At 73.3% G+C, this 54,053-nt stretch carries 60 protein-coding genes (1 of these 60 running past the window's edge); 36 read left to right on the top strand and 24 right to left on the bottom strand.

Annotation, left to right across the window (positions count from 1 at the left end; all coding sequences use genetic code 11):
* Nucleotides 1-854: the 5' portion of an ABC transporter ATP-binding protein gene (locus DEJ32_RS13315; RefSeq protein ID WP_110824725.1), read on the bottom strand. The gene continues 76 nt to the left of window position 1, outside the view; the window shows 854 of its 930 coding nt (coding positions 1-854); it begins with the start codon at nt 852-854; its stop codon lies beyond the left edge, outside the window.
* A 198-nt stretch (nt 855-1,052) separates the two neighbouring features.
* On the opposite strand from DEJ32_RS13315, the gene DEJ32_RS13310 reads away from it, so the two are divergent.
* The 8 genes from DEJ32_RS13310 to DEJ32_RS13275 all read left to right on the top strand — a co-directional run bounded on the left by DEJ32_RS13310 (nt 1,053) and on the right by DEJ32_RS13275 (nt 10,958).
* Nucleotides 1,053-2,612 carry an NCS1 family nucleobase:cation symporter-1 gene (locus DEJ32_RS13310; protein WP_110901608.1) on the top strand — a complete coding sequence of 520 codons (1,560 nt, stop codon included), beginning with the start codon at nt 1,053-1,055 and terminating at the stop codon, nt 2,610-2,612.
* Nucleotides 2,613-2,749: 137 nt separating this feature from the next.
* Nucleotides 2,750-3,511 (top strand): aspartate/glutamate racemase family protein, encoded by a 762-nt coding sequence (locus DEJ32_RS13305; protein ID WP_110901607.1) that lies wholly within the window; start codon nt 2,750-2,752, stop codon nt 3,509-3,511.
* Nucleotides 3,508-4,887, top strand: a complete 1,380-nt coding sequence (allB, locus tag DEJ32_RS13300) for an allantoinase AllB (protein ID WP_110901606.1) — start codon at nt 3,508-3,510, stop codon at nt 4,885-4,887. The genes DEJ32_RS13305 and allB overlap by 4 nt, the downstream gene beginning before the upstream one ends.
* Nucleotides 4,880-5,950, top strand: coding sequence for an acetamidase/formamidase family protein (locus tag DEJ32_RS13295; protein WP_258369057.1), 1,071 nt, complete (start codon nt 4,880-4,882; stop codon nt 5,948-5,950). Before allB ends, DEJ32_RS13295 begins: the two co-directional genes overlap by 8 nt.
* Nucleotides 5,947-7,515, top strand: a complete 1,569-nt coding sequence (locus DEJ32_RS13290) for an AtzH-like domain-containing protein (protein WP_258369056.1) — start codon at nt 5,947-5,949, stop codon at nt 7,513-7,515. Before DEJ32_RS13295 ends, DEJ32_RS13290 begins: the two co-directional genes overlap by 4 nt.
* A gap of 19 nt (nt 7,516-7,534) precedes the next feature.
* On the top strand, nt 7,535-8,845 hold the full coding sequence (locus tag DEJ32_RS13285; RefSeq protein ID WP_110901605.1) for an alanine--glyoxylate aminotransferase family protein: 1,311 nt from the start codon (nt 7,535-7,537) through the stop codon (nt 8,843-8,845).
* Nucleotides 8,842-10,134 carry an allantoate amidohydrolase gene (locus tag DEJ32_RS13280; protein ID WP_110901604.1) on the top strand — a complete coding sequence of 431 codons (1,293 nt, stop codon included), beginning with the start codon at nt 8,842-8,844 and terminating at the stop codon, nt 10,132-10,134. The genes DEJ32_RS13285 and DEJ32_RS13280 overlap by 4 nt, the downstream gene beginning before the upstream one ends.
* Entirely contained in the window at nt 10,131-10,958 is an 828-nt protein-coding gene (locus tag DEJ32_RS13275) for a MurR/RpiR family transcriptional regulator (protein WP_110890089.1), read from the top strand. The genes DEJ32_RS13280 and DEJ32_RS13275 overlap by 4 nt, the downstream gene beginning before the upstream one ends.
* On the opposite strand, the gene DEJ32_RS13270 is transcribed toward DEJ32_RS13275, so the two are convergent.
* Nucleotides 10,925-11,461 carry an SRPBCC family protein gene (locus tag DEJ32_RS13270; RefSeq protein WP_110890088.1) on the bottom strand — a complete coding sequence of 179 codons (537 nt, stop codon included), beginning with the start codon at nt 11,459-11,461 and terminating at the stop codon, nt 10,925-10,927. The genes DEJ32_RS13275 and DEJ32_RS13270 overlap by 34 nt on opposite strands.
* Nucleotides 11,462-11,497: 36 nt before the next feature.
* On the opposite strand from DEJ32_RS13270, the gene DEJ32_RS13265 reads away from it, so the two are divergent.
* The 4 genes from DEJ32_RS13265 to epsC all read left to right on the top strand — a co-directional run bounded on the left by DEJ32_RS13265 (nt 11,498) and on the right by epsC (nt 15,383).
* A complete protein-coding gene (locus DEJ32_RS13265; protein ID WP_110901603.1) occupies nt 11,498-12,619 on the top strand; it encodes a YeiH family protein in 1,122 nt (373 codons plus the stop codon).
* Nucleotides 12,620-12,661: 42 nt separating this feature from the next.
* The gene (locus DEJ32_RS13260) at nt 12,662-13,711 is read left to right on the top strand and encodes a dipeptidase (RefSeq protein WP_110901602.1); all 1,050 of its coding nucleotides are present in this window, start codon (nt 12,662-12,664) and stop codon (nt 13,709-13,711) included.
* 152 nt (nt 13,712-13,863) lie between these two features.
* Nucleotides 13,864-14,802, top strand: a complete 939-nt coding sequence (gene cysK / locus DEJ32_RS13255; RefSeq protein WP_110824713.1) for a cysteine synthase A — start codon at nt 13,864-13,866, stop codon at nt 14,800-14,802.
* Complete coding sequence (epsC, locus tag DEJ32_RS13250) at nt 14,799-15,383, top strand: serine O-acetyltransferase EpsC (protein WP_258368414.1); 585 nt, start codon at nt 14,799-14,801, stop codon at nt 15,381-15,383. The genes cysK and epsC overlap by 4 nt, the downstream gene beginning before the upstream one ends.
* Nucleotides 15,384-15,422: 39 nt before the next feature.
* Here epsC and DEJ32_RS13245 read toward each other — a convergent pair whose 3' ends face one another.
* A complete protein-coding gene (locus DEJ32_RS13245) occupies nt 15,423-15,722 on the bottom strand; it encodes an excalibur calcium-binding domain-containing protein (RefSeq protein WP_110824712.1) in 300 nt (99 codons plus the stop codon).
* Nucleotides 15,723-15,889: 167 nt separating this feature from the next.
* On the opposite strand from DEJ32_RS13245, the gene DEJ32_RS13240 reads away from it, so the two are divergent.
* Nucleotides 15,890-16,273 (top strand): MmcQ/YjbR family DNA-binding protein, encoded by a 384-nt coding sequence (locus tag DEJ32_RS13240; protein WP_110824711.1) that lies wholly within the window; start codon nt 15,890-15,892, stop codon nt 16,271-16,273.
* Between the two features lie 15 nt (nt 16,274-16,288).
* On the opposite strand, the gene DEJ32_RS13235 is transcribed toward DEJ32_RS13240, so the two are convergent.
* Nucleotides 16,289-16,924, bottom strand: a complete 636-nt coding sequence (locus tag DEJ32_RS13235) for an MOSC domain-containing protein (protein WP_110901601.1) — start codon at nt 16,922-16,924, stop codon at nt 16,289-16,291.
* A gap of 162 nt (nt 16,925-17,086) precedes the next feature.
* Here DEJ32_RS13235 and DEJ32_RS13230 point away from each other — a divergent pair, with 162 nt between their 5' ends.
* Genes DEJ32_RS13230 through DEJ32_RS13220 form a run of 3 tightly spaced genes read left to right on the top strand, consistent with a single transcriptional unit; the run spans nt 17,087 to nt 18,725 of the window.
* A complete protein-coding gene (locus tag DEJ32_RS13230) occupies nt 17,087-17,653 on the top strand; it encodes an RNA polymerase sigma factor (protein WP_110901600.1) in 567 nt (188 codons plus the stop codon).
* A complete protein-coding gene (locus DEJ32_RS13225) occupies nt 17,650-18,357 on the top strand; it encodes a hypothetical protein (RefSeq protein WP_146234157.1) in 708 nt (235 codons plus the stop codon). Before DEJ32_RS13230 ends, DEJ32_RS13225 begins: the two co-directional genes overlap by 4 nt.
* Nucleotides 18,354-18,725 carry a hypothetical protein gene (locus tag DEJ32_RS13220; protein WP_110901598.1) on the top strand — a complete coding sequence of 124 codons (372 nt, stop codon included), beginning with the start codon at nt 18,354-18,356 and terminating at the stop codon, nt 18,723-18,725. The genes DEJ32_RS13225 and DEJ32_RS13220 overlap by 4 nt, the downstream gene beginning before the upstream one ends.
* A 118-nt stretch (nt 18,726-18,843) precedes the next feature.
* Here the strand turns inward: DEJ32_RS13220 and DEJ32_RS13215 are convergent, their stop codons facing one another.
* The 7 genes from DEJ32_RS13215 to DEJ32_RS13185 form a co-directional block, all read right to left on the bottom strand.
* A complete protein-coding gene (locus DEJ32_RS13215; protein WP_258369055.1) occupies nt 18,844-19,719 on the bottom strand; it encodes a phospholipase in 876 nt (291 codons plus the stop codon).
* 359 nt (nt 19,720-20,078) lie between these two features.
* A complete protein-coding gene (locus DEJ32_RS13210) occupies nt 20,079-20,534 on the bottom strand; it encodes a MarR family winged helix-turn-helix transcriptional regulator (RefSeq protein WP_110890080.1) in 456 nt (151 codons plus the stop codon).
* Nucleotides 20,535-20,721: 187 nt separating this feature from the next.
* Nucleotides 20,722-21,372: a GntR family transcriptional regulator gene (locus DEJ32_RS13205; protein WP_110901596.1), complete on the bottom strand. Its 651-nt coding sequence runs from the start codon at nt 21,370-21,372 to the stop codon at nt 20,722-20,724.
* Between the two features lie 66 nt (nt 21,373-21,438).
* Nucleotides 21,439-21,894 (bottom strand): DUF1810 domain-containing protein, encoded by a 456-nt coding sequence (locus DEJ32_RS13200; RefSeq protein ID WP_110901595.1) that lies wholly within the window; start codon nt 21,892-21,894, stop codon nt 21,439-21,441.
* Nucleotides 21,891-22,715: a YqjF family protein gene (locus DEJ32_RS13195; RefSeq protein WP_110901594.1), complete on the bottom strand. Its 825-nt coding sequence runs from the start codon at nt 22,713-22,715 to the stop codon at nt 21,891-21,893. The genes DEJ32_RS13200 and DEJ32_RS13195 overlap by 4 nt, the downstream gene beginning before the upstream one ends.
* Complete coding sequence (locus DEJ32_RS13190; protein WP_110901593.1) at nt 22,712-23,113, bottom strand: hypothetical protein; 402 nt, start codon at nt 23,111-23,113, stop codon at nt 22,712-22,714. The genes DEJ32_RS13195 and DEJ32_RS13190 overlap by 4 nt, the downstream gene beginning before the upstream one ends.
* 93 nt (nt 23,114-23,206) lie before the next feature.
* Nucleotides 23,207-24,517: a phosphopantothenate--cysteine ligase family flavoprotein gene (locus DEJ32_RS13185; protein WP_258369054.1), complete on the bottom strand. Its 1,311-nt coding sequence runs from the start codon at nt 24,515-24,517 to the stop codon at nt 23,207-23,209.
* Nucleotides 24,518-24,651: 134 nt separating this feature from the next.
* On the opposite strand from DEJ32_RS13185, the gene DEJ32_RS13180 reads away from it, so the two are divergent.
* Nucleotides 24,652-25,476, top strand: coding sequence for an NRDE family protein (locus DEJ32_RS13180; RefSeq protein WP_110901592.1), 825 nt, complete (start codon nt 24,652-24,654; stop codon nt 25,474-25,476).
* 95 nt (nt 25,477-25,571) lie between these two features.
* Here the strand turns inward: DEJ32_RS13180 and DEJ32_RS13175 are convergent, their stop codons facing one another.
* Nucleotides 25,572-26,489: an SDR family oxidoreductase gene (locus DEJ32_RS13175; protein WP_110901591.1), complete on the bottom strand. Its 918-nt coding sequence runs from the start codon at nt 26,487-26,489 to the stop codon at nt 25,572-25,574.
* 122 nt (nt 26,490-26,611) lie between these two features.
* Here DEJ32_RS13175 and DEJ32_RS13170 point away from each other — a divergent pair, with 122 nt between their 5' ends.
* The 3 genes from DEJ32_RS13170 (at nt 26,612) to DEJ32_RS13160 (ending at nt 29,095) form a co-directional block, all read left to right on the top strand.
* Entirely contained in the window at nt 26,612-27,721 is a 1,110-nt protein-coding gene (locus DEJ32_RS13170; protein WP_110901590.1) for an LLM class flavin-dependent oxidoreductase, read from the top strand.
* A gap of 87 nt (nt 27,722-27,808) precedes the next feature.
* A complete protein-coding gene (locus DEJ32_RS13165; RefSeq protein ID WP_110824698.1) occupies nt 27,809-28,432 on the top strand; it encodes a hypothetical protein in 624 nt (207 codons plus the stop codon).
* A gap of 171 nt (nt 28,433-28,603) precedes the next feature.
* Complete coding sequence (locus DEJ32_RS13160; protein ID WP_110901589.1) at nt 28,604-29,095, top strand: pyridoxamine 5'-phosphate oxidase family protein; 492 nt, start codon at nt 28,604-28,606, stop codon at nt 29,093-29,095.
* Nucleotides 29,096-29,152: 57 nt separating this feature from the next.
* On the opposite strand, the gene DEJ32_RS13155 is transcribed toward DEJ32_RS13160, so the two are convergent.
* A complete protein-coding gene (locus tag DEJ32_RS13155; protein WP_110901588.1) occupies nt 29,153-30,394 on the bottom strand; it encodes a hypothetical protein in 1,242 nt (413 codons plus the stop codon).
* 122 nt (nt 30,395-30,516) lie between these two features.
* Between DEJ32_RS13155 and DEJ32_RS13150 the strand changes: the two genes are divergently transcribed.
* Complete coding sequence (locus tag DEJ32_RS13150) at nt 30,517-31,941, top strand: MFS transporter (RefSeq protein ID WP_110901587.1); 1,425 nt, start codon at nt 30,517-30,519, stop codon at nt 31,939-31,941.
* A 184-nt stretch (nt 31,942-32,125) separates the two neighbouring features.
* A complete protein-coding gene (locus DEJ32_RS13145) occupies nt 32,126-32,902 on the top strand; it encodes an endonuclease/exonuclease/phosphatase family protein (protein WP_110890069.1) in 777 nt (258 codons plus the stop codon).
* 272 nt (nt 32,903-33,174) lie between these two features.
* Here the strand turns inward: DEJ32_RS13145 and DEJ32_RS13140 are convergent, their stop codons facing one another.
* From DEJ32_RS13140 to DEJ32_RS13130, 3 genes are read right to left on the bottom strand one after another with little or no spacing between them, the layout of a single operon-like run.
* Nucleotides 33,175-33,846: a methionine ABC transporter permease gene (locus tag DEJ32_RS13140; protein WP_110824693.1), complete on the bottom strand. Its 672-nt coding sequence runs from the start codon at nt 33,844-33,846 to the stop codon at nt 33,175-33,177.
* The gene (locus DEJ32_RS13135; RefSeq protein WP_110824692.1) at nt 33,843-34,880 is read right to left on the bottom strand and encodes a methionine ABC transporter ATP-binding protein; all 1,038 of its coding nucleotides are present in this window, start codon (nt 34,878-34,880) and stop codon (nt 33,843-33,845) included. The genes DEJ32_RS13140 and DEJ32_RS13135 overlap by 4 nt, the downstream gene beginning before the upstream one ends.
* Entirely contained in the window at nt 34,880-35,842 is a 963-nt protein-coding gene (locus tag DEJ32_RS13130) for a MetQ/NlpA family ABC transporter substrate-binding protein (RefSeq protein WP_110890068.1), read from the bottom strand. The genes DEJ32_RS13135 and DEJ32_RS13130 overlap by 1 nt, the downstream gene beginning before the upstream one ends.
* A 167-nt stretch (nt 35,843-36,009) precedes the next feature.
* On the opposite strand from DEJ32_RS13130, the gene DEJ32_RS13125 reads away from it, so the two are divergent.
* Entirely contained in the window at nt 36,010-36,507 is a 498-nt protein-coding gene (locus DEJ32_RS13125) for a 2'-5' RNA ligase family protein (RefSeq protein WP_110824690.1), read from the top strand.
* An 83-nt stretch (nt 36,508-36,590) separates the two neighbouring features.
* Here the strand turns inward: DEJ32_RS13125 and DEJ32_RS13120 are convergent, their stop codons facing one another.
* The 3 genes from DEJ32_RS13120 to DEJ32_RS13110 form a co-directional block, all read right to left on the bottom strand.
* Nucleotides 36,591-37,838 (bottom strand): D-arabinono-1,4-lactone oxidase, encoded by a 1,248-nt coding sequence (locus DEJ32_RS13120; RefSeq protein ID WP_110901586.1) that lies wholly within the window; start codon nt 37,836-37,838, stop codon nt 36,591-36,593.
* A 121-nt stretch (nt 37,839-37,959) separates the two neighbouring features.
* The gene (locus DEJ32_RS13115) at nt 37,960-39,438 is read right to left on the bottom strand and encodes a DHA2 family efflux MFS transporter permease subunit (RefSeq protein WP_110901585.1); all 1,479 of its coding nucleotides are present in this window, start codon (nt 39,436-39,438) and stop codon (nt 37,960-37,962) included.
* 123 nt (nt 39,439-39,561) lie between these two features.
* The gene (locus DEJ32_RS13110; protein WP_110824687.1) at nt 39,562-39,846 is read right to left on the bottom strand and encodes an acylphosphatase; all 285 of its coding nucleotides are present in this window, start codon (nt 39,844-39,846) and stop codon (nt 39,562-39,564) included.
* Nucleotides 39,847-39,976: 130 nt separating this feature from the next.
* Here DEJ32_RS13110 and DEJ32_RS13105 point away from each other — a divergent pair, with 130 nt between their 5' ends.
* From DEJ32_RS13105 to DEJ32_RS13080, 6 genes are all read left to right on the top strand, one after another.
* The gene (locus DEJ32_RS13105; RefSeq protein ID WP_110901584.1) at nt 39,977-40,672 is read left to right on the top strand and encodes an NUDIX domain-containing protein; all 696 of its coding nucleotides are present in this window, start codon (nt 39,977-39,979) and stop codon (nt 40,670-40,672) included.
* A 14-nt stretch (nt 40,673-40,686) separates the two neighbouring features.
* Complete coding sequence (gene nadA / locus DEJ32_RS13100; RefSeq protein ID WP_110901583.1) at nt 40,687-41,973, top strand: quinolinate synthase NadA; 1,287 nt, start codon at nt 40,687-40,689, stop codon at nt 41,971-41,973.
* A complete protein-coding gene (locus DEJ32_RS13095; RefSeq protein ID WP_110901582.1) occupies nt 41,973-43,640 on the top strand; it encodes an L-aspartate oxidase in 1,668 nt (555 codons plus the stop codon). The genes nadA and DEJ32_RS13095 overlap by 1 nt, the downstream gene beginning before the upstream one ends.
* Nucleotides 43,637-44,569, top strand: coding sequence for a carboxylating nicotinate-nucleotide diphosphorylase (gene nadC / locus DEJ32_RS13090; protein WP_110901581.1), 933 nt, complete (start codon nt 43,637-43,639; stop codon nt 44,567-44,569). Before DEJ32_RS13095 ends, nadC begins: the two co-directional genes overlap by 4 nt.
* Nucleotides 44,570-44,573: 4 nt before the next feature.
* Nucleotides 44,574-45,713, top strand: coding sequence for a cysteine desulfurase family protein (locus DEJ32_RS13085; protein WP_110890061.1), 1,140 nt, complete (start codon nt 44,574-44,576; stop codon nt 45,711-45,713).
* A gap of 82 nt (nt 45,714-45,795) precedes the next feature.
* Nucleotides 45,796-46,059, top strand: a complete 264-nt coding sequence (locus tag DEJ32_RS13080; protein ID WP_110901580.1) for a hypothetical protein — start codon at nt 45,796-45,798, stop codon at nt 46,057-46,059.
* A 189-nt stretch (nt 46,060-46,248) separates the two neighbouring features.
* On the opposite strand, the gene DEJ32_RS13075 is transcribed toward DEJ32_RS13080, so the two are convergent.
* A complete protein-coding gene (locus DEJ32_RS13075) occupies nt 46,249-46,713 on the bottom strand; it encodes an MSMEG_6728 family protein (RefSeq protein WP_110824680.1) in 465 nt (154 codons plus the stop codon).
* 88 nt (nt 46,714-46,801) lie between these two features.
* Here DEJ32_RS13075 and DEJ32_RS13070 point away from each other — a divergent pair, with 88 nt between their 5' ends.
* Nucleotides 46,802-47,401 (top strand): NAD(P)H-dependent oxidoreductase, encoded by a 600-nt coding sequence (locus DEJ32_RS13070; protein ID WP_110901622.1) that lies wholly within the window; start codon nt 46,802-46,804, stop codon nt 47,399-47,401.
* Nucleotides 47,402-47,537: 136 nt separating this feature from the next.
* On the opposite strand, the gene aroQ is transcribed toward DEJ32_RS13070, so the two are convergent.
* The gene (gene aroQ, locus DEJ32_RS13065; RefSeq protein ID WP_110890059.1) at nt 47,538-47,972 is read right to left on the bottom strand and encodes a type II 3-dehydroquinate dehydratase; all 435 of its coding nucleotides are present in this window, start codon (nt 47,970-47,972) and stop codon (nt 47,538-47,540) included.
* 102 nt (nt 47,973-48,074) lie between these two features.
* Here aroQ and DEJ32_RS13060 point away from each other — a divergent pair, with 102 nt between their 5' ends.
* Nucleotides 48,075-48,491 carry a VOC family protein gene (locus tag DEJ32_RS13060; RefSeq protein ID WP_110824848.1) on the top strand — a complete coding sequence of 139 codons (417 nt, stop codon included), beginning with the start codon at nt 48,075-48,077 and terminating at the stop codon, nt 48,489-48,491.
* 36 nt (nt 48,492-48,527) lie between these two features.
* On the top strand, nt 48,528-49,124 hold the full coding sequence (locus DEJ32_RS13055) for a DNA-3-methyladenine glycosylase I (RefSeq protein WP_110901579.1): 597 nt from the start codon (nt 48,528-48,530) through the stop codon (nt 49,122-49,124).
* A gap of 20 nt (nt 49,125-49,144) precedes the next feature.
* On the opposite strand, the gene DEJ32_RS13050 is transcribed toward DEJ32_RS13055, so the two are convergent.
* Together DEJ32_RS13050 and DEJ32_RS13045 are read right to left on the bottom strand one after the other, a co-directional pair.
* Entirely contained in the window at nt 49,145-49,615 is a 471-nt protein-coding gene (locus tag DEJ32_RS13050; RefSeq protein ID WP_146234156.1) for a GNAT family N-acetyltransferase, read from the bottom strand.
* 32 nt (nt 49,616-49,647) lie between these two features.
* Nucleotides 49,648-50,409, bottom strand: a complete 762-nt coding sequence (locus DEJ32_RS13045) for a LysR family transcriptional regulator substrate-binding protein (protein ID WP_220033027.1) — start codon at nt 50,407-50,409, stop codon at nt 49,648-49,650.
* Between the two features lie 33 nt (nt 50,410-50,442).
* Here DEJ32_RS13045 and DEJ32_RS13040 point away from each other — a divergent pair, with 33 nt between their 5' ends.
* Genes DEJ32_RS13040 through DEJ32_RS13030 form a run of 3 tightly spaced genes read left to right on the top strand, consistent with a single transcriptional unit; the run spans nt 50,443 to nt 51,927 of the window.
* Nucleotides 50,443-50,820 (top strand): DUF5997 family protein, encoded by a 378-nt coding sequence (locus tag DEJ32_RS13040; protein WP_110824675.1) that lies wholly within the window; start codon nt 50,443-50,445, stop codon nt 50,818-50,820.
* Between the two features lie 8 nt (nt 50,821-50,828).
* Nucleotides 50,829-51,338 (top strand): hypothetical protein, encoded by a 510-nt coding sequence (locus DEJ32_RS13035; protein WP_110824674.1) that lies wholly within the window; start codon nt 50,829-50,831, stop codon nt 51,336-51,338.
* Between the two features lie 58 nt (nt 51,339-51,396).
* Nucleotides 51,397-51,927, top strand: coding sequence for an Lrp/AsnC family transcriptional regulator (locus DEJ32_RS13030; protein WP_110901621.1), 531 nt, complete (start codon nt 51,397-51,399; stop codon nt 51,925-51,927).
* Between the two features lie 22 nt (nt 51,928-51,949).
* Here the strand turns inward: DEJ32_RS13030 and DEJ32_RS13025 are convergent, their stop codons facing one another.
* Nucleotides 51,950-52,381 (bottom strand): GNAT family N-acetyltransferase, encoded by a 432-nt coding sequence (locus tag DEJ32_RS13025; protein ID WP_110824673.1) that lies wholly within the window; start codon nt 52,379-52,381, stop codon nt 51,950-51,952.
* Nucleotides 52,382-52,485: 104 nt separating this feature from the next.
* On the opposite strand from DEJ32_RS13025, the gene DEJ32_RS13020 reads away from it, so the two are divergent.
* Complete coding sequence (locus tag DEJ32_RS13020; RefSeq protein ID WP_110901576.1) at nt 52,486-54,000, top strand: hypothetical protein; 1,515 nt, start codon at nt 52,486-52,488, stop codon at nt 53,998-54,000.
* The last annotated feature ends 53 nt before the right edge of the window (nt 54,001-54,053 follow it).

The raw sequence follows: 54,053 nt of genomic DNA, 5'->3' as shown, positions 1-54,053 counted from the left end.
GTCGGGGTGAGTTCGTGCAGGACGACACCGGCGCGGGCGGCGATGTCACCGACCGTCGGTGCGTCCGGCCCGACCACGAGGAACGACCCGTCCTCACGCTGGGTGACGGTGGCCGCCGGGCCGATCGCGGCGAAGAGCTGGTCCGGCATCGGGGTCCGGACGACGACCCGGGCGAGTGCCGTGCCGCCGGCGGGACCACCGGCGCCGGCGACGAACTCCGCGATCGGGGCGTCGGCGAGCACCTTGCCGCGACCGAGGACGACCACGCGGTCGGCGGTCTGCGCCATCTCGCTCATGAGGTGGCTGGAGAGGAAGACCGTGCGCCCCTCCGCCGCCAGACGGCGCGCGAGCTGACGGACCCAGAGCACCCCGTCCGGGTCGAGGCCGTTCACCGGCTCGTCGAGGATCAGCGTGTGCGGGTCACCGAGCAGTGCCGCCGCGATGCCGAGCCGCTGGCCCATGCCGAGCGAGAACCCACCGACCCGCTTGCGGGCGACCGACTCGAGGCCGGTCATCTCGATGACCTCGTGCACGCGCTGCTTCGGGATGCCGTGCGTCGCCGCGAGCGCGAGCAGGTGGTTGTGCGCGCTGCGCCCGGAGTGCACCGCCTTCGCCTCGAGCAGGGCCCCGACCTGCCGGAGCGGGTCGCGGAAGTCCTGGTACGGCCGCCCGTTCACCGTCGCGCTGCCGGAGGTCGGGCGGTCGAGCCCCATGATCATCCGCATGGTGGTCGACTTGCCGGCGCCGTTCGGGCCGAGGAAGCCGGTCACCATCCCGGGGTGCACGACGAACGAGACGTCGTCGACCGCGGTCTTCGGGCCGTAGCGCTTGGAGAGGTGCTGTACTTCGATCATCGGTGGCCACGCTAGGGGAGCCCGTCCGGCCGGTGCCTCCCCCTCGAGGAGGAGATCGGCGCCTCCTGGAACGATCGTTCCGATGCAGGTGTCATGTCACACGGTCGTCACACAGGGGAAACGGGCGGTGCGACCGGGGTCCGTAGCTTCCTTCCCAGGCAGACGCCGACCTCACCCTCTCCCACTCCGGAGGACGTCATGGCAACCGAAGTCGCGGCACCCGTCGCACCGCCCCACGCCCCCGTCACGTCGACCGCCCCCGCGGGCGCCGGCCTGATCAAGCCCGGGTACGACCCGGCCCTCACGAACGAGGACCTCGCGCCGCTGCGGAAGCAGACCTGGTCGAGTTACAACGTCTTCGCGTTCTGGATGTCCGACGTGCACTCGGTCGGCGGCTACGTCACGGCGGGGTCGCTCTTCGCGCTCGGCATCGCGAGCTGGCAGGTGCTCGTCGCCCTGGTCGTCGGCATCCTCGTGGTGCAGGTCTTCGCGAACCTCGTCGCGAAGCCGTCGCAGCGGACCGGGGTCCCGTACCCGGTGATCAACCGCGCGGTGTTCGGCGTGCTCGGTGCGAACGTCCCGGCGATCATCCGCGGGCTCATCGCGATGGCCTGGTACGGCGTGCAGACGTTCCTCGCGGCGCAGTCGCTGAACATCGTGTTCCTCAAGTTCATCCCGGGTGCCGCGGCCCTCCTCGAGCCGTCCTTCCTGGGCCTCGACGCGCTCGGATGGATCTCCTACGCCGTGCTGTGGGTCGCACAGGGCGCCCTGTTCTGGATGGGCATGGACGCGATCCGGAAGTTCATCGACTGGGCAGGGCCGGCGGTCTACGTCGTCATGATCGCCCTCGCGGTGTACCTCGTCGCGCGGGCCGGCATCGGCAACATCTCGCTGACGCTGTCCGTCGGCGAGCCGATGTCCTTCGCCGAGAGCATCCCGGTGATGCTGTCCGCGATCGCCCTGGTGGTCAGCTACTTCTCCGGCCCGATGCTCAACTTCGGCGACTTCTCGCGGTACGGCCGGTCCTTCGCGGCCGTGAAGCGCGGCAACCTGCTCGGCCTGCCGGTCAACTTCGTGTTCTTCTCGATCCTGACCGTGCTGTGTGCGAGTGCCACCGTGCCGGTCTTCGGCGAGCTCATCACCGACCCGATCGCGACCGTCCAGGCGATCGACGCCCCCTTCGCGATCCTGCTCGGCGGGCTGACGTTCGTCATCGCCACCGTCGGCATCAACATCGTCGCGAACTTCATCAGCCCCGCCTTCGACTTCTCGAACGTGTCCCCACGCCGGATCAGCTGGCGGGCGGGTGGCATGATCGCGGCGGTCGGGTCGGTGCTCCTCACCCCGTGGAACTGGTACGGCAACGACCAGGCGATCCTGTACACGCTCGGTGTCCTCGGTGCACTGATCGGTCCGCTGTTCGGGATCCTCATCGCGGGGTACTACATCGTCGGGAAGCAGCGCGTCGCGGTCGACGACATGTACTCGATGGACCCGTCCGCACGGTACTGGTACCGGAAGGGATTCAACCCGAACGCGATCTGGACGCTCGTCACCACCGGGGCGGTCTCGGTCGGCAGCGCGGTGCTCCCGCCGGCCCTCGGCGTCCTGCCCTGGCTGAGCACCTACAGCTGGTTCATCGGCTGCGGACTCGGGCTCGTCGTCTTCTGGGCGCTGGAACGTCGGTCGCCGCGGATGCCCGCGCTCGCCGCGGACGACCCGACGGTCGACGACGGCGCCGCCTCCGGCCGCGCCTGACCGCGACGCCTCCCGTCCACAGGGGCACCGGCGCGACGGTCCGAGTCGGCGCCCCTGTGGACGGCCGGGAGGCCCGCCCCCGGTCCGTCGAGGATCGTCACCACCCAGCACCACCAGCTCCATCGGAAGGACCCGCGATGCGCATCCGTGTCGTCAACCCGAACACCACCGCGTCGATGACGGCGGCGATCGGCAGGGCCGCGGCCGCCGTCGTCGGCCCGGGCACGGTCGTCGAGGCCGTGCAGCCCACGATGGGGCCGGCCTCGATCGAGAGCCACTACGAGGAAGCGCTCGCCGTCCCGGGGCTCCTCGAGCAGATCGCCGCGGGCGAGCGGGACGGGGTGGACGCCACCGTCGTCGCGTGCTTCGGCGACCCCGGCATCGACGCGGCCCGGGAGCTCGCCAGCGGCCCGGTGATCGGCATCGCCGAGGGCGCCTACCGGACGGCGGCGCTGCTCGGGCGGCGGTTCGGGGTCGTCACGACGCTCGCGCGGACGACCGGGCGCGCACGGGAACTCGCCGAGCGCTACGGGTGTGCGGCGCTCCTGACGGAGGTGCGGGCGTGCGAGGTGCCCGTGCTCCGGCTCGAGGACCCGACGTCCGGCGCGCGGGACCTGGTCGTCGCCGAGTGTCGCGAGGTCATCGCGAACGGCGCCGACGCGGTCGTGCTCGGCTGCGCGGGCATGGCCGACTTCTGCGCCTCCGTGTCCGAGGACATCGGGGCCCCGGTCGTGGACGGGGTCAGCGCGACGACGCTGCTCGCCGAGTCGCTCGTCCGCCTCGGGCTGACGACCGGGAAGCACGGCGAGTACGCCCCGCCGCCACCGAAGCCGTTCTCCGGGGCGCTCGCGTCCTTCGCGCTCGCGGACGCCCGCGTGACGGTGGGGGCGGGCGCATGACGAGCCTCGGGTCCGTGACGGTGGACGAGGGCCTGGCGCCCGCCGACCTCGTGCTCCGCGCGCAGCGCGCCTGGGTCGACGGTGCCTTCCGCCCCGCGTCGGTCGTCGTCCGTGACGGCCGGATCGTGTCTGTCGGACCGGTCGACGCCGCGGTGACCGGGCAAAATGACGAGACGGTGCCGGACGGGCACGTCCTGCTGCCGGGCCTCGTCGACACCCACGTCCACGTCAACGAGCCCGGCCGCACCGAGTGGGAGGGCTTCGCCTCCGCCACGCGCGCGGCCGCACTCGGTGGTGTCACGACGATCGTCGACATGCCGCTGAACTCGATCCCGGCGACGGTCGACGTGCCCGCCCTCGCCGTCAAGCGGGCGAGTGCGGCCGGCCGGGTGGCGGTCGACGTCGGCTTCTGGGGCGGCGCGGTCCCGGGCAACGCCGGTTCCCTCGGCGACCTGCACGACGCCGGGGTCTTCGGCTTCAAGTGCTTCACGGCACCGTCCGGTGTGGACGAGTTCCCGCACCTCGACCCGGGTGCGCTGCGGCAGGCGATCGGCGAGGTCGCTGCCCTGGACGCGTTGCTCATCGTGCACGCCGAGGACCCGGAGCACCTCGTCGACCACGACGCGCTCGGCGGCCGGTACCGCGACTTCCTCGCCACCCGACCCGCGCAGGCCGAACGCTCGGCCATCGCCCGGGTGATCGACGGCGCACGGGAGACCGGCGCCCGGGTGCACGTCCTGCACCTCTCCGATGCCGGCGCCCTCCCGATGATCCGTGCGGCGAAGGACGACGGCGTGCGCATCACGGTCGAGACCTGCCCCCACTACCTGGCGTTCGAGGCCGGGTCGATCCCGGACGGAGCCACCGCGTACAAGTGCTGCCCACCGATCCGTGACGATGCGAACCGCGACGCGCTCTGGGCGGGGCTCCTCGACGGCACGATCGACATGGTGGTGTCCGACCACTCCCCGTCGACCGTCGACCTCAAGGTCGACGACTGGGGTCTGGCGTGGGGCGGCATCGCCGGGCTCCAGGTCGGCTTCCGTGCCGTGTGGACCGAGGCCGCTCGCCGTGGCCTGCCGCTCGACGCGGTCGTGCCCGCGGTCACGACCGGACCGGCGGCGCTCGCCGGTTTCACCGACCGCGGTCGGATCGCGCCGGGCGCCCTCGCGCACTTCGCGGTGTTCGACCCCGACGCCGAGTCCACGGTCCGGGCCGACGCGCTCGCACACCGCAACCCCGTCTCCGCCTTCGACGGGCTGTCGGCACGCGGTCGGGTCACGGGGACCTGGCTGCGGGGGAGGCGGATCACCTCCACCGCGGACGACGTCACGACCGTGGACGTGGTCGCTGGAGAGCTGGTGGACCGTGCCTGAGACGCTCGCCGCAGCCGACGTGCACCTCGGCTCCACGCCCGACGACGTCCTCTGGGGACGGCTGCCGAGTCGGGACGACGAGCCGGTCCGCACCGTCGCCCCCGGGACCGTCGTGACGATCGACACCGTCAGCCACGAAGGCCTGCTGCCCGACCAGGGGTCCGACCCGGTGGCGTTCTTCGGGCGGCACGGCGTGGCCGCGGCGGACGTGCTGGCGGACGCGGTCGACATCGTCCGGCACGTGGAGCGCGACGCGGCCGACGGTCCGCACGTGGTGTCCCGCCCGGTCGCCGTGCAGGGGGCCGAGCCCGGCGACGTCGTCTCCGTCACGGTGCTCGAGGCCGTCCCGCGGGTGCCGTACGGCGTGATCTCCAACCGGCACGGTCGCGGAGCGCTGCCGGGGGAACTCCCGCGCGGGAACGAGCCCGTCTCGGTCTTCGCGGACGTCATGACCCGTGACGGCGTCGACTTCGGGCGATTGCCGGTCGTGACGGGCGGGCCCCGGGTGGTCACCTTCCCACTCCGGCCGTTCCCCGGCATCGTCGGCGTGACCGTCGACAGCGAGGTCCGGCCGCACTCCGTCCCACCGGGGCCGCACGGCGGGAACGTCGACATCGCCCTGCTCACCGCCGGAGCCACACTGCACCTGCCCGTTCAGGTGCCCGGGGCCGGCGTCTCCGTCGGCGATCCGCACTTCGCGCAGGGGGACGGCGAGGTCGCGCTCACCGCGATGGAGGCCTCGCTCCGGCTGACCCTGCGCCTCGACGTGGTCCCGCGGGCCGTGGCGCTCGCGCGCTTCGGCGCGCTGGTCGGACCCCTGGCGGAGACCACGGAGTACCTCGTCCCGACGGGCATGGACGCCGACCTGGACGACGCCGTGCGCCGGTGCGTCCGTGCCGCGATCACGCTGCTCCGGGCGCGGTGGGGCGTGGAGGAGCACCTGGCGTACGCCTACCTCAGCGCCGCGACCGACTTCCGGATCTCGCAGGTCGTCGACCTCGTGTGCGGTGTGCACGCGACGGTGCGGAAGAGCGACTTCCAGGCGGTACCGACGTGCGGGTGACCGGGACGTGGCCGGACGGACTGGAGACTGCGTTCCGGGCCTACGAGGACGCCCTCATGCGGGACGACACCGCGGTGCTGGACGCGCTGTTCGAGCCCGGCCCGGACACGTTGCGCGGCGACGGAGCCGGGTTGCTCCGCGGGCACGACCGGATCAGCGCGTTCCGGTCCGCCCGTGGTGGTGTCGCCCGGCGCACGCTCGTCGGCGTCGACGTGCAGGAACTGAACGCGGACGAGGTCTTCGTCGTGGGGGAGTCGCGGTTCACGGACGGTGGGCGCGGCCTGCAGACGCAGCTCTGGCGTCGCACGGCGGGCGCGTGGCGCATCCGGACGGCGCACGTGACGGGCCGTGCGGTCGCCTTCGACCGCACGGTGTGGCGGGCCGTCGGGGACCCGCTCGTCCGCGGCGCCGGTGCCGGTGCCGGTGCCGCGTCCGGTGCGGAGGCGGTCGCTGGTGCGTCCGACGCCCGTCCGCTCGCCGGGGTCCGGGTGGCCGTCAAGGACCTCTTCGCCGTCGCCGGCCACGTGATCGGCGCCGGCAACCCGACGTGGGAGTCCGCAACCCGCGTCGAGACGGAGCACGCCCCGGCCGTCTCGGTGCTCCTGCAGGCCGGGGCCGACGTGACCGGGATCGCCCGCACGGACGAGTTCGCCTACGCGCTCGCCGGGCGGAACGCCCACACCGGCCCGCCGCCGAACGGGGCCGATCCGGCGCGCATCAGCGGTGGCTCGACCTCCGGCCCCGCGACGGCCGTGGCGCTCGGGCAGGCGGACGTCGGGCTCGGCACCGACACCGCGGGCAGCATCCGCGTCCCCGCCTCGTACCAGGGGCTGTGGGGTCTGCGGACGACCCACGGACTCGTGTCGCGCGACGGCGTCCTGCCACTCGCGCAGAGCTTCGACACGGTCGGGTGGCTGACACGACAACCCGACACGCTCCGAGCGGTCGCGACCGTGGCGGTCTGTCCCGCGGTGCGGAGCCTCGCGACGCCGCTGCTGGTCTGCGAGGCCCTGCTCGCTGCGGCAGACCCCATCACGAGACGCGCGTTCGAGGACTGGCTGGCACGGACCGGGACGGGCGTCGCGGTCGTCGACCTGCCGGACCTCGACGACCTCGCCGAGACGGTGCGGATCGTGCAGGGTGCCGAAGCACACCGGAACCACGGGGCGTGGGTCGCCGCGCACCCCGGTGCCCTGGGCCCGGACGTCGCCGATCGGTTCGCGGCGGCCGCCCGGATCACCGCCGAGCAGGAGGCCGCTGCGCGGGACGGGCTCGGGCGACTGCGTTCCGCGGTCCGGGCCGTGGTCGCCGACGGCGCGCTGGTCCTCCCGACGGTGCCCGGCCCCGCGCCGCTCCGGACGGCCGACGGCCCGGCGGTCCTCGCCACACGGCGGTCGACCCTGCGGATGACCGCGGTCGCCGGCGTCGGCGGCCTGCCGGCGGTGAGCGCTCCGCTCCTGGTCGTCGACGGAGCCCCGGTGGGCGTCTCCCTCGTCGGTCCGGTCAGGTCGGACCTGGCGCTCGTCGACCGTGCTGCCGGACTGGCCGTCGCAACACTGCTGTAACAAGCGTTCCAATAGGATCATGCAAGGAACGGAAGGTACGAACATGCATCCCGTCAACCCGCCGACACGGCTCCTCATGGGGCCCGGGCCGATCACCGCCGACCCCCGCGTGCTCCGCGCCCTGTCCACACCGCTCGTCGGCCAGTACGACCCGTGGATGACCGAGACCATGAACCGGACGCAGGAGCTGTACCGGCAGGTCCTCGGCACGCGGAACGACGCAACCGTCCTGGTCGACGGCACTTCGCGCGCTGGCATCGAAGCCGTCCTCGTCTCCCTCCTCGCCCCGGGCGACGCGGTGCTCGTGCCGGTGTTCGGGCGGTTCGGGCACCTGCTCGCCGAGATCGCCGAGCGAGCCGGTGCGACCGTGCACACGATCGATACCGAGTGGGGTCAGGTGTTCCCGACCTCGGTCATCGAGGACGCGATCGCCCGTGTCCGTCCGAAGGTGCTGGCGATCGTGCAGGGCGACACCTCGACGACGATGAACCAGCCGCTCGACGAACTCGGGGCGATCTGCGCCCGGTACGGCGTGCTCTTCTACACCGACGTCACGGCCTCGGTCGGCGGCAACCCGCTCGAGGTGGACGCGTGGGGCATCGACGCCGTCAGTGCGGGCCTGCAGAAGTGCCTCGGCGGTCCGTCCGGCAGCGCGCCGCTGTCCCTCTCCCCGGCCGCGGTCGCCGTGCTGGACGTCCGTCGGAGCATCGAGGCCGGCATCCGCGAGCCCGGCGACGACGTCTCCGACGACCCGATCCGGTCGAACTACCTCGACCTCGCGATGATCCTCGACTACTGGGGTCCCCGACGCCTCAACCACCACACCGAGGCGGCGTCGATGCTCTACGCCGCGAACGAGTGCGCCCGCATCCTGCTCGAGGAGGGCCGCGACGCCGTCGTCGAACGGCACGCGCTCGCCGGGCGGGCGATGCTCGAGGGCGTCCGCGGACTCGGCCTGAAGGTCTTCGGTGACGTCGGCCACAAGATGCACAACGTCGTCGCGGTGGAGATCCCGGACACGGTCCGCGGGGACGCCGTCCGCGCCGCGATGCTCGAGGACCACGGCATCGAGATCGGCACCTCGTTCGGACCCCTGCACGGGCGCGTCTGGCGGATCGGGACGATGGGCTACAACGCCCGGAAGGACACCGTCGTGACGACGCTCGCCGCCCTCGAACAGTGCCTGCGGCGCGGCGGGGCGGTCGTCCCGCAGGGCGGCGGCGTCGACGCCGCCCTCGACGTGTACGCGGCGGCGACCGACAGCGCACCGGCGGCCGTGCCCCCGATCCCGGACGCAGCGACGTTCGTCCCCGCCGGAGCGCCCGCGTGAGCGCCGTCGTGCAGGTGCCGCTGGCGAGCGATCGAGCGCGGGCCGCGGCGGACACCATCATCGCCCGCTGTGACGAGCTCGCGGACGTCACCGAGACGCCCGGGCGGATCACCCGCGTGTACCTGTCGCCCGAGCACGCCCGGGCGAACGAGACCGTCGGGGCCTGGATGCGGGACGCCGGGCTGCGCACCTGGCAGGACGCCGCCGGCAACCTGCACGGACGCGCCGCGGGGGCGACGCCGGACGCCCCGGTGCTCCTGCTCGGCTCCCACCTGGACACCGTCGTGGACGCCGGTCGCTACGACGGCGTCGTCGGGGTCCTCATGGCCGTCGAGGTCGTCGCCCGCCTGGTCCAGGACCACGGGGCGCTGCCGTTCGCCCTCGAGGTGATCGCGTTCTCCGACGAGGAGGGCACCCGGTTCGGCAAGGCGCTGCTCGGGTCCTCCGCGGTCGCCGGCGTCTGGGACGAGTCGTGGTGGGACCTGCAGGACACGCACGGCACCACCCTCCGGTCCGCCTTCGAGTCGTTCGGTCTCGACCCCGGCCGGATCGCCGAGGCCGCGGTCGCACCGGCGTCGCTCGTGGGGTACCTCGAGGCGCACATCGAGCAGGGACCGTACCTGGAGCAGGCCGACCAGGCGCTCGGCGTCGTGACGAGCATCGCGAGTGCCCGGCGCTTCACGGTGCAGGCGGTCGGGGAGGCCCGGCACGCCGGTGGGACGCCCTACGATCGACGCCACGACGCACTGCTCGCCGCCGCCGAGGCAGCACTCGCCGTCGAACGGATCTGCCGTGCCGAGCAGCACATCGGCACGGTCGGCACCATGACGGTGGAACCCGGAGCCGTCAACGTCGTCCCGGGCCTCGCGACCTTCGCGGTCGACCTGCGCGGCGAGTTCGACGACGGACGGGACCGCGTGTGGGACGCCGTCGCCGACGCCTTCCGTGAAATCGGGGAGCGCCGCGGGGTCGACGTGACACCGACCGAGGTGCACCGTGCCCCCGCGGTGTTCTGCGCGCCGCGACTCATGCACGCCGTCCGGGCCGGCATCGTCGCGACCGGCGAACCCGCACCGCTCGAACTGTTCTCGCGTGCCGGACACGACGCGATGTCCCTCGGCCTCGTCACCGACGTCGCGATGCTGTTCCTCCGCAACCCGGACGGCATCAGCCACCACCCGGACGAGTTCGTCTCCGCGGCGGACGTCGCCCTCGGCCTCGACGCGCTCGCCACGGCGGTCGAACGGCTCGCTGACGAGCACCTCCTCGCCGACGGAGCGGACGCGTGACCGTCCCGGACGTCCGCGGGCGGATCGACCGGGTGTGGGAGCGTCTCTCGCCCGCCGAGCGCCGGGTCGCCGCGATGATCCGACACGACCCGGAACTCCTGCTCGTCGGTACGTCGGCGCAACTCGCGGCGGAGTCCGGGACCTCGAAGGCGACGGTCTCGCGGCTCGTCCGGTCCCTGGGCTTCCAGGACGCCGCCGAGGTCCGGCAGAACCTGATGTCCGCCCGCGGCACCGGGTTGCCCTGGGCCGCCGAGGACGCCGCCCACGTGGACCAGCGCGCGGTGGAGGCGCGGAACCTCGACGCCGCCTTCGCCTCGCTCGCCCGGGCCGACCGTCCCCGACTCGCCCGCCGCGTGATGCGCGCCCGCCGGGTCCTGGTGGTCGGCGAGCGCGGTGCGTACCCGATCGCCCTGCAACTGCGCGCGCAGCTCGCGCAGGTCCGTCCGGACGTCCGCATCGGCCCCTCGCCGGGGCAACGTCTCGGCGAGGAGGTCGCGGACCTCGACCGCCGGGACCTCGTGTTCATCGTCACCGTGCGACGGCACGCGGCCGGGGTCGACCGCGTGGTGCGGCACTGCGTCGGGACGGGCGCCGACGTCGTCGTCCTCGGCGACCCGACCGCGGCGCTCATCGCGGCACCGGCGGCCACCGCGGTCCTGTGCCCGGTCGACTCGCCGTCGGCCTTCGACTCCATGGCGGCCCTGTTCGCCGTGGTCGCGGCGATCACGAACGACGTCTACGAAGCGTCCGGACCAGCCGGACGGACGCGGGTCGAAGCCGTCGCGGACGCCTACGACACGCTCGGCGAACTCGCCGGGTCCTGAGGGCCGCGCTCCTGTGCCTCCCGCGGCTCCTGCGTCTGCCGGGACTCCCGTCCGGCTCGGAGCTCCGCCACGAGGGAGCGGTTCCGCTCGACGATGAGCGCCCGGAGGTACCGGCGCAGCACGAGCCCCTCGGCGATCGTCCCGAGCGGCCCGAAGGGGGCACGGAACGCGATCTCGTCCACCATCCGGGTCCCGTCCGCCGTGCGCTCGAACCGGTGCTCGTGCCGGAACCGGGCGAACGGCCCACGCACCTGTTCGTCGACGAACCGGTGCGGCGCCTCCAGGACGGTGACCTCGTTCGTCATCCGCCAGACGATGCCGAGGTGACGCGCGCGCCACGTGACCGACTCACCGAGCCCGATCACGCCGCTCGTCCGTCCGGCGACCGCCTGCTCCCCGCTCGCGGCCATCGACCGCAGGTGCGCGCCGATGTCGAGCGAGAGCGCGAAGGCGCGCTCCGGCGGCACCGGCAGGTCGGTCACGATCCGGAAGACAGCGCTCACGCGACGATCCTGCCGTACGGGCGGCAGGATGGTCACGTGACCGAAGCCGCTGTGCGCCCGCTGGACCGAGCCGGGAGGCTCCTGCCCGGACTCGCACTCGCCACCGGCATCGCCGTGGTCGCCACCGTGATCGGGCGCTTCCTGCCCGTCGTCGGCGCTCCGGTCAGCGGCGTCCTCATCGGGGCCGTCATCGGGACGATCCGTCGTCCGGGCGCGGTGTTCCGGCCGGGCATCTCGACCGCGAGCAAGACCGTCCTGCAGTGCTCGGTGGTGCTCCTCGGCGCCCAGCTGTCCCTGCTGCAGGTCGCGCGCGTCGGGGTGGCGTCGTTGCCGGTGATGCTCGGCACCCTCGTCGTCTGCCTGCTCGCAGCGTGGGGCATCGGTCGCGCGCTGGGCGTCGTCGGCAACCTGCGGACGCTGATCGGGGTCGGGACGGGGATCTGCGGCGCCTCCGCGATCGCCGCGGTGGCCCCGGTGATCGGCGCGGTGTCGATCGAGGTGGCGTACGCCGTGTCGACGATCTTCCTGTTCAACGTGGCCGCGGTCGTCGTCTTCCCCGTGGTGGGGCACGCGCTCGGGATGAGCCAGCACGCGTTCGGTCTGTTCGCGGGAACCGCGGTGAACGACACCTCGTCGGTCGTCGCCGCGGCGAGCACCTACGGGGCGGGCGCTGCGGACTCCGCGGTCGTCGTGAAGCTCGTCCGCACCCTGATGATCATCCCGGTCGTGCTCGGGTTGGCCTGGTTCGTCGGGCGTCGCTCGGACCCCGCGGCGGTCACGACCGACGGCGTCGCCCTCGACGGCACGGCGCAGTCGAGCGGAGGAGTCCCCGACGGCGCTCGACCGGGTGCCACGTCACCGTCCGGCACACCAAGCTGGTCGCCGCGTCGGGTGACCCGCCTCGTGCCCTGGTTCCTCATCGGCTTCGTGCTCGCCGCCGCGGTGAACTCCACCGGTCTCGTCCCCGGTCCGGCGCACCCGGTGATCGCCGCGGTCGCCGCGTTCCTCATCACCGTCGCGCTCAGCGCGATCGGGCTCTCCAGCGACCTGGCCGGGTTCCGCCGGGCCGGTCTCCGCCCGCTGCTGCTCGGCGGCGCCCTGTGGATCGTGGTGTCCCTGTCCAGCCTCGGCCTGCAGGCCCTCACCGGCAGCCTCTGACCCGCCGCCGAGCTGCCGCTGACCTGGCGCTACGGTCGGGGGATGGACCTCGACGCCCTCGCCTTCCCCGTCATCGACGGACACAACGACCTGCCGTGGGAACGCCGCGACACGCACGCATCCGGTCTGGACGGCATCGACTCCGAGACCGACTCCCTCCACACCGACCTGCCGAAGCTCCGGGCCGGTGGGGTCGTCGGACAGTTCTGGTCGGTCTACGTACCCGTCGAGGAGCCGGACCCGGTCCGGACGACCCTCCAGCAGATCGACCTCGTGCACCGCATGGTGGACCGGTACCAGGACGACCTGGCGCTCGCCCGCACGGCGGACGAGGTCCGCGCCGCCGTCGCCTCCGGCCGCATCGCCTCGCTCCTCGGCGCGGAGGGCGGCCACTCCATCGGGGACGACCTCGCGGTCCTCCGCGACTTCGCCCGGCTCGGCGTCCGCTACATGACCCTGACGCACACCGAGGACACTCCGTGGGCCGACTCGGCCACGGGAGCGCGGGCGCACGACGGACTGACCGATCGCGGACGAGAGGTCGTCGCCGAGATGGAACACATCGGGATGCTCGTCGACCTGTCGCACACCGCCCCCGCCACGATGCGGGACGCCCTCGACGTCGCCACACGACCGGTCGTGTTCAGCCACTCGTCGACCGTCGCGGTCGCCGACCACCCGCGGAACGTCCCCGACGACGTGCTCGCCCGCCTCGCGGACAACGGCGGCGTGGTCATGGTGACGTTCGTGCCCGCGTTCGTCTCGCGGGCGTGGGCGGACTGGGAGGAGGCCGGTTCACTCGGGGAGCCGCCGCACGTCACCGTGGCGGACGTCGCCGACCACGTCGAGCACGCCCGGGATGTGGCAGGAGCTGCGCACATCGGGCTCGGTGGCGACTACGACGGCACCCCGGTGCTGCCGCCGGACCTGCGGGACGTGTCCCGGTACCCGGTGCTGGCCGAGGAGCTGCGCCGCCGCGGTTGGGGCGACGCGGACCTCCGGGCACTCGCCGGCGGCAACGTCCTGCGGGTACTCGAGGCCACGGACGAGCGCTTCGCGCGGACGGCGCACCTCGCGGTCGCTCCGCGCTGACGGACGGAAGGCGCGGGTCGCCGGCACGCTCGGCACCGCTCCGCGGACCGTTCCGTCACGGAACAGGACCGCCCTGGGTGCGGTCGCTAGGATCGCGAGCGCACCGCGCCTCCACGGGAGGGGCTGCGGCAACCGACGTGAGGACGGAAGCGATGAGCGGCACCATCTACGACGACATCTCCCAGGCCTTCGGCAACACCCCGCTCGTGCGGCTGAACCGTCTGCCGCAGGAGGGTGGGGCCGAGGTCCTCGCCAAGCTCGAGTTCTACAACCCCGGTGCGAGCGTCAAGGACCGTCTGGGTGTCGCGATCATCGACGCCGCCGAGGAGTCCGGCGAGCTGAAGCCCGGCGGCACGATCGTCGAGGGTTCGTCGGGCAACACCGGCATCGCCCTCGCCCTCGTCGGTGCGGCCCGCGGGTACAAGGTCGTCATCACGATGCCCGAGACCATGAGCGTCGAGCGCCGGGCCGTGATGCGCGCGTACGGAGCGGAGATCGTCCTGACCCCGGGCTCCGAGGGCATGAAGGGCGCCGTCGAACGCGCCGGTCAGATCGTCGACGAGACCCCGGGCGCGATCCTCGCCCACCAGTTCGAGACGACCGCGAACGCAGCGATCCACCGCCGGACCACGGCGCAGGAGATCCTCCGCGACACCGAGGAACACGTCGACGTGTTCGTCGCGGGTGTCGGGACCGGCGGCACCATCACCGGTGTCGGGCAGGTCCTCAAGGAGCGCGTCCCCGGTGTGCAGGTCATCGCCGTCGAACCGGCCGACTCGCCCCTCCTGACCAAGGGCACGGCCGGGCCGCACAAGATCGCCGGCATCGGGGCGAACTTCGTCCCGGAGGTGCTCGACCGTTCGGTGATCGACGAGGTCATCGACGTCGAGCTCGACGACGCCCTGCGGGTCGCCCGCGCGCTGGCCACGGAGGAGGGCATCCTGTCCGGCATCTCCTCGGGTGCCATCATCCACGCAGCCCTGCAGGTCGCGGCGCGGCCGGAGAACGCCGGCAAGCGCGTCGTCGCGATCGTCTGCGACACGGGGGAGCGCTACCTGTCGACGGTGCTCTTCGAGGGGCTCTCTGCGTGACGACGGCCCCACGCCGCGGCGTGCTGCGGACGGTCCGGGAGGACCTCGCCGCCGCACGCCGCGGTGACCCCGCCGCGCGCGGGGACCTCGAGAACGCAATCGTCTACTCGGGCCTGCACGCCGTCTGGTCGCACCGCGTCGCGCACCGGTTGTGGCACGCGCGCGGCCTGCCCGGCTCCCGCACGGTGGCGCGCATCCTGGCGCAGGCCACCCGGACCCTGACGGGGATCGAGATCCACCCGGGTGCACGGATCGGACGGCGGTTCTTCATCGACCACGGCATCGGCGTGGTGATCGGGGAGACGGCCGTGATCGGTGACGACGTCCTCGTCTTCCACGGCGTGACGCTCGGGGGTCGAGGCGGAGGTCCGGGGCCGGGTTCCAAGCGCCACCCGACGGTGGGCGACCGGGTCGTCCTGGGGGCGGGCTCCGCCGTCATCGGCGGGATCACGGTCGGCGACGACTCGGTCGTCGGAGCCGGCACGGTCGTCACGAAGGACGTGCCGCCCGGCTCCGTCGTCACCGGCGTCGCCGGGACGGCCCGGCCACGTTCCGGTCACGAGGGCGTGCCGGAACTCTGAACCGTCCCGCCCGGCCGGCCCCGGTGCGCGTCGGAGCGGTCAGCTCTTCTCGCAGGCGATCCCGTCGGCGTCGCGGTCCATCTTCTTGTTCGCGTTGTAGAGCGCGTCGTCCTTCTTCACGGTGCCCTTGAGTGCGCGGTACGACGTCTTCCCGGCGGAGGTCACCTTGTTCTTCGTGACCGACTTCTTCGCGATGCCGCCCGAGTACACCTTGTGGACGGCGGTGCAGTTCGCGTAGGTCTTCGGGGCCGCGGAGGCGCTGGTCGCGGTGCCGACGACGCCGCCGACGGTGAGCGCGAGCGCGAGGGCGGTGACGCCGAGGGTGCGGGTGGTCTTCATGGCGGTTCCTCCGGAGCGATGACCGGCGTCGGGTACGCAGGCAGGACGAGGGTACTGCGAATCGATGAGGCATCTTCACCCCCCGATCGAGGCATGCACCGACCCGGCCTCGACACCGTGACCCGTTCCGTCCCGTCGGTGTCCCTGGTCCCCGTCATCATGGGTGCATGGACGGCAGCACCCTGCAGTCGGTCGCCGCACGGACGGCGATGGCCCTCCCGGCAGTGACCGAGACGCAGCCCTTCGGCGAGGGCACGGACGTCTACAAGGTCGTCGAGAAGATGTTCGTGATGACGACCGAACTCCGCGGCGTCGCGATCGTCACCCTCAAGTGCGCGCCGCCGCACGGCGCCGCGCTGGTGCGGGACCTCGCCGAGGTCACGCCGGGCTGGCACATGGACAAGCGCCACTGGATCACGCTCTCCCCGGGACCCGGACTCGACGAGGCGTTCGTCGAGGACCTCGTCGCGAACGCGTGGGACCTCGTCGTCGCAGGCCTGCCCCGTGCCCGTCGTCCACTCGACCCGACCCGCGGTGCTCAGCAGCCCTGACCCGGCCGTCCCCGGTCAGACGGCGGCGCGCCGGAGCGCGAGCTGGGCCTCCCGGACGACCTTCGGAGCGAGCCCGTCACCCGAGGCGAGCACCGCAGCTGCCTGGTCCGCGCTGAGTCCGGCGAACATCTGCCCGATCGTGACGCCGTGCTCGGGGCGCGCCAGCACCGTCACGGTGTCGCCCGCGGCCACGGGGCCGGAGCGCTTGACGCGGAAGTACGCACCGGGGCGGCCCTCCTCCGCGAAGCGCTTCACCCACTTGTCGATCCCCATCCGCCGGGCGAAGGTGCCGCATGGGGTCCGCGGGATCGTCGCCTCGAGTTCCAGGACCTCGCCGATCCGCCACCGCTCGCCGATCACGAGGCCGGTGACGTCGATGCCGGAGGTGCGCAGGTTCTCGCCGAAGAGCCCGGGCGGGATCGGCCTGTCGAGCTGTCCGGCGAAGTACGCGGCGTCCTCGTCGGCGTACACGTAGACGGCCTGGTCCTCACCGCCGTGGTGCTTCCGGTCCGCCTGCACGTCGGCGTGCAGGCCGAGGGGACGGACGCGGACCGGACCCGGCACCGGTCGCTTGTCGATCGCGGTGATGCCGATCGTGCCGGAGTCCGGGAGCAGCTGGTCGACGCGGCAGACGGCGGTGACGACGGACATGGGGACAGCCTGCCGTACGTCGGCCCGGGCGCGCACCCGTGCGCATCGGGCACGCCGGATCCGGTGTGACGATCCGGCGCCGGCGTCCGTCTCATCGGTGTCCGAGCGCTCCGGACCGCCGACACGCGGGCCGTTCGCAACCGCTCCCAGTAAAAGGAAACTGTGCAGCCGCAGCAACACCGGACGGATCTCGTCGACCTCGACGACGAGGTGCTCGCCGACCGTGCCACCGACGGTGACGTCCGGGCGTTCGAGGTCCTCATCCGACGACACACGCCGCTGCTCCGGGCCTACGCGCGACGCACGCTCGGGTCGACGGACGAGCTCGACGACGTGGTCCAGGAGACCTTCATCACCGCCTGGAACCGACTCGACGGGCTCGAGGACCGCCGGCGGGTCAAGGCCTGGCTGATGCGCATCCTCAGCCGGAAGTGCCTGGACCGCATCCGGTCGCGCCGGGACCACGACGACGTCACCGAACTCGAGGTCGCTGCACCGTCCGACGCGGCCCCCGAGCGGGTCGCCGAGGCGCACTCTCGCGAGGACGCCGTCGAGCGAGCACTCACCGCACTGCCCCCCGACCAACGCCGGTGCTGGGTGATGAAGGAGGTCCTCGAGTACCGCTACGAGGACATCGCCGAGGAGCTCGGCCTGCCGACGTCGACCGTCCGCGGGATCCTGTCCCGCGCCCGGAAGAACATGATCCGACTCATGGAGGGATGGCGATGACCGCCGCACCCGAACCGACCGCCGCGTCCGGACCGGACGGTGCGTCCGTACCGGACGAGCCCGGCCTCGCGACCCTCGAGCCCGAGGACCTGGACGGGCACACGATCGACGAGCTCTCCGACTACCTCGACGCCGGGATGCAGCCGGCGGACCCCACCATCGACGACAGCCCCGCGTGCCAGAACGCCCTCGCCGCCATCCTGCGGGTGCGACACGCCTCGCTCGCGTCGCTCGACCAGGCGGCCGAGGCCGAGCCGCCCGCCGACGAGTCCTGGATCGGCGGCGTCCTGGCGAACATCTCGCTCGAGGTCCGTGCCGGACGGGACATCCCGCTGCGCGCCGCGGCCCCGACCGAGCGCCCGGTCCTGACCGAGGGCGCCGTCCGGTCACTCGTCCGTCGTGCCGGCGACGAGGTCCCCGGCGTTGTGGTCTCCCGCTGTCTGCTCGACGGTGACGTGACGGCGCTCGCGGCACCCGTGCGGGTCTCGGTGGAGGTCGCCGTGGTCGCCGGCCGCCGGCTCGTCCCGACCGCGGACGCCGTGCGGCTGGCCGTCGAGGAGGCACTCGCCACCCAGACCGACCTGACCGTGGTCGCGGTGGACGTCGTCGTCCGTGACCTCATCACACCCCGGACCACGGACGAGGGGGCCACGGACGAGCGGGCCACGGACGAGCGGACCACGGACGAGGAGACCTCGCGATGACCGACCAGACCACCACCGGCGGCGACGTCACCGACGAGACCGCCACACCCTGGACCGCGGAGACGCTCCTGGCGGTCGAGGCCGCCGTGCTCGCCGTCCCCGGCGTCACCGACCTCTACCGGCCGCGGCCGACCATCGGCAGCGCCGTCGCGGCCGTCCGCCGCCTCGCCCCCGGCGCTGCCGGTGCGGGCCCGGCCGGTGCGCGCGTCGGCGTCGACGGTCCGGTGCTCCACCTGGTCATCGGGACGGACGGGAGCGCGCCGGCCCCCGCCGTCGCACATGCCGTCCACGACGCCGCGCTCGCGGCCGCGTCCGCCGCGGGTCGGACACCGACCCGCATCGACGTGCGGGTCGCGCGCATCGGCTGACGGTCGTCCTCGGCCCGGGCTGCGCCGGACGGGAGGCCCGACACCGGCCCGTCGCGTCGCTCGCTCACCACCTGGTCGGCCCGGGACGTCGGGCGGTCGCGGCAGCGGGCTGCCCGGCTCAGTACCAGTTGACCGCCTGCGAGTGCGACCACGCGCTGCACGGGGTGCCGTAGGAGGCGTCGATGTAGCGCAGGCCCCAGGTGATCTGGGTGCTGGCGTTCGTCTGCCAGTCGGCGGCGACCGAGGCCATCTTCGAGCCGGGGAGCGCCTGCGGGATGCCGGTCGCGCCGCCGTCCGGGTTGACGGCCTGGTAGTCCCAGCCGGACTCCTTCGTCCACAGGCTGTCGAGGCACTGGAACTGGTCTGCGCCCCAGCCGTACTCGGACGCCGCCATCGACGCCGCCGCGGTCTTCGCCCCGGCGGGGGTGTTCGCGCGGGCCTGCGCTTCGGCGGCAGCCCGTTCCGCCGCGGCACGAGCGGCGACTGCCTCCGCCGCGGCCGCCCGGTCGGCAGCCCGCTGCGCTGCCGCCCGCCGGTCGGCGGCGTCCTGCGCGTCCTGGTCGGCGCTCGCCTGAGCGACCTCCTGCGTGGTGTCGACGGTCGCGGCGATGCGTTCGGTCAGCGCCGAGCCGGACAGCGAACGGATGTCCGCCAGCGATGCGATGTGCTGCTCGAGCTCGGCGGTGTCGGTCTCGTCGTTGGCGTCCTGCACGACGGTGCGGGCGGTCGCGACCGTCGCTGCGGCCTGGGCCCGGCCGAGGTCGGTGCCGCTCAGGCCGGGGGTCGCGGAGGCGCTGGGCACGCCGAGCGCGTCGCCGAGTGCGGGCTGCGTCACGGTGAGGGCGCCGCCGGCGATCGCGACGACCGCGGCCCCGCCGGCGAGGAGGACGCCGTGCTTGCGCAGGGTCCGACGCATGCGACGGGAGGGGGTGTCGAGGGCGGCGCGGCGGGTGCCGGGTGCCGGGGCACCGGTGCGGGGAGTGGTTCGCGTCATGGTTTCCGGGGGTCGGCCGGCTCGTGGTGCGGGTCCTCGGTGGACGGCTGTCCGGACGGGTGCGCGGGTGGGGCGCACGCCGGACACCGGTGCGGCCGAGCGTCGGGGACGGTCGGGCGCACCGGGGAGACGACAGGGGCGGGAGACCCTGCCGTCCGCGTCGTCGCGTGGACCCGCGAGCCGGGGGAGGAGCGGACGGTGGTGTGGGGCCCGTCCGTTCCGCCGCGGCGCGGTGACGCTCAGGTCACCCGCGGGGCGAAGCCGCCACGATGACCCGTGATCCTGGACGTGTCGTCAGCACCTGCGCACCGGAGACCGGCCGGAGGCCCGGTAACGGTTCGGTAACGAGGCGCGAGCGGTCAGGAGGACCCGGCCGCCCGGGCGGTCGGACTCTGGGCGACGCGCTCCAGTGCGTCGAGGGCGCGGGCGATCGCGTCGACGTCGTCGGGGGACAGTTCCGCGATGAGGCCGGCGACGATGCCGGTGCGCTCCGAACGGGCCGCGTCGACGGCGTCCACGCCAGCGGGTGTCGCGCTCACCATGAAGGCCCGGCCGTCACGCGGATCGGCGTCGCGCTCGATGAAGCCGCGCTGCTCGAGCTCGGTCAGGATGCGGGTCATCGTCGGCTTGGTGACGACCTCGATCCGCGACAAGTCGCCGGGGCGCAGGGGGCCGTGCTGCACGATGGAGGCGAGTGCCGACACGATGCCGTAGCCGAGTGACGCGGAGTCGGTGCGCGCCCGCCGGTTGATCCGACCGACCGCCGCGGCGAGTCGTGCGGCGACCTCGGTGCGGTCCGGGTCGAGGTCGGTCATGGCTGCTCCGCGGGGATCGGTCGGGTGGTGAGCACGATCGTAGCGGTCGCCGGGGCGGTGCAGATCGGGGGACACGAGCGTGACCGCCGGGATCGGCGGGACCGTGTCCGGTGACGAGGTCAGGCCCTGCTCCCGGTCGGCCCGCTCCGACCCTGTGCGGACGTTCAGGGAATGGACGGCTACGGGGTCAGCGCTTCTCGCCCGGGAGGAGGTGGATGGCCTCGGTGGCGAGCTCCGCGGCGACGTTGTCCCCGTCGGCCGTGGCCGTCCGGAGCCGCCGGAAGTCCTCGGTCATCCGGTCCCAGTCGACGAGCCGGTCGAGGTCCGGCAACCGCAGCCGGAAGGCCAGGCCGTCCATCGTGTCGCGGCAGACACGCTGCAGGTCCGCGTTGCCGCACTCGTCGACGTACAGCGCGAACACCCCGAGGGCGCCACGGTTCACCGCCGGGACGTCGTGTGCCTCGAGCTCGGTGACGGTCGTGTCGAGCGCCGACAGGATCCGCTTCCGCGCGGCCACCGACAGACGCGGCACGGCCAGCCGGACGACGCCGCCGAACAGCACGCCGAGCGTCTGCATGGCCTCGACGACCTGCGCCGGGTCCGGCGTCGTCACGCGCGTGTACCGGTTCGGTGCCATCTCGATGAGCCCTGCCCGGGCGAGCTGGCTGAGGGCCTCGCGGATGGGGGTCCGGGAGACGCCGAGCCAGGCGATGAGCTCCTCGTCGTTCAGGCGCTCCCCGGGCTCGAGGGTCCCGTCCGTGATCGCCTCGTGGATCTTCTGCCGGACGGTGTCGCGGAGCAGCTTGTGCTCGGTCGGGGCGGTGCTGGGGACCGGCATGCGAGGACCTTCCGGATCGGGGGCGGGCCTCCTCACCGTACCTGATGTGCTACCGGCAGGATGTGGTCAGGCCAGGTCGAGCAGGCGCAGCGTCGCGGGGTCCTCGTGGCCGCCGAACCACCGCTCCAGGACTGCCCGGAACGGTGCCGGGTCGTCGGCGGCACGGGCGAACAGGGTCATCGACGACCGGGCCTTCACGGCGTCGATGCCGCCGAACAGGTCCTCGGCCGAGTCCGCCGGCGCGTCGACGGCCGCGGCCGCGGCGTCGAGCAGTCGCGGTCCGAGCACCGGGTGTGCGAGGACCGCCCGGGCTTCCGGCAGGCCGGTCACCGCGTAGTGGCGGGCGGTCGAGCTCCGACCGAGGCCGGCGACCTGCGGGAACACGAACCACATCCAGTGCGACCGCTTCCGCCCGGACCGGAGCTCGGCGAGCGCGGTCTCGTGCACGCCCTGTAGGGCCGTCACGAAGCGGTCGAGGTCGAACGGGTCGTCGCCGTCCGACCCGTCGTGCACGGTGCTCATCGGACGACGTCCCCCCAGGCGTAGCGGACAGTGGTGCCGTCGACGACGAGCACGGAGTCGGGAGCCCGGTCGAACAGGCCCGGCAGGCCGACCGCGTCGGGCAGGTCGCCCTCGAGCCGTTCGAGTCGTGCGGACCGCACGGTGAGCGGCGGGTGCTGGCGCTGCCAGAACAGGGTCTGCGCGAGCAGCCGTGCGTGGATGCCGGCACGGGTGGTCAGCTCGGCGGCCAACGGTGAGCGGTCGACCTCGCCGGCGACGGCGCGCACCGAGGCGGCGTGCCGGACGGTGGACGGGCCTGGCGTCCGGCGGGCCGCGCGGGCCAGGCGGACCGCACGGATCGGGTGCCGCACGCGCCCGGGGTGCCGGACGGACCGGTGGCCGACGGTCTCGCCGCGGCGACGGGAGCGTGCCCTGGCGAACGTGTACGGCACGCCGAGCAGCGCATGGGCGGCGACGATGGCGGGGACGTTCGGCGTGTCCACGGTCAGGTACGCGATCCCGCGGCGGCCGGCGTCGTCGACCGTGAGGACCTCGATCGTCACCTCGGTCATCCTGCCGAGGCGGGTGGACGGCGGGAACGGTGGGACCTGCGTCTCACGGAACACGTAGGCGACGAGCCCGACCCAGGCGCTGCCGTCGACGACGTCCGGACGGGTGCCGCGCGGGACCAGCCGTGCGAGCGTCTCGGGTTCGCAGCGCCAGTGCGCGAAAACGATGTCGTCCCAGGCGTGGACCGTGACCGGTCGGTGCAGCAACGCGACGGAGGCCCGGGACCGCGGTGCAGCCCGTCCCGGCGCCGGCGTGGGCGCGGCCTCACTCATCGGCGTGGGGCGTGTCGGGCCACCCGCACGGCCCACGCGACGAGCGGGGCCTGCAGGGGCAGGCGGAGGACGGCGACCAGGCGTGCGGTCCGGCTGGACCGGGGGCTCTCGAGCAGGTCTCCGGCCATCTTGAGGTTCGCGGGGAAGACGGCGAGGAAGAGCGCCGCAGCGGCCCACCCGGCACCGCGTCGGGTCGCCGGGACGAGGAGCCCGGCGGCGATGCCGAGCTCGGCGACACCGGACGCGAGTGTGGTCGTCCGTGGCGGGAGGGCGTCCGGCACGATGCGGTCGTACCCGCGGGGCCGGAGGAAGTGCGTCACGCCCGCACCGCCGAGGATGAGGGCGAGGACACCGGCGGTCCTCGTCGCACGTCGTGCACGTCTGGTCCGCCGTCGCATCGCTCCATCGTGCCCGTCGTGCCCCGGCACACGCCCAGGTCGGTACCCGAGACGGCACCGGGGGCGCTGCTCGTCGTCCGGACGGCGTCGGCGTCAGGCCAGCGCGGTCGCGACCAGGTCGAGGACGGCCGTGGCGACGTCGGCCTTCGACCCGGAGGTCTCGCGGACGACCTCGCCGCCGGGCACCAGGACCTCGATCGCGTTCTCCTCGCGCTCGAAGCCGTGCGACCAGCCCACGTGGTTGACGACGAGCAGGTCGGCCGGCTTCCGGGCGATCTTCGCGCGCCCGAGCTCGATGCGCGCCTCGCGGTCGGGTTCGGTCTCGGCGGCGAACCCCACGATGACCTGCCCGACCCGCCGGGCGGCGACGAGTTCGGCCAGGACGTCCGGGTTCTTCACGAGTTCGAGCGTCATCCGGTCGCCCTGCTGCTCCTTCTTGAGCTTCGACTCGAGCACCTCGGCCGGCCGGTAGTCGGCGACCGCCGCGGTCATCACGACGACGTCGGCTGCGGGCGCGGCGGCGTGCACGGCAGCGGCGAGCTCCTGCGCCGACCCGACGCGCACGACCTCGACGGGCAGGTCCGCGGTGAGCCCGGGGTCGGTGTTCGCGGCGACGAGGGTCACGTCCGCACCCCGGCGCGCGGCCTCCGCGGCGAGCGCGATGCCCTGCCGGCCGCTCGACCGGTTGCCGACGAACCGCACCGGGTCGAGCGGTTCGCGGGTCCCGCCCGCGCTGACCACCACGCGGACGCCGGCCAGGTCGCCCTGCTCGCCGCGGGCGCCGGTGCGGAGGCGCGGTGCCGCTCCGGCCATGTCGGCACCCCCGTGCGCGTCCCCGCTGTCCGTCCCGTCGAGCACGGCGAGTGCGGCCCGCACGATGTCCTCCGGTTCGGACATCCGGCCGATGCCGGCATCGTCGCCGGTCAGGGCGCCGACGACGGGACCGACGACGTGCACGCCACGGGCGCGGAGTGTCGCGAGGTTCGCCCTGGTGGCCGGGTGCTCCCACATCTGCGGGTGCATCGCGGGGGCGACGACGACGGGTGCCTCGGTCGCGAGCAGGGTCGTGCCGAGCAGGTCGCCGGCCAGGCCCGCGGCCATCTTCGCGAGGCTGTCCGCGGTGGCGGGGGCGATCACGACGAGGTCGGCGCGACGGCCGAGTGCGACGTGCCGCACCTCGGCGACGTCGTCCCAGACGCTCGTGGAGACGGGGTTGCGGCTGAGCGCCTCCAGGGTCGGCAGCCCGACGAACCGCAGCGCGCCCTCGGTCGGGACGACGTGCACGTCGTGGCCGCGCTTCACGAGGTCGCGGACGACGCCGACGGCCTTGTAGGCGGCGATCCCGCCGGTGATGCCGACGACGACGGTGCGGGGGCGGACGGTCTGCAGGGCTGCCTCGTTCACGGCGCTCACGCTACCCGCCGAGCGCACGCGTGCGGCCGTCGCTCGGGCGACCGGCGGGGGAACGTGCGAGCAGCGACCCCGGAGAGTGTCGGCGATGGCGAGGAACGCCGACGCCGGGTGGCAGGATCGCCGTCATGTGCACCGTCGTCGTCCGTGTCGATCCCGCCGCGGCCTGGCCCGTGACCATGCTCGCGCTGCGGGACGAGTCGCCGGACCGGCCGTGGGACCCGCCGGCGGCGTGGTGGCCCGACCGCGACCCCGGGGTCCGGGGTGTCCGCGACCAGCAGGCCGGGGGTGCGTGGCTGGCCGCGTCGGACCGTGCCGGGCTCGCGGTCGTGCTCAACCGGTGGGAGGACACCCCGGGAGTCGACGGGTCCTGGACGACCCGTGGCACGCTGCCGCTCGACGCCGTGGTCGACGGCGTCCTGCCGGGCGCGGCCGGCACCGCGCCGACGAGCCGGGCCTTCAACCTCGTGCGCGCGACGGCCGACGGGGCCGAGGTCGTCACCTGGGACGGGTCGGCCGTCCGGACGACCGTGCTCGGGCCCGGCGTGCACATGGTCACGCACGGCGAGCCGGACGACCCGGCGGCGCCCCGGATCGGCCGGTGGCTCGACGCGTTCCGCGCCGCGCCGGCGCCGACGGGCCCGCCCGCTCGGGACCCCTCCGACGAGGTGGACCGCACGGGGCTGGCTGGTGACCCAGGGCCGGGCGGGGGCACGGGGCTGGCTGCCGACGAGGACGGCTGGGGTCCGTGGTTCGACGTGCTGGACGGGTCGACCGTCCTGCCCGCCGACGACCCGGACGCGATCCTGCGGGACACGGTCGAACCCGAGGGGCACTTCGCGACCCTGTCGATCGTCGCCGCGGCGGTCGGACCGGAGCGGACGGTGCTGCGTCACACCCGGCTCGCACAGCCGGGGGTCCTGCTCGGGCCGCTGACGCACGACCACGCGTAGGCGACCGTCCTCGGAGGGCTCAGGACGGGCCTCCCGGCGGGGGCGGCTGGTGCGGTGTCCGCCGGGAGGCCCGTCCCGGGTCCCGCGGACCGGCGTCAGTCGGGCAGGCGGGTCCCGGTGAGGTCCTCGGCGACCGCCCAGAGCGAGCGGGCGAGGTCGACGCCCCGTGCCGAGCGCGGGATCGGTGCGAGCGTCGTCGGCCCGGTGAGGCCGAGCGGCCCGGCCGGTCCGTAGTAGGCGCCGGACACCGCACCCGGCCCCACGGCGGCGTAGAGGAGCGGCTCAGACCCCTGCTCGACGCCCTGCGTCCAGGGGAACGCCCGGTCGCTCGCGTGGACGGGGCGGTCGCGGCCGAGGGAGCGGCCCGCCGCCTGCAGGTTCGTCCGCGTGAAGCCGGGGTGCGCGAGCGTCGAGCTGAGGCCCCACTCCCGCGTGATCGCGACCTGGTGCAGGTGCAGCCCGAGGAGCAGGTCGGCGAGCTTCGACTGCGCGTAGGCGAGCCACGGCTGGTAGCCCGTCTGCCACTGCAGGTCGTCGAAGTGGATCTTCCCCGGCACCGCGGCGATGCTCGACATGGTCGTCACGCGGGGCGCCTCGGCGCGGAGGAGCGTCGGCAGGAGCAGGTTCGTCAGGGCGAAGGGGCCGAGGAAGTTGGTCCCGAACTGCAGCTCGAACCCGTCGACGGTCTCGAAGCGCTCCCGCGGGGCCATCACGCCGGCGTTGTTGACGAGGACGTCGAGCGGTCGGTCGTCGGCGATGACGCCGTCGGCGAAGCGGTGCACGCTCGACAGGTCGGCGAGGTCGAGCTCCCGGACCTCGAGGTCGGCGTCCGGGTGCTCACGACGGATCTCCGCGGCGGCGTCCTCGCCCTTGGACGGGGTGCGGACCGCGAGCACGACGCTCGCGCCGGCCCCGGCGAGCCGACGGGCGGCCTCCTTGCCGGTGCCGCTGTTGGACCCGGTGACGACGATGCGTCGGCCGGTCTGGTCGGGGAGGGTCGAGGACTGCACCATGGGGTGGACCGTACACAGCGGCGCTGTGCCCGGCTCGCCCGCGGCAGGGGGTGCGGTCGGCGGGCGATCGTGCTAGTTTTCATGCGTTCGCATTGATCGACTGCGAGATCCGGGAGGGTCCCATGAGCAACGCCTTCGGCACGGACCGACCCTCGGACGTCCCGCCGCCCGCACCCGACCGGGTCGGCCCGGTGCAGCTCGGCCTCGACACGTTCGGCGACGTCACCGACGGTCCTGCCGGCAGCCCCCTCACCCACGCGCAGACGCTGCGGAACCTACTCGAGGAGGCCGTCCTCGCCGACCAGGTGGGCATCGACTTCATCGGCGTCGGCGAGCACCACCGCGCCGACTACTCCGTGAGCGCCCCCGAGGTCGTCCTCGCAGCGATCGCCGCCCGGACCGAGCGCATCCGCCTCGGTTCCGCCGTGACCGTGCTGTCCTCCGACGACCCGGTCCGCGTGTACGAGCGCTTCGCCACCGTCGACGCGATCTCCAACGGGCGCGCCGAAGTCGTCCTGGGCCGCGGGTCCTTCACCGAGTCCTTCCCGCTGTTCGGCTTCGACCTGCAGGACTACGAGGTGCTCTTCGAGGAGAAGCTGCAGCTCTGGAGCGCCCTCCGTGGCGGCGACACCGTCACGTGGCAGGGCACGAAGCGCGCCTCGCTCGTCGAGCAGGACGTCTTCCCGAAGCTCGAACACGGCCCCATCCCGACCTGGATCGGCGTCGGCGGGTCCCCGCAGTCGGTCATCCGCGCCGCGTCCTACGGCATGCCGCTGTTCCTCGCGATCATCGGGGGGCAGCCCGCGCAGTTCGCCCCGTACGCCCGGCTCTACCGCCAGGCGCTCGACCAGCTCGAGCTCCCGCAGCAGCCGATCGCGATGCACTCGCCCGGGTTCGTCGCCGAGACCGACGAGGAGGCCGCCGAGCGCTACTGGCCGTTCCACAAGGCCGTCACCGACCAGCTCGGTCGTGAGCGTGGCTGGCCGCCCCTCGACCAGGCTGGATACCGCGCCGGGCTGTCCGCGGGCGGGTCCCTGTACGTCGGGTCGCCGGAGACCGTCGCGCGCAAGATCGCGCGGAACATGCGCATCCTCGGCGTCACCCGGTTCGACATGCGGTACGCGACCGGTCGCCTGCCGCACGAGGACATGATGCGGTCGATCGAGCTGTACGGCACGCGGGTCGCGCCGCGCGTCCGCGAGCTGCTCGCGGAGCCGGTCCCCGTCCCCTGATCCACCACCGGACGGGCTGACCCGTCGCCGGACGGGCTGACCGGTCCGCCCGGCGGTTCCCGGGCTGCTCCGCGTACCGTCTGCCGCATGTCGCCGAGCAACGAGACCACCGAACGACGGTTCCGCGGACGGATCCTCGGCGCCGGGAGCACCTCCGGCGTCCGGTTCGTCGTCGGCATGTGGGAGTCGTCCCCGTTCGGCGCGTTCACCGACGTGTTCGTCGAGCTGCCCGACGGGTCGAGTGTGCTCCTCGCGCCCGACGAGATCGTCGCCGCCTACGTCTCCGGCACCTACCGGTTCGACGCGGTGTCGGTCGTGGACATCAGCGCCCGGCGCACCGCCCGCGGACTCGAACTCGACGCCGGGCCCCTCGTCGCCTCGGTCGACGTCGGCACGATCTCCCCGCTCGGTCGGGTGCTCCGCATCGTCCCGAAGCGCATCGCCCGCGACCCGCGGTGGCTCACCGTGATCGACCCCGTCGCGAAGCTCGTCGCTCCCGGAGCGGGCACCGCCGGCACCGCGGGAGGCGGCCGCCGCGAGTACTACGGCGTCACCGGGGCGCACGACGTGGTCGGTGTCCGTGGCACCTGGGCGGGGGAGCCCCTCGGGGAGCTCGCGCCCCTGGACCCGCCGGTGCGGTTCGGCTTCGCGTCGCTGCCGCGGATCCCGCAGGTGGTCGACGTCGAGACGACCATCCGCGAGCGCGCCTGACCGCTGCCGTCCGCGCCGACGCGGCCGGAGCGGCGTCGCGGGGGTGGGACGGGCCTCCCGGCAGATGTCCCTCGCGCATCCCGAGCCGATCGGGGCAGACTGGAGGGAACGGTTCGCGTCACGGAGCCGGCCTCGTGCCGGCAGTCGGGGCGCACGACGCAAAGGAGCATCATGACCGACACCCAGACCGACCACCGCGCCGCCATCTCCGACATCGTCCACGGAGCACGGACGGCACTGCTCACGACCGTCAGCGAGGACGGCCAGCTGCACGCCCGACCCCTCGCCGTGCAGGACAAGTCCTTCCACGGGACGCTGCGGTTCCTCGTGCAGGACGGCAGCGAGAAGGTCGAGGACATCGCCCGGAACCCGCACGTCAACGTCGCCATCGAGTCGCAGGGCGGGTACCTCTCCATCGCCGGCACGGCGACCGTCACCGAGGACCGCGCGGTGGTCGACGAACTCTGGTCGCCGTTCGCCGAGGCGTGGTTCCCGGACGGGCGCGACGACCCGTCGATCCGGCTGCTCACGGTGCAGGGCGTCTCGGTCGAGTACTGGACGCAGGACGCCGGTCCGGTCGGGGGTCTCGTGCAGACCCTCAAGGCCGCGATCGGGCACCAGTCCCAGCCGGACGTCGGCAGTCACGGCACGCTCGAGGTCTGACGCACGTCGCCGCCCGGGTCGTGTCCGACACGAGCCCGGGCGTCGGCGACGGTCCCGTCAGGGCGGGCCGAGCAGCCAGAGGAGCGCGACGAACACCGGCTGCAGCACCAGGGCGCCGGCCACCAGCGTCCACCGCAGTCCCGGCTTCGCAACCAGCTCCGGCGACCCCATCAGCGGCGCGAGGGGCATGAGCAGTCGGGGCGTGGACGCCATCGGCAGCGACACCGCGAAGACGTACAGCGCGTACCCCGCGGCGAACACCACCGTGGTGGTCCCGAGCTGCCGGGTGGAGCGGCGCGACAACCACAGCGGGTAGAGGACGAGCAGGAGCACGACGAGGAGCACGCCGCCGACGCCGAGCCACTTCGCGGTGGTGAGGAACCACGGCGACAGCGGCACGAAGTGCACCCGGCCGATGAAGTTCACCCACCAGGACATCTCGGTCGCGAGGTACGCGTCCGGACGACCGGTCGCCCAGGCCGCGATGACCGGCCACGCCGATCCCGCCGCCGCCATGACGAGCCCGGCGACGACGACCTTGACCCGCTCCGCGACCGGGAACCCGTCGAGCGACCGTGCGCCCGTCCGCCGCGCCGCGAAGTACCGGAGGAGCGCGAGCACACCGAGCGTCAGCGGGATGGCGAGCGCACCGGGACGGGTGAACGCGGCGACGACCCCGAGGACGGTGAGCAGCCCGTACCGCCGTCGTTCCATCGCCAGCAGCGCCCCGAAGGTCAGCGCCAGGAAGGCGGTCTCGGCGTACCCGACCTGCAGCAGGAACGACAGCGGACCGCACGTGAAGAAGAAGACCGCCCACAGTGCCGCGGTCGCACCGGCGTGCTCCTGGACGAGGCGGTGCAGCAGGAACGTCGCGACGAGGCCGGCGACGATCGCGACGGTCGGGGCGCCGATGGTGAACGGCAGACCGGTCGACACGGTGAGGAGCCGGATGGTGAACGGGAACGCGGGCAGGAACGCCCAGGCGTTCTGTGCGACGTGTCCGGTGGCGTCGATCGGCAGGACCGAGGGGTACCCGTGCAGCGAGATCGCCTCGTAGTACTGCCCGTCCCACGACGTCAGGAACGCCGTGAACCCGTGGTCGTTGCCCCAGATGGCATTGTCCGGCTGCACGCGCGAGACGAGTGGGTACACGACCATCAGCCACATCGTCGACACCAGGCGCCCGACGGTCCAGAGCAGCAGGACCGCCGACCACGCCGGCAGGCTGACGACCGTGTCGAGCACGCGGCGACGACCCGCGGCGACCGAGCCGGTGAGGACCCCGTCCAGGCGGCTCATGCGCGCGGTCCGCAGAGGTCGGGGTGGGCAGACGGCACGACTCCACGGTAGTCGTCGCTCGCTGGGGAGGGGGGACACCTCGCGTCACGGATCACGCAGCGGTCCGACTAGCATCCGGAGCGATGACGACGACGACACGACGGACGAGCAGCACGGCGGTCGCCGTGCTCGTGGCGGGCACCTTCTTCATGGAGCTCCTGGACGGGACGATCCTGGCCACGGCGGCACCGGCGATGGGGCGCGACCTCGGCGTCGACTCCGCCGCCGTCGGTGTCGCGATCACCGCCTACCTCGTCACCCTGGCCGTGTTCATCCCGGTCAGCGGGTGGATCACCGACCGCGTCGGGTCCCGGACCGTCTTCGTGGGCGCGATCGCGCTGTTCACGCTCGCCTCGGCGCTCTGCGCCGCCTCGACCGGACTCGTCGAGCTGACGCTGTGGCGGATCCTGCAGGGCCTCGGCGGTGCGCTGATGGTGCCGGTCGGGAGGCTCGTGGTGCTCCGCAGCGCCGGTCGCGACCAGCTCGTCACGGCGATCGCGATCCTGACGTGGCCCGCGCTCGCGGCGCCGATCATCGCGCCCTTCCTCGGCGGGGTGCTCGTCGACACGCTGTCCTGGCACTGGATCTTCCTCGTCAACATCCCGCTCGGGGTGGTGGCCGTCGTCGCGGCGCTCGTCCTCGTCCCGCAGGAGCGTGCGCCGGAGCGGGTGCCGTTCGACTGGCGCGGGTCGGTGCTCGCCTGCCTCGGGCTCGGCGCGCTCGTCGTCATGGCGTCGTTGCTCGCCCTCGAGACCGTGCCCGTCGTGCCGGCCGTCGTCGCCGGTGTCGTCGGTGCGGGATGCACCTGGCTCGCGATCCGGCACTTCCGCCGGGCACCGCACCCGATCATGGGGCTCGACGCGTTCCGGCTCGAGACCTTCCGTGTCTCACACGCAGGCGGCAGCCTGTTCCGCCTGGCGGTGTCCGCGGTGCCGTTCGTGCTGCCGCTGCTCTTCCAGGACGCCTGGGGGTGGACCGCACTCGAGGCCGGGTCGGCCGTCCTCTGGGTCTTCGTCGGCAACCTCGGCATCAAGCCCGCGACCACGCCGTTCCTGCGCTGGTGGGGGTACCGTCCGGTCATCGTCGTGTCCTCCGCCCTCGCGGCGCTGTCCGTCCTGGCGATGGTGTTCCTCACACCGGAGACGCCGTTCTGGCTGCTCGCGGTCCTCCTCGTCGTCAGCGGCGCCGCACGGTCGGTGGGCTTCACCGCGTACAACACGATCGCGTTCGCGGACGTGGAGCAGCCGGACATGACCGCCGCGAACACGCTGTCCTCGACGCTGCAGCAGACCGCGGCCGGGTTCGGGGTCGCCGTCGTCGCCGTCGTGCTCCGGGCCGCGTCGGGCGTCGGCGGGGAGGGGCTCGCCGGTACGGCGCCGTACGCGGTCGCCTTCGGCGTGATCACGGTCCTGCTGCTCGTCGCCTGCGTCGAGGGGCTGCTCATGAGCCGGACCGCGGGGGACACCGTCCGTCCGACCCGCCGCGTACGGGAGCCGGCGGGGCGCTGACGGGGCGGTGCGGGGCGCCAGCGGCGGGGTCGACCGGCACGCGGTCGGTCGTCACCGATCGTCCACCGCCACGTCACGTGTCCGCGATCCGCACCGCGCTACAGTCTCAGCAACCTGCTGCGGTGTCCGAGTACCGTGACCGCCGCAGGAGAGAGGGCCGATCGGGCCCGGAACGGAAGGCAGCATGGCGGCGCCACAGGAACAGGCAACGACAGACTCGACCACCGAGGTCCGGCAGACCGCCCTGCGCGTCGTGAGCTACAACCTCCGTGAGCACACCGCGAACAGCGAGCTCGCGGCCCTCGCCGAGTCCTCCCAGGCCGACGTGCTCTGCGTGCAGGAGTGCGACAGCACCGACCTCGCCACGTCCGTCGGCGGCCTGACCCTCGCCGCGTCCACCCAGGCGAACCGGCTCGGGCTCGCCATCTACAAGCGCGACGACCGGTTCGACGTCCGCGACCTCGGCATCCACTCTCTGCAGAAGTCCCTGCACGACCGGGTGCTGTCACCCGCGCACGAGCGCCTCATCGCCATGCACCTGTACGACCGGGAAGCCGACACCGAGGTCATCGTCGCGTCCTTCCACGCCTCGCCCCTGACGGCGACGAACTCGCTGCGCCGCAAGCAGATCGAGGCCGCGCACGACTTCGTCCGCGACCTGTCGAGCGAGGCCCCGGCGATCATGGTCGGCGACTTCAACTACCCGTGGTTCCAGACGAACCTGCGCCGGAAGATCGAGGAGTCCGGCTTCGCGCTGTCCCTGTCCGACCAGCCGACGTACCTGCGCTACCGCAAGTTCACCGGCCACTTCGACTTCGCCACGAGTGTCGGCCTGCACATCGCCGGGGTCGAGACCCTGCCCGCGGGCATCTCCGACCACCGGCCGATCCTGGTCCGTGCGGACTACGAGGAGCCCGCCGCGGTGGACGCTCCGGCCGCGGAGGACGCGCCCGCCGCGTAGCCGCCCGCCGCGTAGCCGAACGACGCGCCGCGCACCTTGCGCGGGGTCGCACGACCTGCCGCTGCCCCTGCCGGTCGGCGGCACATCGTGCGACCCCACCGGTCCATCTGGCGGGCCGACGACGGTCCCGTGGCGGAGGCGGGGCCTCCAGGCCGCGACAGCGCCCGCCGAGGTCGCACGACATGCCGCGCGGCCCGCCGAGGTTCCGGGATCCCGGCATCTCGGCGCGCGAGATGCCGGAATCGCGGAACCTGGCGGGCCAGCGAACCGGCTCAGCGGCGGAGCGTCGCCCGCGCCAGCCGGTTGCCGACGAACTGGCCGAGCTGGACGATCACGACGATCGCCGCCACGGACACGTAGACGACCCACCAGTCGTACCGCTGCGACCCGTACGTGATCGCGTACTCACCGAGGCCACCGCCACCGACGAGCGCACCCTGCGCGGTCATGTCGACGATGCCGATGTAGATGAACGTGTAGCCGAGGATGAGCGGCCCGAGGCCCTCGGGGATGAGCACCGTCAGCAGGATCGACACCGGGTGCGCCCCGGAGGCCCGTGCCGCCTCGACGACGCCGGGGTCGACCGCCAGCAGGTTCTGCTCGACGATGCGCGACACCGCGAACGCCGCCGCGAGCGAGATCGCGAACGTCACCGCCGGGACACCGATCGTCGTCTGCACGACCACGCGGGAGAGCGGTGCGATCGCGGCCAGGAAGATCACGAACGGGATCGGCCGCACCAGGTTCACGACCAGGTTGATGACCGTGTACGCGCCGCGGTTGCCGAGCAGGTTGCCCGGTCTGGTCGCGTAGAGCAGCAGGCCGAGCGCGAGTCCGATGACCCCGGCGATGACGAGTGACACGAGGGACATGACGATCGTGTCGCGGATCGCGGCGAGGAACACGTCGAAGGTGTCGATGACGCTCTGGAACGAGTTGTTCATGCGCGTGCCTCCTCGTCGACGGTGATGCCGCCGGCTCGCAGTGCTGCCACGGCTCGGTCGGTGGCGGTGTCGGACCCGCCCAGTTCGTAGGTGAGCGACCCGATCCGGCGCTCCCGGATCTCGGTGACCCCGCCGAACACGAGCTCCGCGGTGACCCCGGCATCGCGGAACGCCTGGTCGATGCGCGCCTGCAGACCGGTCTCGTCGGTGATCCGCACGGACACGAGGCGTCCCGGGTGGCGCTCGCGCAACCGGGTGACGGTCTCGGCGGACGGGCGGTCGTGGAGTGCGGTGCGCACGAAGCGCTGGGCAGCGCCGGTGGTCGGGGCGGAGAACACGTCGTACACGTCCCCGACCTCGACGACCCGGCCCTGCTCCATCACGGCGACCCGGTCGGCGATCCGGCGGACGGCGTCCATCTCGTGCGTGATGACGATGATCGTCACGCCGAGCTCGCGGTTCACGCGGCGGAGGAGCGCGAGCACCTCGGACGTGGTCTCCGGGTCGAGGGCGCTCGTGGCCTCGTCGGCGAGGAGCAGCTCGGGGTTCGAGGCGAGGGCACGGGCGATGCCCACGCGCTGCTTCTGGCCGCCGGACAGCTGTTCCGGGTAGGCGTGTGCCCGGTCCAGCAGGCCGACGAAGTCGAGCAGCTCGGCGACGCGGCGGTCGCGTTCGGCCTTGGCGACGCCGGCGACCTTGAGCGGGTACGCGACGTTCCCGGCGATCGTGCGGGAGCGGAACAGGTTGAACTGCTGGAAGACCATCCCGATCCGGCGACGTGCGGTGCGCCGGTCGCGCTCGGGGATCGCGGTGAGTTCCTGACCGGCGACCGTGACCGTGCCCGAGGTGGGCAGCTCGAGTGCGTTGACGAGTCGGACCAGGGTGGACTTGCCGGCACCGGAGTAGCCGATGACGCCGAGGACCTCTCCCTGGTGGACGTCGAGGTCGACACCCTCGACCGCGGTGACGGTCTCTCCGGTGTCGGCGCGGCGGTAGCTCTTGGTGACGCCGCGGAGTTCGACGAGGGCGGCCACTACTCCGCTGCCGCCTTCGCGTCCTGCTCGACCGTGGCGAGCTCGTCCTGCAGCTCGGCGGCGTCCTGGTCCCGGGAGACCGCGTCCGGGTAGTCCTGCTTGAACGCCTTCTGCACGGCGTCGTCCTGGAACAGCTCGGCCAGTTCGAGGTACGTCTTGTTCGTCTTGTCCTCGTTGCGGACCGCGAAGACGTTCACGTACGGGGCGGCGGAGGAGCTCGTCGGGTCGTCGGTGAAGACCTTGTCCGACGCGGGGAGCCCGGCGGCGGTCGCGAAGTTGTTGTTGACCACGGCGGCCTGCACGGAACCCTGCTGCAGGGCGTTGGCGGTCTGCGAGGCGTCGAGCGGCTGCACGTCGACCTTGGCCGACTCGATGTCGTCCGTGGTCGAGAAGGCGCTGCCGCCGTCCTGCAACTCGAGCAGCTTCGCGGCCTGCAGCACGAGCAGGGCGCGGGCCTCGTTGATGGCGTCGTTCGGGATGGCGACCTTCGCGCCCTCGGGCAGGTCGGACGGCTCGTCGACCTTCGTCGCGTACAGCGGGAGCGGGTAGACGGCGGTGGAGCCGATCGGCTGCAGGTCGTCCTTCGAGGTCACGTTGTAGTTCGCCAGGTACTGGATGTGCTGGAACTGGTTGATGTCGACCTGCCCGTCCTTGAGCGCGGGGTTCGGCAGCGAGTAGTCGGCGAAGTTCGTCAGCTCCACGGTGACGTTCAACCGTTCCTTCGCGAGCTCCGTGTAGGTCTTCCAGTAGGGCAGCGCCTTGTCCGCGACGCCGATGGTGACGGTCTGGGCCTTCCGGTCGGACCCGGACCCGGCGGCTCCGGCCTGCTCGGAGCCGCCACCGCGGACGGCGACGACCACGAGGGCGACGACGATCGCGACGACGACGACTGCGGCCGCGACGATCCACCCGATGGGGCGCTTGCGCTTCGGACGGTCGGGCAGGACGGGTGCGGCGGTCATGGGTGCTCCTCGTGAGGGGGTCGCCCTGGTGGCAGGGACGGGTGCTGTCGGGTCCTCGGTCCGGTGTCGTCCGGCGGGGACTCCACGAGTGTGCACGGCGACGCCGACACGGTCGATTCGCGTTCCGTCGTGTTACGGGCGGCGTCCGCGGCGGGCAGGCTCGGAGTGTGCGCAGCATCGAACTCGTCCTCGACCCGGCCGCCGAGCGGGCCGTGCGCGACCTCTGGGATGCGCTGGTCGACGCCGACCTGCCGAGCATGGGCCGCCACACCTCGGCGACGAACGCGCCGCACGTCACGCTCGCGGCCGGGGACACCCTGCCCGTGCCGCCCGGCTTCGACGTGGCGCTGCCGTCGACCGTGCGCCCCGCCGGGCTCCTGCTCTTCCCGGCCGGCCCCGGTCGGCACGTGCTCGGGGTCGGCGTCGTGGTCGACCGCGCGCTCGCCGCCTTCCACGAGGCGGTGCACCGCGTGGCCCCCGGTGGCGTCGACACCTCGCTGCCCGGCCGGTGGGCACCGCACCTGACGCTCGCCCGGCACCCACGGGACGTCGACCTGCCCCGGATGCTCGAGGTGCTCGCGGCCGTGCCGCTCCCCGAGGAACTCGGCGTCGCCGGGGTGCGTCACTGGGACGGGGAGACGAAGACGGTCACCACCGTCGGCTGACCTCGGCGACCGGTCGCAGGCGCTCCGTCAGGTCGCTGCAGCCGACGCACCGGTCGCGCCACGGGCCTCCCGGGAGGCCCGGCTCAGGTCCCGAGCACCCGCTCGCCGAACGCGGACGCGAACTTCCGGTCCGGGTCGCGGGTCGCGACCAGGGCGCGGAAGTCCGGCAGTCGTGGGTACAGCGCCGCGACCGCCGTGGCGTCGAGGGAGCTCATCTTCCCCCAGTGCGGGCGACCGCCGAACGCGGCGAGTCGCGCCTCCAGGTCGGGCAGCAGGGCGGCGACCTCCGCGGGGTGCTTCTTCCAGGTGAACGCGATGCAGAGCACGTCCTCGCCCTGTGTCGGGCTGAGCCAGAGGTCGTCCGCGGCCATGGTGCGGAGCTCCGACACGTGCAGGTGCGGCTGGATCCGGTCGGCCAGCCCGCGCAGGGCGTCGAGGGCGGCGGCGGCGTGCCGGAGCGGGACGAAGTGCTCGCTCTGCACCTCGGACCCGACGGAGGGCACGGCGTCGATCGGGAAGTGCGGCAGGCGGTCCCACCACGGCCCGACCGAGCCGTCCCGCGCGGTGTGGTGGCCGTCGCCCGGGGCACCCGGCAGACGTGGGGCGCCGAGGAGGTCGGCGGGGACCCCGACGTCGTCGGCACCGTCCGGCACGCGGGACTTCACGAGCACCTCGGAGACGGTGTCGCCGAACACCGTGTACGCGCAGACCGAGTACCCGGCGGCGAAGACCTCGGCGGCACCGGCCGTGAAGGTGTCCCAGGCGATCGGGCCGTAGGTGTCCTGCCGCATCCGGTACGAGGGCTGCACGTCGACGGTGACCCGCGTGACGATGCCGAGCAGGCCGAGGTGGATCGCGGCGCCCTGCATCGCCGGGTCACCGCGACGGATCGTGCTCGTGGTGCCGTCCGGTCCGACGACCTCGAGGGCGGCGACCGCGGTGCTGAGCGACCCGAGCGCGGTGCCGGAACCGTGCGTCCCGGTCGCGACCGCACCACCGAGCGAGATGTGCGGCAGCGAGCCCTCGTTGTGCAGGGCGACGCCGGCGGCGTCGAGGTCGGGTGCGACGACGCCGTACCGGGTGCCGGCTCCCATGGTGGCCGTGCGGCGGTCCTCCGCGACGACGAGGTCGGTGGGCACGGCGGTGAGGTCGAGCAGGGCGCCGGGGGTGTCCGCGACGTCGTTGAACGAGTGCCGTGTGCCGAGTCCGTGGACGCGCGGGCTCCGGGCGACGAGGTCGGCGACGTCGTCCAGCGAGGTCGGCCGGACGACGCGCTCGGCCGTGTAGGTGACCGTGCCGGACCAGTTCAGTTCGCTCGTCGTCGACCGCATGCGCCCACGATGCCACGGCGTGACCCGGCATCGCGCCCCCGGACGCACATCGCGCCCCGTCGGGACGGGGCGCGATGTGCGTGCCGGGGCGCGTGGTGCGCCTCGTGTGCGGTCGGGAGCGTCAGTGCATGACGGGTGCCGGGGCGCCCTCGGGGGTGACGGGCTTCCGGACCATCGACGAGGCGACGATCCCGAACAGGGAGATCACGGCGCCGACCAGGAAGGCCAGGTGCACTCCGGACGCGGTGGCCGTCGCCGTGTCCGCGGCGTCACCGCTCGTGGCCGCGCTGGTGGCCCCGATCGTGAGGAGCGTGACGAACAGTGCCGTGCCCGCGGCGCCCGCGAGCTGCTGGGCGGTGCCGAGCACTGCGCTGCCGTGCGAGTACAGCCGCGGCGGGAGTCCGCCGAGCGCCGAGGTGAACAGCGGCGTGAAGGTGAGCGCGAGGCCGAGGCTCAGCACGACGTGGGCACCGAGCACGAACCAGACGCTGGTGTCCGCCGTGACGGTCGAGAGCGCCCAGAGCACGGCGCTGATGATGACGGAGCCCGGGACGAGCAGGACGCGCGGTCCGCGACGGTCGTAGATGCGACCGACGATCGGGGACAGCAGGCCCATGAGCAGCCCACCCGGGAGCAGCAGCAGGCCGACGCTGAGGACCTCGAGACCGAGCACGCGCTCCAGGTAGATCGGCAGCAGGATGAGCGTGCCGAACATCGCCATGAAGCTGATCGCCATCGCGACGATCGGGATCGTGAAGCCCTTCGTGCTGAAGGTGCGGAGGTCGAGCAGGGCGGCGTCGCGACGCTGCAGTCGGGTCTGGCGGACGATGAACACCGCGAGGGCTGCGAACCCGACGACGAGCGAGGCGATCGGCAGCGCCGGGCCGGTGGTGCCGCTCTCGCCGATGCTCGACAGGCCGTAGACGATCCCGCCGAACGCGAAGGCCGACAGGATGACCGAGGCCACGTCGATGGCCGACTTGCGGGGCGTCGAGACGTTGCGCACCTTGACCATGCCGAGCACGAGCGCGGCGAGCGCGATCGGGAGCACGAAGCCGAACAGCCAGCGCCACGAGAAGGCGTTGAGGATGAGGCCGGAGATCGTCGGCCCGATCGCCGGGGCGACCGAGATGACGATGGAGATGTTGCCCATCACGCGGCCGCGGTGCGCGGGCTCGATGAGGGTGAGGACGGTGGTCATGAGCAGCGGCATCATGATCGCCGTGCCGCTGGCCTGCACGATGCGCCCGACGAGCAGCATCGTGAAGCCCTGCGCGAGCAGCGCGATGAGCGTGCCGGCCGAGAACAGGCTCATCGCCCAGACGAACACCGGGCGGGTGTCGAACCGCTGCAACAGGTAGCCGGTGATGGGGATCACCACGGCCATCGTCAGGAGGAAGCCGGTGGTGAGCCACTGGCCGGTCGCGGCGCTGATGCCGAGGTCGTCCATGAGCCGCGGCAGCGCCACACCCATGATCGTCTCGTTGAGGATGACGACGAACGCGGAGACGAGCAGCAGCCCGATCACGAGTCGGGTGCCGGCGGGGGAGAGGGCTTCGAGGCTCCCGGTACGGGGCGCGGAGTCGACGGCCTGGGTCAAGGGGGCTCCTGGAGGATCGTGGTGTGGCGCGCACCCGGACGGACGGGTACCGAGGCTGGAAGCACTGACGGGTCCCGATCATTCCCGAGTCGAGGAACGTCGGGTGGAACGGCGTGTGGACGGTCAGTGCAGGATGCGGAAGCCGTCCTCGTCGCCGTGCGGCGCGACCTCCCGCACGGCCACGTCGGTGACGCTCGCCGAGGGCGGGCCGGAGCGGAGCATGACGACCAGCGCGTCGACCGCGGGGGCGGGGCCCTCGGCCTCGACCTCGACGGTGCCGTCGAACAGGTTCCGGGCGTACCCGGCGAGTTCGAGTCCGTCGGCCTTCCGCGCGGTCCACCACCGGAACCCGACGCCCTGCACCGTGCCACTGACGACGGCGTGCTTCCTCGTGGTCGTGCTGCCCATGCGGCCGATGCTAGGCGGGGTGTGTTTCGCCGACGTTCCGGCTACGTTCCGGTGCGGTGACCCTCGTGATACGGTCATCAGTACCCGAACAGATCGGGTCAGTGAGACCTGAACAAGAGGGGGCATCGCGATGTCCGAGCCCGGGATCCGCGTCGCCGTCTCGACCGTCATCGTGGCGCTCCGCCCACATCCCGACACCGGCGTCCCCGCACTCTGGATGCCGCTCGTCCGCCGCGTGACCGAACCGCACGAGGGCTCGTGGGCGCTGCCGGGCGGCTGGGTGGGCACGGACGAGGGCCTCGACGACTCCGCGGCCGCGCGCCTCCGCGAGACGACGAAGGTGCAGCCGCGGTACCTCGAGCAGCTCTACGCGTTCGGGGACGTCGGCCGCTCCCCGAGCCGGGTGGTGTCGGTCGTCTACTGGGCGCTCGTGCACCCGGACGAGGCGAACGTCGTTCCCGACGACTGGAACGTGCGGTGGTTCCTCGCCGACGAGCACCCGCCGCTCGCGTTCGACCACGACCGCATCGTGGAGTACGCCCTCTGGCGGCTCCGGAACAAGGTGTCGTACTCGCGGATCGCGCAGGCGTTCCTCGGCGACCGGTTCACCCTCGCCGAGCTCCGCGGTGTCTACGAGGCCGTGCTCGGCCGGACGCTCGACCCGGCGAACTTCCGGCGGCAGGTCGCGCAGAGCGACGCGGTCCTGCCCACCGACGAGACCACGAGCGGCGACCGGCACCGACCGGCCCGCCTGTACCGCTCGAACCCCGACCTGTCGTACGCGGACAACGGCCCGCTGACGACCCGACCCACGACCGCGCACTGAACGGGGACGGAACCGTGTCCATCGCGACCACCATCGAACTGATCTCGAACGGCCGGGCGGCCGGCACCACCTGCACGCCCGACCTCGCCGCTCCCACCTGGGACTTCGACGCCGTGCCCGGGTACGGCCCCGGGTCGTCGATGTCCGACGTCATCCCGACGACCACGCCCCGCCAGGGTGTGCTGCCGGACGAGTACAAGCACGCGCCCGACGAGGAGTTGCACGAGCGGATCGAGCGGGCGAAGGCCACCCTCGGCGACCGGGTGGTCGTCCTCGGGCACTTCTACCAGCGGGACGAGGTCGTGCGCCACGCGGACTTCCTCGGCGACTCGTTCCAGCTCGCGAACGCCGCCCTGACCAAGCCCGACGCCGAGGCCATCGTGTTCTGCGGTGTGCACTTCATGGCCGAGACGGCGGACATCCTGGCGCGGGACGACCAGCGCGTCATCCTGCCGAACCTGGCAGCCGGGTGCTCGATGGCGGACATGGCCGACATCGACAGCGTCGAGGCCGCCTGGGCGGAGTTGACCGCGCTGTACGGCTCCGAGCCCGACGCCGACGGCCGTGTCCCGGTCATCCCGGTCACGTACATGAACTCCGCCGCGGACCTCAAGGCGTTCTGCGGTCGGAACGGCGGGATCGTGTGCACGTCGTCGAACGCCGCGACGGTGCTCGAGTGGGCGTTCGAGCGGGGGCAGCGCGTGCTGTTCTTCCCCGACCAGCACCTGGGCCGGAACACCGCGAAGGCGATGGGGATCAGCACCGACCGGATGCCGATGTGGAACCCGCGCCTGGCCGGGGGCGGCAACACCGCCGCCGAGCTGCTCGACGCCCAGGTGGTCCTGTGGCACGGGTTCTGCTCCGTCCACCGCCGCTTCACGGTCGACCAGATCGAGCAGGCCCGCCGCGAGGACCCCGACGTGCGCGTGATCGTGCACCCGGAGTGCCCGATGGCCGTGGTCGACGCCGCGGACGTCGCCGGCAGCACCGACCTCATCCGGAAGACCGTCGCCGCGGCCACCGAGCCGACGTCGTTCGCGATCGGCACCGAGGTCAACATGGTCAACCGGCTCGCCGCCGAGTACCCGCAGCACACGATCACGTGCCTCGACCCGGTGGTGTGCCCGTGCTCGACCATGTACCGCATCCACCCCGGCTACCTGGCGTGGGTGCTCGAGGCGCTCGTGGACGGTGTCGTGCTCAACGAGATCGTGGTCCCCGCCGACGTCCAGGTCGACGCGAAGGTCGCGCTGGAACGCATGCTCGCCGCGAAGCCCCGCCCGCTGGGGACCCGGGCCTGATGCACGTCGTCGTCGTCGGGTCGGGGATCGCCGGCCTGACCGCCGCGATCCGCGCGAGCACCGAGCACGACGTCACCCTCGTCACGAAGGGCACCCTGACCGACGGCGCCACGGCGTCCGCGCAGGGTGGCATCGCGGTCGCCCTGGGGGCCGACGACACCGCCGCCCTCCACCAGCACGACACGCACGTCGCGGCCGCGGGCACGGCGGACGCCCGCGCCGTCGACGTCCTCTGCACCGACGGTCCGGCCCGCGTGCGCGACCTGGTCGCCCTCGGGGTGCCGTTCGACCGGACGACGGACCCGGCCGCACTCGACCGGTACGGCGACGACCTGGCGCGGGGGCGCGAGGCCGCCCACGGGCGCTGGCGCATCCTGCACGCGGGCGGCGACGCGACCGGGGGTGCGGTCGAACGGACCCTCGTCGCCGCACTGCACCGCCGGCACGTCACCATCCTCGAGCGGACCTGCCTCACCGACCTCGTCGTCCGCCACGGACAGGTCGTCGGCGTCGACGTCCTCGACCTGCTCAGCGAACCGCGGCGGATCGACGCGGACGCGGTGCTGCTCGCCTCGGGGGGAGCCGGCCACCTGTACCGCGAGACGACCAACCCGCTCGTCGCCACCGGGGACGGTGCCGCCGCGGCCTGGCGGGCCGGCGCCGTGCTCGCCGACCTCGAGTTCGTCCAGTTCCACCCGACGCGTCTCGCCGTGCCCGGCGGTGGGCTGGTCTCCGAGGCCGTCCGCGGTGAGGGAGCCGTCCTGCGGGACGAACGCGGGCACCGCTTCATGCGCGACGTGCACCCGGACGCCGAGCTCGCGCCGCGGGACGTCGTCGCGCGGGGGATCGCGAGCGCCATGCGTGCCCAGGGCGGGCGCCCCGTGCTCCTCGACGCGACCGGGCTCGACCCCGCGTTCCTGCTCGCCAGGTTCCCCGGCCTCACCCGGGCCACACGGGCGGCCGGCGTCGACTGGACCCGGGAGGGCGTCCCGGTCGCACCCGCCGCGCACTACGCCATGGGCGGCGTCGCGACCGACACCGAGGGCCGCACCAGCCTGCCCGGGCTCTCCGCCGTCGGGGAGGTCGCCTGCACCGGCGTGCACGGGGCCAACCGCCTCGCCTCGAACTCGCTGCTCGAGGGCCTGGTGTTCGCGGTCCGCGCCGCCGACGCACTCGGGTCCCCGCGCCCCGACCGGCCGCGGCTGCGCGGCGACGCGACGCTCGCGCCGACCGTCGTCGCCGATCCGGACGGCAGGCGGGCCTCCCGTCCGGTGGACGGCGTGCGTCTGTCGGTCGGCGACCGGCCGGGAGGCCCGGGCCGGGTCGGCACCGACACCGCCGTCCGCGACGCGGTCCAGGCCGTGATGACCGAGCACGTCGGCCTGCTGCGCGACGCCGCCGGTTTGGCGGAGGCCCGGCGGGTGCTCGCCGTGGTGCCGGCGCCGCTGCCGACGACCGTGCGTGGTGCCGAGGACCGGGCGCTGCTCGACCTCGCCCGGGTGATGGCGCTCGCCGCCGAGGCCCGGACCGAGTCCCGCGGTGCGCACGCCCGGACCGACCACCCCGACACCGACCCGACCGCGCCGATGACGACCGCATGGGTCCGGGCACGACCGGCCGGACCGTCCGACGCCGCGCCCACCGCCCTGCAGGAGGTACTCGCATGACCGCTCCCACCGCCCAGGCCGCTCCCGCCGCCCAGGCCGCTCCCACCGCCCCCGCCGACACCGACCCCGGCACGGTCCCGCCGCACGTGCTCCGGCGGGTGATCGACACCGCGCTCGAGGAGGATGCGCCGTGGGGTGACGTCACGAGCGAGACCCTCATCCCCGCGACGGCGACCGCGGCCGCGACCCTCGCGGCGCGCGAGCCCGGCGTGCTCGCCGGCGGCGAGGTGTTCATCGCCGTGATGCACGCCGTCGACCCCGACCTCGCCGTGTCCGTTGCACTCCGCGACGGGGACGTCTTCGCCGCGGGGGACGTCATCGCGAGCGTGACCGGGTCGGCGCGGTCCGTGCTCCGTGCCGAGCGGGTCGCCCTCAACCTCGTGCAGCGCATGTCCGGGATCGCGACCCTCACCGCGCAGTACGTCGCCGCCGTCGCCGGGACCAGTACCCGGGTCGTCGACACCCGGAAGACCACGCCCGGCCTCCGCGCGCTCGAACGACACGCGGTGCGCTGCGGCGGCGGCCACAACCACCGGACGTCGCTGTCGGACGCGGTCCTGGCGAAGGACAACCACCTCGCGGTGCTCCTGGCCGGCGGCACGGACATCGGCGACGCGATCCGGGCCGCACGACGGCGCCTCGGGCACACCGTGCACCTCGAGGTCGAGGTGGACCGCATCGACCAGATCGAACCCGTCGTCGCCGCGGGCGTCGACACGGTCATGCTCGACAACTTCACCGTGCCGATGCTCGAGGAGGGCGTGGCCCTCGTGGCGGGCCGCGCGCTCGTCGAGGCGTCGGGCGGGGTCTCGCTCGACACGGTGGCCGCGATCGCCGCGACCGGGGTCGACCTCGTGTCCGTCGGCGCCCTCACGCACTCGGCGCGGGCGCTCGACCTCGGGCTCGACGTCGACGTCCGCCCGGTCTGACGCCGTGTTCTACCTCGACCGGGCCGCGACGACGCCCGTCCGCCGCGAGGTCCTCGAGGCGATGTGGCCGTACCTGACCGGCACCTTCGGCAACCCGTCCTCCACGCACGAGGTCGGGGACGCCGCAGCCCGGGGCTTGGCAGGTGCGCGCTCGGCGGTCGCCCGCGCCCTCGGCTGTCGGCCCGGCGAGGTCGTCTTCACGAGCGGCGGCACCGAGGGTGCGAACACCGCGGTGAAGGGCATCGCGCTCGGTGCACCCCGCGGGCGGCACGTGGTGACGAGCGCCGTCGAGCACGAGGCCGTCCTCGAGAGCTGCCGGTACCTCGAACGGCACCACGGCTTCACGGTCACGGTCGTGCCGGTCACGGCGGACGGCACCGTCCTGCCCGAGACCCTGCGCGCGGCACTCCGCCCGGACACGACGCTCGTGACCGTCGCGCACGCGGACAACGAGATCGGCACGGTGCAGGACGTGCGGGCACTCGCCGAGGTCGCGCACGCCGTGGGTGCGCGGTTCCACACCGACGCAGTGCAGTCCGCACCGTGGCTGCCGGTCGGGCTCGACGTGCTCGGGGTCGACGCGGTCTCGGTGTCCGGGCACAAGCTCGGTGCGACGAAGGGCATCGGGGCCCTGGCGGTCCGGGCCGGTGTCGCGCTCGAGCCACTCCTGCACGGCGGTGGACAGGAGCGCGGCCGACGTTCGGGCACGGAGGACGTCGCGGGTGCGGTCGGTCTGGCGGCGGCGTGGGGGAGTGTCCTCGCCGGGCGGGACGCAGCCGCGGGAACGGCCACCACGGTCCGGGACGCCGTCGTCGCCGGGGTGCTCGCCCGGGTGCCCGGCGCCGTGCTGACCGGGTCGCCGGACCGCCGACTGCCGGGACACGCGTCGTTCTGCTTCCCGGGGGTGCTCGGCGAGACGGTGCTGCTCGAACTCGAGCGCCGGGACGTCGTGTCGTCGTCGGGGAGCGCCTGTGCCGCGGGCAGCACCGAGGCGTCACACGTGCTGACGGCACTCGGCCTGCCGGAGGACGTGGCCCGCTCGGCGGTGCGGTTGACCTTCGACGAGACGTTGACCCGGGCGGACGGCGAGCAGGTGGTGGACGCCGTCGTGGCGGCCGTCGCGGCGGTCCGGATGCTCGGCTGACCCGGTGTACTAGACGTTCTACTCCAGCTCTGGGGCCGTGTCCCCCCTTCTGCGGACAGGAGGTGTCCGGCAGAGTGGTCACATGGCCAACGTGACGATCCGACCGGCGACGCAGGACGACCGCTTCCGAGCGGTCCAGCTCCTGCCTGCGCCCGCCACGGTCCTCGCGCTGGCAGTCGGCGCAACACACGGTCTCGATGCGCTGCCCCTCGGCGTCATCGCCGTCGTCGGTGCCCTCGCCACCCTCGCGAGTGCCCTGCTGCCGGCGCACCTGGACCGGACTGGACGGTCCATGGCGGCGCCGACGGAGGCCGACCGGTACCGGGAGGGCCGGCTCCACCCCTGACCACCCGAGGTCTGCACCGCCGTGCTGGCGGTGCGCTGGACCGGACGCACCCCCTGATGCGCGTCCGGCCGGGACGCCGGCCCCTGCCGTGCTGCTCCCGGAACGACCGGGCCCGCTGCGGATCCGGGACGATCGACCCCTGAACGATCGCTCCCGTTCCCCCTGAGATCTGCGGCGGGTCCGGTCCCGTCAGGCCGAGGTGCGGTGCGCCACGGTGCCGGGCCAGTGGTAGTCCAGGTCGTCCGGGACGTCGGGGAACAACGGTCGGTAGTGCTCGGGCGCCTTCTGCACGAGCTTGGACCGGTGCGACAGGTGCACCCGCTCGTCGGTGTTCCACGACGGGACCTCGAAGTCCCCGCGTTCGTACGCCACGAGGTCCTCCGGCACGAGGGCCAGGTCCGCGAGGGTCTTCTCGAGGCACGTGTCCGCGTGACCGCGCTCGAGCCAGACCCGGCACGTCGCGTCCTGGTACGCCATCAGCGCCGGCCGGAAGCCGCGCCACATCGCCGTGACCGGGTGGTGCTGCCAGCCGTAGTCCGGCAGCGTCAACGCACGCATGACCTGCAGCGTCTCGACCCGCTGCTTGCCGAGGCGCTTGTCGTCGAGCACCTCGGCAGAGGCGCGGAAGTCGGCGAACGGCAGGAAGGTCTGCATCTGTCGGACGGTACGCCGGCGGGCCGGGAACCGACACAAGTCGTCACAACGACACCCTGCTCGGCGGGCACGTGTGAGCATCGAGCGCATGAGCGGAACCCTCGTCGTCGGTGTCAGCGGGAGCCCATCGGACCCGTCCCGTACCTCGACGCTCGTCGGGGCGACGGTGGAGCGGCTCGTGGCCGAGCTGCCCGACGCCGAGTCCGTCACCGTGGAGATCGGGCCACTCCTGGCCGACCTCGGTGCCGCCGCCGGGCGGGAGCAGATGGCCGCCGAGACCCAGGCCGCACTGGCGGCGGTGGAGGCGGCGGACGTCCTGGTCGTCGGGAGCCCGGCGTTCCGCGCCGCGTACTCCGGTGCGTTCAAGCTGTTCTTCGACTGGATCGGCCAGTACGACCTCGTCGACACGCCGGTGCTGCTCACGGCGACCGGCGGCAGCGACCGCCACGCGCTCCTCGTCGAGCACCAGATGCGACCGCTGTTCGGGTTCTTCCAGTCGACGACGCTCCCGCTCGCGGTGTTCGGGAACGAGCGCGACTTCACGAAGCGGGCCGGCGGGTACGACATCGCGAGCGTCGACCTCGAGCTGCGGATCGACCGGGCCGTCCGTCGGGCGCTGCCGATCATCCGCGGTGGCTTCGTCGCCGCCGCCGGCGTCGACGACGTGCGGCGGCCGGCCGACTTCTGACGGGCCTCCCGGCCGGCTCGCGGAACGCCCCCGTCACGGTGAGACGCCCCGGGAGGCGCGAAACGGCTCCGGATCCGGCGGCGCCGCGACGACGTGGCGGCGTCTCGGCTCTCGGCGTCTCGGCGGGACGCCGCCGTCAGCGGGGCAGCAGCGACGCGAGGTGCGCGACGGCCAGCCGGTACCCGTCGGCGCCCGCGCCGGCGATGACGGCGGTCGCCGCGGTGGCGACGTGGTCGACGTGCCGGAACGGCTCGCGCTTCCACGTGTTCGACAGGTGCACCTCGATGACGGGGACGCGCAGTGCCTCCACGGCGTCGTGCAGTGCGATCGAGGTGTGCGCGTACGCCGCGGGGTTGATGACGACGCCCGCGAAGTCGTCGAGCGCCTCGTGCAGCCACTCGACGAGTTCACCCTCGCGGTTCGTCTGTCGGAAGTCGGCCTCGAGCTCGTGCACCGCGGCCTCGGTGTGGACGATCGCCTCGATCTCGGCGAGCGTCACCGTGCCGTACTGCTCCGGGTCACGGCGGCCGAGGATGTCCAGGTTCGGGCCGTTGAGGACGAGGATGCGCATGCTCCGAGCCTAGCGAGCGGCCGTGGCCGGGGCGGTTCCGCCACGGAACGGTTGCGCCAGCGGGCACGAGGGGTCAGGTTGGTCTCGACGAAGGGACCGCACATGTCGACCATGGTGTTCATCAACCTGCCGGTGTCCGACCTGGACCGGGCGACCGGGTTCTATCGGGCACTCGGGTACCCGCTCAACCCGGTGTTCAGTGACGACACCGCTTCGAGCATCGTCATCAGCGACACCGTGTACGTGATGCTCCTCACGCACGCGAAGTTCTCCGAGTTCACGGACAAGACCATCGCCGCGTCGGACACGATCGAGGTCATCAACTCCCTGAGCGCCGAGACGAAGGACGAGGTCCACCGGATCGTCGACGCCGCGGTCGAGGCCGGCGGGACCGAGGACCGACCGGAGATGGACCTCGGGTTCATGTTCCAGCGCAGCTTCGTCGACCCGGACGGCCACCGCTGGGAGTACGTCTGGATGGACCCGGCCGCGGCCGAGGACGGCCCGCACGCCGACTGACGCCGCACCGGTCGTGCCGTCCGCCAGGATGGGACGATGACGACGGATCTCGTGACCGGCGAGGACGGCCGCGCCCGACCGCTGTGGGCATCGGTCGACCCGATGCTGCGGGAGTACTACGACACCGAGTGGGGCATGCCCGTCCGGGACGAACGAGGCGTCTTCGAGCGGCTGTCGCTCGAGGCGTTCCAGTCCGGCCTGTCGTGGCGGACGATCCTGGCCAAGCGCCCGGCGTTCCGGGCGGCCTTCGCGGACTTCGAACCCGACGTCGTCGCCGGGTTCGGGGAGGACGACGTCGCACGGCTGCTCGGTGACGCCGGCATCGTCCGGAACCGGGCGAAGATCGCCGCGACGATCACGAACGCCGGGGCGACCATCGCGCTCCGTGGGGACGGCGGACTGGCGGACTTCGTCTGGTCCTTCCGGCCCGCCGACACCCCGAAGCCACGGACCCTCGCCGAGGTCCCGACCACCAGTCCCGAGTCGACCGCGCTGTCGAAGGCCCTGCGGAAGCGCGGGTTCGCCTTCGTCGGTCCGACCACCATGCACGCGCTCATGGAGGCGCTGGGGATCGTCGACACGCACCTCGTCGGCAGCCACCGCCGGGGGACGTCGGGCGTCTGGCCCGACTGACGAGCCCGTCCGCACCGGCGTCAGTCGAGCGGGAGCCGCATCTGCAGCGAGGCGATCTCGTACCCCAGCTCTTCGTAGAGCTTGCGCGCGCCGGTGTTGTAGCCGAAGACGTTGAGACCGATGCTCGTCGCGCCCTCGCTGCGGGCGACCTCGTGGGCGAGCTCGAACGCCCGTCGCGCGTGCCCCTGCCGGCGGCGGTCGGCGTCGACCTCGATGTCGAACACCCACCAGTCGCTGCTGCCCGGGGTGAACGGGCCGATCCAGAGGTGCCCGACGACCGTGTCGTCCTGGTCGGTCAGCTCCCACACGTGGTGCCCCGCCGCGGGTGACCCGCCGGGGAACCAGGTGTCGAGGGAGCGCTGCTTGTTGGCCTCGGCCTGCTCGCGGCTCTCACCGGACCGCACGCGGGACTCGACGTACTCCGCCATGGAACGGTCGAGCCACCCGGGGAGTCGGTCCGCGGGCATCGGCACGAGGCGGACGGCACGCATCGGCCGCTCCGCTCGCACGTCGTCCGGGGCCGTCACCGGTTGCCCTTCGAGCCGCGCTTCGGCTTGCCGGACATGCCGCGCGGCGTCCGGGCGCGTCCCGTGGAGTTCTTCCCGCCGCCGCTCTTCGCGCCGGTGCCCTTCGTCGCACTCCGCTTGGCGACGGTCTTCGCGTTGGACGCCGTGGCCTTGCCACCGCCCTTCGCCGGGCGGGCACGGTCCGCGGTGTCGGGATCCGGGCTTCCCGGCTGGTCCGCCTGGTTCCGGGAGCTGTTGGCGGTGCGGCCGCGGACCACGCCGATGAACTCCTCGGTCAGCTCGGAGGCGTCCTCGTCGCGCCAGACCAGGGCGACGCGGGTGCCGGGGGAGCCGGCCAGCGGTCGGGACACGAGGTCCTTCCGGCTCGCCGCGCGGAAGAGCGACTGCGGCAGGACGACGACGCCGACGTTCGCCTCGACCAGGTCGAGCGCAGCGGACACGTCCGGCGGCACCGGACCGGCGTCGAGGACCGTGACGTCGGCGAGGTCCGCCTCGGTCACCTCGTCGAGGTCGGCGAGCGGGGAGTCCTTCGGGGCAGCGACGACCGCGGTCTCGGTCCAGAGCGGGATCGCGTGGTGCTGCTCGGGCACGGGCATCCGGGCGAACACCATGTCCGCGTCGCCCTCGATCGCCGCGGTGACGCCGTCGGCCTCCACAGGCAGGAGCACCAGGTCGACGTCCGGACGACGCTCCCGCCACACCCGCACCCACTTGGCGGGGGAGACCCCGGGTACGAAGGCGATGGCGAGCGCGGTCATGCACCCGAGCATACGGGCCGTACCCTTGTCACCATGGCCCAGGAACAGACCATGAAGCCCGAGACCGCTGCCAAGAAGCTCGGCGTCCTCCTCTCGGCGACCCCGGAGTCGTTCCGTGCGGGCCCGATCGCTCGCACGACGTTCGACGAGTTGCAGAGCGAGCCGCCGACGTGGCTCCAGGACCTCCGTCGCGACGGACCGCACCCCCGCCCGGTCGTGGCCGCGCGCCTCGGCGTCTCGATCTCCGGACTCGCCCGCGCCGGCGTCGACGACGTCCTCACCACCGAGCAGATCAAGCAGCTGCTGCAGGAGATGCCCGAGTGGCTCGTCCGCGAGCGCTCGACCCAGGCCGCGGTCCGCTCCGAGAACGTGCGTGTGAAGCAGGAGCGCGCCGCCCGCACCGAGGGCTGACACCCCCGATGCACGCGACCGTCGCCGACGCGGTGCTCGTCGTGCCGCAGTTCGCCTCGGTCTGCTGCATCGTCGGGGACCGGTACCGCCCGCGGCCCGGGGTCATCGTGCCCGCGGCGGTCATGCTCGTCGCCATGCTCATGCCCGTGGTCCAGGCCGGGCCGTCGTGGACGATCCTCGCCGCGGCGCTGCTGCTGTTCCTCGCGCCGCTGCCCGTCGTGCGACGGCGTCGGGGTGACGGCCGTCGCGCGGAACCGATGGACGTGCACCGGGCGCTCTCGGCGGTGGTCATGGCCGGCATGCTGTTCATGGGTCACGCCTCCGAACTCGTCGGCGGTGCCGTGCACGCGCACGCGCTCGTCCTGACGGCGGTGCTCGGAGCCGGGGTGATCGGGTACTGCGCCTTCAGCGGCTGGCTGCTCCGGTACGAGTGGGCCCGGGAGGACCGCCGTGCCGTCCGCAGCGGCGAGGTGTTCGCCATGACCGTCGCCGTCGTCGGGATGACCCTGGCGATGTGACCCGGTCCCGCCGACGCGGTTGCCCGGCGTCACGGGAGCACCGCGTTACGGTTGCGTGGTGTCCGACCGCATCGTCCGCCGCCCCGACGCTCCGTCGCCCCGACTCGACGAGGTCGACGAGCGGATCCTCTGGGTGCTGGCCACCGATGCCCGGATCCCGAACAACCGACTCGCAGCAGCGGTCGGCATCGCTCCGTCGACGTGCCTGGTCCGGGTCCGTGCGCTCGAGGACGCCGGCGTCATCGCGGGCTACCGGGCCGAGGTGGACATCGCCCGGCTCGGGTTCTCGATCGAGGCGATGGTGTCCGTGCGGGTGCACGCGGCCGCACGCCACGAGCTCCGGGAGTTCGCGAAGCGCCTGCTCCGGGTGCCGGTGGTGCTCGACGTGTCGTTCCTGGCTGGTGACAAGGACTTCCTCGTGCACATCGCGTGCACGTCCACCGAGCAACTGCGGGACTTCGTCGCCGACGAGCTGAGCGGTGACCCGTCGGTCGCGACGACGCAGACCTCGATCGTGTTCGAGCGGTTGGTCGCCGACCGGGAGCACCAGGCCCGCTCGTACGGCGAGCTGCGCCGCTGGCAGGCCTAGCGCCGCAGCCGCTCCGGCCGGGTCAGCGCGTGCGGACCATGGGCGTGTGCGGGATGGCGTCCTCGAGGAAGTCCTCGCCTGAGCGCACGAAGCCGAACTGCGCGTACCACTCGCCCAGGTGTGCCTGCGCGTTGATCGCGATGCTGGGGGACCGGCTCTCGGCGATCGCCGCCGTCATCAGCGCCGCCCCGAGCCCCTTGCCGCGGGCGTGTGCCGCGGTCGCGACGCGGCCGATCCGCTCGGTGCCGTCAGGCTCGCGGAGGAGTCGCAGGGTGGCGTCGACGGACCCGGTCCCGGCCCAGAACTGCACCGTGCCCGGCTCGAGGTCGCGGCCGTCGATGTCCGGGTAGGCGCACTCCTGCTCGACCACGAACACGTCCTGCCGCAGACGGAGGATCTCGTGCAGCGTGACGATGTCGAGGTTGCGAGTGGGGGCACTGAAGGTCGAGGTCACGCCGTTCCTGACTGTTCGATGTGAATGAGGAGCAGGGCACCGGTGCTGGTCTACCGTGCCGGTCAACCACTCTACGTGCGCAGCCGAGATCAGGAGGTGAGCGCATGGACACGACGATGCGTGCACCCTGGCGCACGGTCCTGCGATGGGCGCTCATGGCCTGCGGGATCGTCGCAGCCGTCGTGCTGCTCTCGATCGTCCTCGGCGCCCGACCGGCTGCCGCTGTCGGTGGTTCCCTGCTCGGGAGCGGGGCGCAGACCCAGGCGGCACCGCGGCCCGACGGCCTGGTCGGCGGAGTGGTCTCCGGCGTCGGCAGTGCTGCCCAGCGCGTGACGAGCGGGGTCGGCGACGTCGTCGACCGCGCCGTGGCACCGGTCCGCAGCGCCGTTCCTGCCCCCGTCCCGCCGGCTCCGCGCCCGGTCGCCCCGGCACCGGCCGCTCCGGCTCCTGTGGCCCCGGCCCCCGTCGCGCCGGCCGCTCCGGCACCCGTCGCATCCGCCCCGGCGGCACCTGCGCCGGCTCCCGTCGCGCCGGCCTCCGCTGCCCCCGTCACGACCCCCGTGGCCGAGGCGACGCCTGCAGCACCGACGACCTCCCGGCCGGTCGGGGACGATTCCGGGCCCGCGCCAGCGGCACCCGCGACCACCGCCGTCGGCACTCCGGCGGAGCACACGAGCCGTCCGGGCCCGTCCCGTCCGGACCCGTTCCGTCCCGACACGTCGCTCGTCGACGGCCTCGTGTCGGACGTGACCAGTGCCTCCCGGCCGGTCGCCGACGGCGTCTCCGGGGCACTGGCCCCCGTCACCGGGACGGTGCAGACCGTGACGGCCGTCGGCCCGGTGACCTCCATCGTGGCGACCGTCGACCGGGTGGTCGGGAGCCTCCCGGTCGTCGGCACGCTGCTCGGTGACGACGCCTTGGGTGGGGTGACCGGCCCCGTGACCGGCATCGTCGACGGGACCCTCGGCACCGTCGGCGACACCGTCGGCGTCGTGCCGGACGTGGTGGCCGGGGTGCCCGAGGTCGTCGGCGGGCTTCCGTCCGTCGGCGGTGGGCTCCTGCCTGGAGGCCCGCTCCCCGTCGTCGACGTCCCCGTCCGCCCGGTGCTCCCCGGCTCCGGCGGTGCGCTGCCGGGGGCCCCGGTCGTCGGGCCCCGGCCGGCCCCGGTCCTGCCGGTCGACCGGGAGGGAACTGTCGGCCGTGACGGCGGCGAGGTCGGGGTCGTCGTGCCGTCGGTGGGGACGACGGACGATGCGTCCGTGACACCCGCTGCGGGACAGCGCTCGGCGACCGCCGCCGTCGCAGCAGACGACTCGTCCCGGTCGACGTTCGGGACGGTCGCTGACGAGGTCCTCGTCCCGGCTCCCGCAACGGCGACGTTCGGCGGCGAGGCCCTCGTCCTCCCCGAGGGCGGCGCACCGGCGCACACGCCCTTCGACGGCGGCACCGTGGGCGCCACGGGCGGCAGCACCTCCGGCGGCTCCGCCGGCGCGAACATCCTGGGCACCGTCGGTGTCGAGGACCACACCACCCCCCTCGCCGCGGGCCTCCGCGGCTCGGTCTCCGACGACGCCGTGCCGGCTTCGCTCGTCGGCGACCACGACGTCGCTCCCGATTGAGATCGGCGCACCTGCCCGTCACGGCAGGACGCGCCACCGACCGCCTCTGTGTG

This window comes from Curtobacterium sp. MCPF17_046 (genome assembly GCF_003224295.1).
In the GTDB taxonomy this organism is placed as follows: Bacteria; Actinomycetota; Actinomycetes; order Actinomycetales; family Microbacteriaceae; genus Curtobacterium.
This window is presented reverse-complemented; position numbering and strand designations above follow the sequence as displayed.

Bases quoted from the DNA above. Each gene is read 5' to 3' on its own strand.
- DEJ32_RS13310 (WP_110901608.1), top strand. From the start codon at position 1,053: ATGGCAACCGAAGTCGCGGCACCCGTCGCACCGCCCCACGCCCCCGTC.
- DEJ32_RS13305 (WP_110901607.1), top strand. From the start codon at position 2,750: ATGCGCATCCGTGTCGTCAACCCGAACACCACCGCGTCGATGACGGCG.
- allB (WP_110901606.1), top strand. From the start codon at position 3,508: ATGACGAGCCTCGGGTCCGTGACGGTGGACGAGGGCCTGGCGCCCGCC.
- DEJ32_RS13285 (WP_110901605.1), top strand. From the start codon at position 7,535: ATGCAAGGAACGGAAGGTACGAACATGCATCCCGTCAACCCGCCGACA.
- DEJ32_RS13260 (WP_110901602.1), top strand. From the start codon at position 12,662: ATGGACCTCGACGCCCTCGCCTTCCCCGTCATCGACGGACACAACGAC.
- cysK (WP_110824713.1), top strand. From the start codon at position 13,864: ATGAGCGGCACCATCTACGACGACATCTCCCAGGCCTTCGGCAACACC.
- DEJ32_RS13245 (WP_110824712.1), bottom strand. From the start codon at position 15,722: ATGAAGACCACCCGCACCCTCGGCGTCACCGCCCTCGCGCTCGCGCTC.
- DEJ32_RS13240 (WP_110824711.1), top strand. From the start codon at position 15,890: ATGGACGGCAGCACCCTGCAGTCGGTCGCCGCACGGACGGCGATGGCC.
- DEJ32_RS13235 (WP_110901601.1), bottom strand. From the start codon at position 16,924: ATGTCCGTCGTCACCGCCGTCTGCCGCGTCGACCAGCTGCTCCCGGAC.
- DEJ32_RS13225 (WP_146234157.1), top strand. From the start codon at position 17,650: ATGACCGCCGCACCCGAACCGACCGCCGCGTCCGGACCGGACGGTGCG.
- DEJ32_RS13220 (WP_110901598.1), top strand. From the start codon at position 18,354: ATGACCGACCAGACCACCACCGGCGGCGACGTCACCGACGAGACCGCC.
- DEJ32_RS13215 (WP_258369055.1), bottom strand. From the start codon at position 19,719: ATGACGCGAACCACTCCCCGCACCGGTGCCCCGGCACCCGGCACCCGC.
- DEJ32_RS13210 (WP_110890080.1), bottom strand. From the start codon at position 20,534: ATGACCGACCTCGACCCGGACCGCACCGAGGTCGCCGCACGACTCGCC.
- DEJ32_RS13205 (WP_110901596.1), bottom strand. From the start codon at position 21,372: ATGCCGGTCCCCAGCACCGCCCCGACCGAGCACAAGCTGCTCCGCGAC.
- DEJ32_RS13200 (WP_110901595.1), bottom strand. From the start codon at position 21,894: ATGAGCACCGTGCACGACGGGTCGGACGGCGACGACCCGTTCGACCTC.
- DEJ32_RS13195 (WP_110901594.1), bottom strand. From the start codon at position 22,715: ATGAGTGAGGCCGCGCCCACGCCGGCGCCGGGACGGGCTGCACCGCGG.
- DEJ32_RS13190 (WP_110901593.1), bottom strand. From the start codon at position 23,113: ATGCGACGGCGGACCAGACGTGCACGACGTGCGACGAGGACCGCCGGT.
- DEJ32_RS13180 (WP_110901592.1), top strand. From the start codon at position 24,652: ATGTGCACCGTCGTCGTCCGTGTCGATCCCGCCGCGGCCTGGCCCGTG.
- DEJ32_RS13175 (WP_110901591.1), bottom strand. From the start codon at position 26,489: ATGGTGCAGTCCTCGACCCTCCCCGACCAGACCGGCCGACGCATCGTC.
- DEJ32_RS13170 (WP_110901590.1), top strand. From the start codon at position 26,612: ATGAGCAACGCCTTCGGCACGGACCGACCCTCGGACGTCCCGCCGCCC.
- DEJ32_RS13165 (WP_110824698.1), top strand. From the start codon at position 27,809: ATGTCGCCGAGCAACGAGACCACCGAACGACGGTTCCGCGGACGGATC.
- DEJ32_RS13160 (WP_110901589.1), top strand. From the start codon at position 28,604: ATGACCGACACCCAGACCGACCACCGCGCCGCCATCTCCGACATCGTC.
- DEJ32_RS13155 (WP_110901588.1), bottom strand. From the start codon at position 30,394: ATGAGCCGCCTGGACGGGGTCCTCACCGGCTCGGTCGCCGCGGGTCGT.
- DEJ32_RS13150 (WP_110901587.1), top strand. From the start codon at position 30,517: ATGACGACGACGACACGACGGACGAGCAGCACGGCGGTCGCCGTGCTC.
- DEJ32_RS13145 (WP_110890069.1), top strand. From the start codon at position 32,126: ATGGCGGCGCCACAGGAACAGGCAACGACAGACTCGACCACCGAGGTC.
- DEJ32_RS13140 (WP_110824693.1), bottom strand. From the start codon at position 33,846: ATGAACAACTCGTTCCAGAGCGTCATCGACACCTTCGACGTGTTCCTC.
- DEJ32_RS13130 (WP_110890068.1), bottom strand. From the start codon at position 35,842: ATGACCGCCGCACCCGTCCTGCCCGACCGTCCGAAGCGCAAGCGCCCC.
- DEJ32_RS13120 (WP_110901586.1), bottom strand. From the start codon at position 37,838: ATGCGGTCGACGACGAGCGAACTGAACTGGTCCGGCACGGTCACCTAC.
- DEJ32_RS13110 (WP_110824687.1), bottom strand. From the start codon at position 39,846: ATGGGCAGCACGACCACGAGGAAGCACGCCGTCGTCAGTGGCACGGTG.
- DEJ32_RS13105 (WP_110901584.1), top strand. From the start codon at position 39,977: ATGTCCGAGCCCGGGATCCGCGTCGCCGTCTCGACCGTCATCGTGGCG.
- DEJ32_RS13095 (WP_110901582.1), top strand. From the start codon at position 41,973: ATGCACGTCGTCGTCGTCGGGTCGGGGATCGCCGGCCTGACCGCCGCG.
- nadC (WP_110901581.1), top strand. From the start codon at position 43,637: ATGACCGCTCCCACCGCCCAGGCCGCTCCCGCCGCCCAGGCCGCTCCC.
- DEJ32_RS13080 (WP_110901580.1), top strand. From the start codon at position 45,796: ATGGCCAACGTGACGATCCGACCGGCGACGCAGGACGACCGCTTCCGA.
- DEJ32_RS13075 (WP_110824680.1), bottom strand. From the start codon at position 46,713: ATGCAGACCTTCCTGCCGTTCGCCGACTTCCGCGCCTCTGCCGAGGTG.
- DEJ32_RS13070 (WP_110901622.1), top strand. From the start codon at position 46,802: ATGAGCGGAACCCTCGTCGTCGGTGTCAGCGGGAGCCCATCGGACCCG.
- aroQ (WP_110890059.1), bottom strand. From the start codon at position 47,972: ATGCGCATCCTCGTCCTCAACGGCCCGAACCTGGACATCCTCGGCCGC.
- DEJ32_RS13060 (WP_110824848.1), top strand. From the start codon at position 48,075: ATGTCGACCATGGTGTTCATCAACCTGCCGGTGTCCGACCTGGACCGG.
- DEJ32_RS13055 (WP_110901579.1), top strand. From the start codon at position 48,528: ATGACGACGGATCTCGTGACCGGCGAGGACGGCCGCGCCCGACCGCTG.
- DEJ32_RS13050 (WP_146234156.1), bottom strand. From the start codon at position 49,615: ATGCGTGCCGTCCGCCTCGTGCCGATGCCCGCGGACCGACTCCCCGGG.
- DEJ32_RS13045 (WP_220033027.1), bottom strand. From the start codon at position 50,409: ATGACCGCGCTCGCCATCGCCTTCGTACCCGGGGTCTCCCCCGCCAAG.
- DEJ32_RS13040 (WP_110824675.1), top strand. From the start codon at position 50,443: ATGGCCCAGGAACAGACCATGAAGCCCGAGACCGCTGCCAAGAAGCTC.
- DEJ32_RS13035 (WP_110824674.1), top strand. From the start codon at position 50,829: ATGCACGCGACCGTCGCCGACGCGGTGCTCGTCGTGCCGCAGTTCGCC.
- DEJ32_RS13020 (WP_110901576.1), top strand. From the start codon at position 52,486: ATGGACACGACGATGCGTGCACCCTGGCGCACGGTCCTGCGATGGGCG.